Source organism: Phenylobacterium zucineum HLK1 (assembly GCF_000017265.1).
GTDB classification, from domain to species: domain Bacteria; phylum Pseudomonadota; class Alphaproteobacteria; order Caulobacterales; family Caulobacteraceae; genus Phenylobacterium; species Phenylobacterium zucineum.
The window spans coordinates 3,171,372-3,224,708 of record NC_011144.1; the positions used below are offsets into that span (position 1 = coordinate 3,171,372).

Below are 53,337 nucleotides of genomic sequence, written 5' to 3' on the forward strand. Positions count from 1 at the left end.
CCACCTCGACGACAGGAAGCACGGGGACGTCGACCTGAAGGACGTGACCGCCGCGGCCCGCTGGCTGAAGTCGCTGGACTGGGTGGCCGACGACCGGATCGGCGTGATCGGCGGCTCATACGGCGGCTACATGGTGGCCGCGGCCCTGGCCTTCGAGCCCGAGGCCTTCGACGTGGGCATCGACATCTTCGGGGTGACCAACTGGGTCCGGACGCTGAAGTCCATCCCGCCCTGGTGGGGCGACTTCAAGGCCGCGCTCTACGACGAAATGGGCGACCCGGCGACCGACGAGGCGCGGCACCGGGCGATCTCGCCGCTGTTCCACGCGAAGAACATCCGCAAGCCCCTGCTGGTCGTGCAGGGGGCGAACGACCCGCGCGTGCTGAAGGTCGAGAGCGACGAGCTGGTGGCGGCGGTGAAGGCGAACGGCGTGCCCGTCGAGTACGTGGTCTTCCCCGACGAGGGCCACGGCTTCCAACGCCGCGCCAACCGGATCACGGCGTCGGAAGCCTACGTCCGCTTCCTGGACGCGCACCTGAAGGCGGGGGCCTGAGCCGGCCCCGCGCCAAGGAACGGATCAGCGGGCGGGCCGGCTAGCCGTTGAGGAAGCCGTGCTCGCCCAGCACGCGGACCTGGCAGGCGCGGCCCTCGTCCTGGGCGGCGCGGGCGTGGCGGTTTGCGGCGGCCTTCGCCTCTTCCTTCTCGCGGGAGTGGGCGAAGTAGCGGCCGTCCTGCTCGACGGCCCACTGTCCCTCGTGGCGCGTGACGGTGAAGACGATCCTGTCGATGCTCATGCGGCGGGGTCCTCCTGGCTTCACTGCTAACGCGCGAGCCGCCCTTCCGATCCGTACAGCCGACCTTCAAGCGGTGGAAAACCCAGGGTTTTCGGATAACGGAGAGATAAAACTTGCATTCCGCCGGACCCACCCCCATCCTTCTGCAATCAAATTCGTTGACGCTCGACCGCGATTTCTCCGCAATCACTGATTGGCGGCCTGGGATCCGACCCCCGACCTCTCCGAAAATTTGATCTCACAGCTCATTCTCGGGCGTGAGAACTCGTGTCCGGAAAGGAACGACCCATGACCTCAGGAACCGTGAAGTGGTTCAACGCCACCAAGGGCTTCGGCTTCATCCAGCCTGACGACGGCGGCACCGACGTGTTCGTCCACATCTCCGCCGTCGAGCGCGCCGGCATGGCCGGCCTGCACGAAGGCCAGAAGCTGAGCTTCGAGGTGCAGAAGGATCCGCGCAGCGGCAAGTCCGCCGCGGCGAACCTGCAGGCGGCCTAAGGCCGTCGGAGGGGCTGCGCGCCGCGCGGCCCCTCGCTCCTTCCCGAGGGCTGGGGCCCCTCCTCTTACGGAGACCCGCCATGGAAGACCTTACACTCTGCGTCCAGGCCGCTCCGGGCGGCTGGCGCATCGCCTGCCCCGTCGGCGACCTTTCTCTGATGTTCCTCTCGGGCGCCGAGGCCGAAGCCAAGGCCCACGCCTTCGCCGAGCGGCTGTCCGCCTCCGGCCGCGACGTCCGCGTCGTGATCGAGGACCGCCACGGCCGGGTGGCCGGCGCCACGCGCTACTTCAGCGCCGACGAGCTGGCGCTGATCTAGAACGTGTAGCTCAGGCTGACCGACACGTTCCGGGGCGCGCCGTAGAAGGCCTGCTCCCAGTAGAGGCTGGTCAGCCGCTTCTCGTCCGTCACATTGTTCACCCGCACCGTAGCCTTCACCGCCTCGGTGAGCCGGTAGCTCGCCACCAGGTTCAGCAGGGCGTAGCTGTCCTGGCGGATCACGCCCAGCGCGGTGTCCAGGTGGATGTCGTCCTGCCACTTCACCACGCCGCCCAGCTGCAGGCCTTCGACCGCCGGAACATCCCAGGTGACGCCCAGCACCAGCGTCTGGCGCGGCACGTAGGTGCGCACGTCGGCGCCGTCGTCCCCCTCGATCTCCAGCGTCGTGAAGCCGCCCTGCACCTTGAAGCCGCCGGGCAGCCGGCCCACGGCCTCGATCTCGATCCCCTTCGAGCGGGTCGCGATCCCCCGATAGACGCTGATCCCGCCGGGCGTCATGCCGGCCAGCTCGGGGTAGTTGTCCTGCTCGGCCTTGAAGAGGGCGACGGAGGTGTAGAGCCGGCCATCCAGCCACTCGCCCTTCAGGCCGCCTTCCCAGCTTTCGCCCTTGGCGGCGCCCAGCGGCTGAAGGGTCTCGTCCAGCTCGGCCTGGGGCTCGAAGATGTCGGAATAGCTGCCGTAGAGCGTCAGGTTCGGCGTGAACGTCCAGGTCGCGCCGACGTAGGGGCTGACCGCCTCCTCGTCCCGGCGCATCGAGGCGCCGAAGCTGTCGCCGCGGGTCTTCACGTCGATGGCGTTGAAGCCGACCACCGCTTTCACGCCCCGGCCGAAGTCCAGGTGCGCCGCGCCGTACACCCGGTTGAACCGGTTGGTGAAGTTGGCGGCCTGCACGGGCGGCTCCCACGTCGGCTCGGCGATCTCGTCGCCGCTCCAGGTTCCGAACGGAGGCAGCGCCCCCCAGGCGGGATCGGTGAAGGGGACGGCGTACTGCAGGTAGCCGGACTGGCTCTTCGCCGACGTCACGCCCAGGACGATCTCGTGCCTCTTGCCGGCGATCTCGAGCGGGCCTGAGAGGACCCCGTCGAACAGCGTGGAATTGTTCGCCTGGTCGTACCGGCCGGGGTTGCCGAACAGGCCGAGCCCCGTCTCGGGATCCGGGTTGCCGTAGACGTAGAACAGCCGCGAGGGCTCCTTGAAGTCGTTGTAGGTGAGCGTGCCCTTCGCCTCCCACCCGGCGGGCAGGGCGTAGACCAGCTCGACGAAACTGGTGCGGGTGCGGATGTCCCACTCGGTCCAGTCCATGCTGGTGGTGGCCGACTCGTCCCATTCGGCCTGGGTCCCGTCGGTGTAGAGCAGCGGCAGCGCGCCCCACAGCACGCCCTCGGCGCTGCTGTCCTGCTGGGTGTAGCCGGCGGTGACGATGGCGTTGTCGCCGATCTGGCCCTCGACCACGCCGTAGACGAAGGTCCGGGCGCTGCTGTTGAGGTCGAGCCACGAGTCCCGGTCCTCGGCGGCGACCACCAGGCGGCCGGCCCAGCGGCCCGATGGCGAGAACGGTCCGGAGACGTCCACCTCGCCGCGGATCCGGTCCCACGAGCCGGCGGTCAGCTCGGCTCCGCCGCGGAAGGCGTTGGTCGGCCGCTTGCGGACGTAGTTGATCGTGCCCGACGGATTGCCGGTGCCGGTCAGGAGGCCGTTGGCCCCGTGCACGGCCTCGACCTTCTCGTAACCGGCCACGTCCACATCGCCCGCCACGTTCCGGGTGAACGGCAGGCCCACCCCGTCCACCTGCATGCTGCGGATGTCGAAGCCGCGGGCGTTGTAGTAGGTGCGGTCGGTCTCGACCTCCTCGACGTTCACGCCGGGCGTCAGCATCAGCACGCTGTTGGCGTCGTCCAGGCCGAACACGTCCATGAAGTCGCGATCGATCACGGTCACGGCCTGCGGCGTCTCGACAAGGCTGAGGTCGAGGCCCGTCGCGCCCTTGGACGTGCGGTTCTCGCGCCGGGCGGTCACCACCAGCTCGGAAACCTCGGCTCCTGCGGAGGCGGCCTCCTCGGCGAAGGCGGGCGCGGCCGACGCGGCCGCTCCCACGAGCATGCTGGCGAGGAGGAGACGTCGGCGGAGGTGCATCGGCAGGCCTTTTCCCGTTGATCGCTTTTGATAGTTAATCGCAACAATGTTGCGAATAACTCGCAATCTCAGGAAATCAAGTCCCAAGGTTCGGCGAAGGGCCGAAAGCGCGGCGGCGTCTAGGCGTTGAGCGCCTGCTCCAGGGCCAGGCCCAGCGAGACGCAGGCGGCCGCTGTGAGCGCCGTCGAGAGGATCGGATAGCGTGAGGGGGTGTCGGGCGTGTTGTGGTCGAACAGCCACTGGATCAGGAACACGACGATGAAGCCGCCCAGGATCCACGCATCCGGAGTGAGGCCGCGGGCCAGGAGCACCGCCCAGGCCGCCGTGGCCGACAGGGCCGAGAACGCCTGGCGATACCACCGCGGCGCGGGCTCGCGCGTCTCGAGCCCCCAGCGCACGCCGCCCAGGAACGACACGATCACCGCCGCCCAGGTGAGCAGCGCGGTCAGCGCGCCGGGCGCGTACGCCCGCGGGCCGTAGCAGAAGACGAGGGCGGCGGCGGGGAACGGGACCAGCGCCAGGAGGGCGATGATCCAGAGCGGCCCCGGGGCGGATTCTGCCCGTGAGCGGGGCCGCGCGTCATCCATGAGCAATCAGTCTCTCCGGAATGCGGCCGAGGCGGCCCACCCGGCCGCGAGCGCTAGAACGACCGAAGCCAGGCCATAGGACCATGGCCTGTTATGCGCCCAGAGGTAAAGAGTCCGCTCCAGCCCGACCTTCTCGACCGTCAGCGTGCGGACGCGTCCCGACACCGGCTTGCCGTCCTGGAACAGCAGGATGTCGGCCCGGTAGACCCCTGTGGGAGCCCCGGCCGGCAGGGCGATCTCGGCCCGGAAGAGGCCGCGGTCCACGAACCGCACCCCGCGCCCGTCCTCGTCGTAGAGGCCCGCCTTCTGCTTCAGGCGCACGACGGCCTGGCGCCAGTCATAGTAGTCGGCGCCAAGGCTGGAGACGACGACGTCCCGGACGCCGTAGCGCGTCTCCACCCGCTGCTCGGCGGGCGCGCGAATCGGCAGGTGGTCCACGCCCGCGCCCAGCCGGCGCAGGGTCCCGAAATTGGCGATCTCGCCCAGCGGACGGTTCGAGGCGGCGATGTAGAACCCCGGTGCGCCCTGGAAGACCACCGGCCGACTGTTCAGCCACAGCCCCGCCACCCGCATCTTCCGCGCGATCCGCACCGGCTCCTCGGGCCCGCGGACGATGACCACCACGTCCGATGGGCGTGAATCGGGCTCGAACACCGCCCCGTAGAGCACGATGCTGGCCCCCCGGAAGTCGGAGCTGACGTGCACCGTCGTCTCGGTCAGCGCCGCCGAGATGGTGGGGGGAGCGGCGTCCACCGCCATCAGCCCAGCCTCCCCGACATCAGGACGAACGGCTCCTCGGGGGCGATGAACAGGCCCAGCCCCATCCGCAGGCCGACGAAAAGGACGATCAGCGCCAGCACGGCGCGGAGTTCTTCCGCACGGAAGCGGGCCGAGGCCCGGGCGCCGTACTGAGCGCCGACGATGCCGCCCAGCAGCAGGAGGGTGGCCAGCACGATGTCCACCGTCTGGTTCCGGCCCGCCTGGAGCACGCCGGTCAGGACGGCGGTGACGATGATCTGCAGCAGGCTGGTGCCGACCACCACCCCCGCCGGCATCCGCAGGATGTAGACCATGGCCGGCACGAGGACGAAGCCCCCGCCCACGCCCATGATCGCCGACAGCACGCCCACGAAGGCGCCCAGGACCAGCGGCGGGATCACGCTGATGTAGAGTCGCGAGCGGGGGAAGCGCATCTTCAGCGGCAGGCCGTAGAGCCACGGCGGCCGGCGGTCGCGCCGCGGCGGATTGGGCTCGCCGCGGCGGCGGCGCAGGATCGCGCCCAGCGACTCGGTCAGCATCAGCCCGCCGATGATCGACAGGAAGACGAGGTAGGAGACCGACACCACGAGGTCGGCCTGGCCCAGGAGACGCAGCAGGCGGAACAGCTCGACGCCCAGGAAGGCCCCGACCACGCCTCCCGCCGCCAGCACCCCGCCCATGCGCAGGTCCACGGCCCGGCGGCGTCCGTAGGCGATGACGCTGGACATCGACGAGGCGGCGACGTGGTTCGACATGCTGGCCACGGCGACGGCCGGCGGGATGCCGAGGAAGACCAGCATCGGCGTCATCAGGAAGCCGCCGCCGATGCCGAACATGCCCGAGATGAAGCCGACCGCCAGCCCGAGCGCCACGAGCAGCGGCGCGTTCACCGAGACCTCGGCGATGGGCAGGTAGATGTCCATCAAGACCTCTTAGCTCATCCCGGCGGCCCGGGAACCCGGCTATGCGGCCGGCGCGAGCTTGGCCTTGAGCCCCTCGGCCGCCGTGCGCGCGAGCCCATCGCCCTGGGCGGCCGCCAGACTGAACCACTTCAGCGCCTCGGCCGGGTCCCGCTGGACCCCGCTGCCCGCCTGATACATGAGCCCGAGGTTGTACTGGCTGTCGACGACGCCGGCTTCGGCGGCCTTGCGGAACCACTGGGCCGCGGAGGCCAGGTCCTGCGGACCGCCCTCGCCCCGGAAGAAATAGAGGCCCAGGTTGTGCATGGCGTTGGGCTCGCCGCCCTCGGCCGCCCGGGCCGTCCAGCGGCGGGCCTCGGCCAGGTTCTGGACCACGCCCAGCCGGCCGCTTTCGTAGAGCTGGGCCAGGTAGAACTGGGCGGGTGCGTAGCCGTCCTCGGCGACCGCCTTCAGCTCGGCGAGGCCGCCGGGCCTGCCTGCTTCGGCGGCGCGCACCGCCTCCACGAAGGCGGCCTCGGCCGGATCGGCCGACGTTTCGGCGGCGGGCTCGGAGGAGGCCGTGGACGTCGGCGCGAACGCGGCGGCCGCCCGCGGGCTCTCGCCGATCGGCGCGGCCGGAGCCCCCTCCTCGCCCCCCTGCGGACCGTTCATCAGCACCACGCCCGCCGCGCCGACGCTCAGGAACGCGGCGCTGCCGGCGACCATCAGGGCGGTGTGCAGGGCGGTGCTCTGCCGGCGGCGCGGCTTGGCGACGCCGAAGCCGTTGAACAGCCGGCCGGACGCCTGGCGGCGGTCGAGCTTGGCGCGCACCTCCACGGGCTTCGGCGCCGCCTGGGCTGCCCGGGCGGCGGCGCGGGCCCGGTCGATCACCTCGCGGGTCGACAGCGGGCGGGCGCCGTCGGCGACCTCGGGCTCGGCCTCGACAGCCTCGAAGACCTCGTCGTCCTCAAGCTCGGCCAGGGGCACGAACGCCTCGGCGGCGTCGAAGTCCTCGGCGGCGAAGGAGGGGCGCACCGGATCTACGGCGGCCTCGGCCATCGGCTCGGCGCGGGAGAACAGCTCCGGCCCGAAGGGGCCCCGCGGCGGTTCGGCCTCGTCGGCGTACGGCTCGGCGACGAAAGAATCGGGAGCGCTGGGCTCCGGCATGGGAAGCGGCTCGCCGCCCAGCCGGGCGCGGGCCTCGTCCAGCAGCCGCTGGGTGCGCGCCTCGCTCTGGCGGATGCGCTCGGCGAGGTCGCCCGCGGCGCGTTCGTGGCGCTGCTCGATCCGCTCGCTGACCCGCGCCACCTGCTGGCCCACGTCGTCGATCGCCTGCGCCGTGCGCCGTTCGGCGCCGGAGAGCCGCTCGGAGAGGTTGTCGGTGATCCGGCCGATCTCGGCGCCGAAACGCTCCAGGCTCTCCGCCTGCGCCTGCTCGGCCCTGGCCAGCCGCGCCTCCACGGCGCCGGCGACGCGGGCGATCTCGCCGCCCACCTGCTCGAGGGCGCCGGCGCTCTGCTGTTCGGCGGCGACCAGCCGGCGGTTCACCGCCTCGGCCATAGCCAGGACCTGTTGGCCGAGGCCCTCTACCACCTGGGCGGCGCGGCGTTCGGTCTCCTGCAGCCGGGCGTCCAGGGCCGCGGCGTCGAACCCGGCGGCGGCTTCGATCCGCGCCAGACGGGTCTCCAGCATCCGCAGGGCCTCGACCGACCGCGGACCGGCGGGATCGGTCTCGATCCGGGCCAGCCGGTCGGTCAGCGCCAGGTGCTCGCGCTCGGCGGCCTCGATGCGGGCCAGCGCCTGCCGCACGGAATGCTCTACGCCCGAGATGGCGAGCCCCGTCCGGGTCTCCGAGGCGTCGATGCGGTTGGTCAGCCGGTCCAGCGCCTGGGCGACCTGGCCGAAATCCTGGCCGGAAGTCGGAGCCGGCGCGGCCGTCGACGGCGTGGCCGAAACCAGCCGGGGCGCCTCGTAGGCGGCGCGGAGCGGACGTTCCGGAACCGGCGGTTCGTGGGCGGCCTCCCCCAAGGGGTTTTCCGAGCCGTCGTCCTCGAGGATCACCCGGTTGAGCCATTCGCCGAGCGTCATGCCGGAGCGGCGGGCAAGGTCCTTGGCGACCTCGCGGGCCTTCGGGTCGATCCCCTTGACGCTCCAGGGCGCGCCCGCCGTCATCGAATCGCGTCTCCCAACCAAGGAGGACGCTACACACCGATTCCTGGGGGTGTAAACGCGACGTTAACGCTATTAGTAGCGTCGAGGCGCGGTTCCTGTGGATGGCTTAGGGTGACGATGGACCTTCAGATGACCCTGGCGGCCGCCGCGGGCCTGGCGGCGCTGGGCCTCTTCGCCGGCTGGCGCGGCGCCCGTCCGCCCGATCCTCACCGGGGACCGCGGATGATCCCCTGGCGCTTCCTCATGCTGCTCGCGGCCGCGGGCGCGATCCTCATGCTGGTGCACGCCGTGAACCTGATGGGCTTCACCACCGGCCGCCGCTAGTCGGTGCGCTTGGGGCGTTTGGCCAGGCCCGCCATCCCGCCCGAGGTGAGCAGGCTGACGTCGGCCAGCAGCAGCGGGATGGTCCACTTGCGCGGCGCGGCGATGTAGCGGGGCCGCCACAAGGGGTCCCACTTGTTCTTGAACTCACGCACGCCCTGGAAATTGTAGAGGTCTTCGCCGCGGTCGAAGAGCAGGCTGCCGACCCGCGACATCATCGGGGCCAGCGGCCGGTCCTTCAGGCCCGAAAGCGGCGCCATGCCGAAGTCGAAGGCCGCGTAGCCCTCGGCCATCCCCCAGTTCAGGAGTTCGACGAACAGGAAATCCATGATGCGCTTGGGCCCCTCGTCCACGTAGCGCATCAGGTCGATCGAGAACGACGAGCGATCCGCCACCGGCCAGAGCGTCGCGAAGGCGATGATCCGGCCCTCGAAGCGGACCACGGCCACGGGGAACTCCTGGACGTAGCGCGGGTGGAAGCCGCCCATGGAGAAGCCCTTCTCCCCACCCGCGTGGCCGGCCAGCCAGGCGTCCGAGATCCGCTGCAGGTCCGGCATGATGGCCGCCACCCCCTCGGGCGGGACGACCTCGAACTGCGCGCCCGCCTCGGCGGCCTGTCGCCAGGCGCGGCGAGCCTTGCCCCGGCGGGTGCCCTCGATGGTGAAGCCCAGGAGCGGCAGGACGGCCACCTCGCCGATCTTCTGGATGGAGAAGCCCAGCTCCACCACGTCGGGCAGGTCCTCGGCGTCGAGGGCGTAGACGCCGGGCCGGGCGGCGTGGGCGTCGGCCAGCTCGCGGAACCGCCACAAGAGCTCGAGCCGCTCGTCGACGCGGCCGACGGGGGGCCCCAGCGCGATCCAGCTGCGCCCGCGCACGCCGAACATCAGGAAGCTCTCGCCCGACGGCGAGAACAGAAAGCGCTTGTCGCCCAGCAGCGCCAGATTGGAATTGGGCCGCGCCGTCCCCGGCCGCGACAGGATCGCCCGGACGCGCGCGAACTCGGGATCGTCCTCGCCCGCGACCCTCGGCGTGGCGGCGGTGCCCAGCATGCGCCACAGGCCGAAGGCCAGTAGCGCGATCGCCGCGACGACCCAGGCCCGGACCGAGCGGGCGACGTCGGCGTCGACCATCAGCCGCCAGAACGGCGCATCCCCGTAATCCGCGTTCTGATAAGACCAGACCCCGATCAGGCCGGCGCCGGCCAGCAGGCAGGCGGCCGAGACCAGCCAGCCCGGCGTCACCTCCATCCGCGACAGGCGCGCGGTGCGGGGAAAGGCCTTGCGGAACGGCGCGAGCGCCGCCGCCGCCGCCAGCAGGATCGCCGTGTCCTCCCAGACGAAGCCCTTCTCCAGCCCGAGCGGCGCGGCGACAAGCATCACGATCATGGTCGCCGCCCAGGCCGCGCCCAGCCGGGCCCGCAGCCCAAACGCCAGGATCAGCAGCACGAGGCCGAGCAGGCTCGAGATCAGGTGGCTGAGTTCGATCAGCAGGGCTGGCGTGGTCTGGAGGAGCTGCACGAACCGCTCAGGCTCGGAGGGCCGCGCGGCCGAGGCCAGCAGCATGACCCCGCAGCCGCCGGCGACCAGGGCCGAGACGGCCGGCGCGGCGGCGAAGGCGGCGGGCTTCAGGTCCTTCAGGAATCGCACGACCGCTCCATAGCGGAGGCCGCGCCCGCGCGCTCAAACAACTGTTTCATTCCACTTGCTCCCGCGCCGCCGAGCGCTAGAGTTGGAGCCCGCAGTTTTTTCGAAAAGGGAGAACGCCATGGCCGATTTCGGCGGCGCCGAGCTGGACGCCTTCCGCGCGGAGGTCCGCAGCTGGCTGGAGGCGAACTATCCCCCCGAGCTGCGCGATCCGCAGGCGAAGACCGATCCCGAGGCGATCTGGGGCGGCCGCCCGTTCGAGGGCTCGGACGATCCGCAGATCGTCTGGATGCGCCGGATGGCCGAGAAGGGCTGGACCGCGCCGACCTGGCCCGCGGAATACGGCGGCGGCGGCCTTTCGCCGCAGCAGGCCCGGGTCCTGGAGCAGGAGCTGGCCGCCGGCCGCTACCGTCAGCCGCTGGCCTCGTTCGGCGTCTGGATGCTGGGCCCGGTGCTGCTCGAGTACGCCAACGAAGACCAGAAGCGCGAGCACCTGCCGAAGATCATCAAGGGTGAGATCCGCTGGTGCCAGGGCTACTCCGAGCCGGGCGCCGGCTCGGACCTCGCCGGCCTGCAGACCAAGTGCGAGGACAAGGGCGACCACTGGCTGATCAACGGCTCGAAAATTTGGACGAGCTACGCGAACAAGGCGGACTGGTGTTTCTGTCTCGTGCGGACGGACACGTCCAAGAAGCATGAGGGGATCAGCTTCGTGCTGATCGACATGGCCTCGCCGGGGGTGGAGACGCGGCCGATCCCGCTGATCAGCGGCGAGAGCCCGTTCTGCGAGACGTTCTTCACGGACGTGAAGGTCCCGAAGGAGAACCTGGTCGGGCGGGTGAACGGCGGCTGGGAGATCGCCAAGCGCCTCCTGCAGTACGAGCGCCAGAACATCTCGGCCGGCTTCGGCGAAGGCGGCAGCGCGGGCGGCGCCTCGGGCGACCTGGCCCAGATCGCCAAGCGGTACGGCGCCGTCGACGCCGACCTGCGCGCCCGGATCACCGCCAACAAGATGAACTTCCAGGCCCTGCGCCAGACCATCGCCCGCTCGGCGGCGGAATCGAAGGCCGGCGGCGGCCCCTCGGCGGCCACCTCGATCATCAAGTACGCCGCCGCCGAGTTCGCCAAGGAGCGGTCCGAGCTGATGGTCGAGGCCATGGGCCACCAGGGCCTGGGCTGGGAGGGCGAGGGCTACGAGCCCGCCGAGCTGCTGGCGGTCCGCGGCTGGCTGCGCACCAAGGCCAACTCGATCGAGGGCGGCACGTCCGAGATCAACCTCAACGTCATCTCCAAGCGGGTGCTGGGCCTGCCCGACCCGAAGTAGTTCTTTTTCCAAACCTATTTCATAGAGCCGGAGATTTTCAGATGGCCGATTTCGGAGGAGGCGACCTGGAGGCCTTCCGGGCCGAGGTCCGGGACTGGGTGGCGGCGAATTTCCCGCCGTCCTGCAAGGGCAAGGGGCCGGCGGTCGGGCCCGACCGCGCGAGCGAGACGGCCGACCAGAAGGCCTGGCGCCTGGCGGTCGGCGAGAAGGGCTGGGGCGTTCCCACCTGGCCCAAGGCCTACGGCGGCGGCGGGCTGTCCCCGCAGGAAGCCCGGGTGGTGACCCAGGAGTTCGGCAGGGCCGGCGCCTACAACCCCATCGTCGGCATGGGGACCATGATGTTCGGCCCCACCCTGCTGGAATACGGGACCGAGGAACAGAAGACGCGGCACATCCCGCTGATCGCCAACGGCGAGGTCCAGTGGTGCCAGGGCTTCTCCGAGCCGGGCGCCGGCTCGGACCTGGCGGCGCTCTCGACCCGCGCCGAGGACAAGGGCGACCACTTCCTGGTGAGCGGCCAGAAGATCTGGACCTCGGGCGCCCAGTGGGCCGACTGGTGCTTCTGCCTGGTGCGGACCGACTTCACCAAGAAGCACGAGGGCATCAGCTTCGTGCTGTTCGACATGACGACGCCGGGCGTCGAGGTGCGGCCGATCCAGCTCATCTCGGGCGCCAGCCCCTTCTGCGAGACCTTCCTCACCGACGTGAAGGTGCCGAAGGAGAACCTGGTCGGCCCGCTGAACGGCGGCTGGACCATCGCCAAGCGCCTGCTGCAGCACGAGCGCAACAGCCTGGCGGGCGGCGGCGGCAGCGCCGGCCGCTTCGCCTCGGGCCGGGCCCCGGCGGCGCTGGCCAAGGACTACGTCGGCCTCGACGCGCAGGGCCGCATCGCCGACGGCGACCTGCGCACGCGGATCGCCCGCAACGACATCGACCTGAAGGCCTTCCAGCTCACCGCCATGCGGGCGATGGTGGAGTCCCGGGGCAACCAGGGCCCCTCGGCGGCGACCTCGATCATGAAGAACGCCGCCAGCCAGACGCTGCAGGAGCGCGCCGAGCTCTGCATCGAGATCCTGGGCTCCCAGGGCCTCGGCTGGGAGGGCGAGGGCTTCTCGCAGGAGGAGCTGACGTTCGTCCGCAACTGGCTGGGCGGCAAGGCCACCACGATCTACGGCGGCTCGGCCGAGATCCAGAACAACATCATCTCCAAGCGCATCCTGGGCCTCCCGGACGCGACCCAGACGAAATGAGACCCCAGCCCGTCATCCCGCGGTCAGCCGAAGGCTGATCCGGGGGCCCCAAGCCGAACGGGCCGCGAAGGCCGCTTGGGTCCCCCGGATCGCCGCGCGACCGGGGGATGACGACCAAACGACACACGAGATTTCACGAGGACAACCGACATGGCCGTTCTGACCGAAGAACAGAACATGCTGCGCGATGCGGCGAAGAGCTGGGTGCAGGAGAAGAGCCCGGTCACCGCCTTCCGCAAGATGCGCGATAGCGGCGCCGAGCTGGGCTACGAGGTCGCCGCCTGGAACGAGATGGCCGAGATGGGCTGGGCCGGGGTGATCGTCCCCGAGGAATACGGCGGCTCGGCCTTCGGCTACCTCTCGATGGGCCTGATCCTGGAGGAGACCGGCCGCACCCTCACCGCCTCGCCGCTGCTGGCCTCGGCCCTGGGCGCGGCCTCGGCCCTGATCCTGGGCGGCTCGGACGAACAGAAGTCCGAATGGCTGCCGAAGATCGCGGCCGGCGAGGTCGTGGCGACCCTGGCCATCGACGAGGGCGCGCACCACCATCCCGAAAAGGCCGAGGCGAAGGTCTCGGGCGGCAAGCTGACGGGCAAGAAGACCTTCGTGCTGGAAGGCATGGCCGCCGACCTGTTCGTGGTCTCTGCCCAAGGGGACGGGGTCGGGGACGGGGGCGTCGGCCTCTATCTCGTGAAGGCGAGCGATCCGGGCGTGAAGCGCCAGCGGCTGTCGCTGGCCGACAGCCGCGGCGCGGCCAACGTCACCTTCGACGGCGCGGCGGCCGAGCCGCTGTCGGGCGGCTTCGAAACCCTCGAGAAGACCCTCGACCGCGCCCGCGCCGGGATCTGCGCCGAGATGCTGGGCGCGGCGACCCAGGCCTTCGAGACCACCCTCGACTACCTGAAGACCCGCGTGCAGTTCGGCCAGGTGATCGGCAGCTTCCAGGCGCTGCAGCACCGCGCGGCCAAGATGTTCACCGAGCTGGAGCTGTCGCGCTCCACCGTCGAGGCGGCGCTGACCGCCATCGACAACGACAGCCCCGACGTGCCCGAGCTGGTGTCGCTGGCCAAGGCCAAGATGGGCGACACCTTCCACCTCGTCTCGAACGAGATGGTCCAGATGCACGGCGGCATCGGCATGACCGACGCCCACGAGGCCGGCTTCTACCTCAAGCGCGCCCGCGCCTGCGAAGCGGCCTTCGGCAACCAAGCCTACCACCGCGACCGGTACGCGAAGATCCAGGGGTACTAGACGGCGTCGCGCCGCCTCGCTTCGCGGGCTGTTCTCGCTTCGCTCGCCCTCTCCTTAGGTCCTCTCCCTCTCGCTTCGCGGGGGAAAGGAAGGGGGCGATGGCTGGAAATGACCGGGGGTTGGCCTTTCGGCCGGGGCGGCGGCGGGTAGTCTGGGCGCCTCGGGTCGGGAGGACACCGGCATGGGCGCATGGTCGCGACGCGGTGCGATGGCGGCGGGGCTCGCCGCCTGCTGCGGGTGGGCCCCCGCGTGGACCCAGGCGAGCCCGGGCGGCGGCTGGGTCTGTCCGCCCTGCGGCTGCGCGGCGGACGGGCGGGTGTTCGACGCCCCCGGACGCTGCCCCGCCTGCGGCATGGCCCTGGTCCCCACCGCCGACGGCCCGCCCGCGCCGGGCGCCCTGCCCGCAGGCTCGGGCGCCTTCACCGTTCCCGGCGGAGCGAGGCGGGAGGACGCCCGGATCACCGTCCACTACCACCGGCCGGCCAGCTTCCGGCCGGACTCCCCCGTCCTGCTGGTGCTGCCGGGGACGGGGCGCAACGGCGGGCCCTACCGCGACGCCTGGACCCGCCTGGCCGAGGCGCGCGGCGTGCTGGTCGCCGCCCTCGCCTATCCCGAGGACCAGTACGACTTCGCCGCCTACCACCTGGGCGGGACGGTGCGGAACCTGCGCCTGCCGCCGACCGGCGGGGCGAGCGTCATACGGCTGCGCGACGAGGAGATCCGGTTCGAGGTTGAGACCGACCGCTCCCGCTGGCTGTTCGGCGACTTCGACCGCGTGTTCGGCGTCCTGGCCGCCGCCGCCGGGGCCAGGCGCGAGCGCTACGACCTCTTCGGCCATTCGGCGGGCGGCCAGGTGCTGCACCGGCTGGCCCTGTTCCATCCGACCTCGCGGGCCGACCGCATCGTGGCGGCGAACGCCGGCTTCTACACCCTGCCCGACCTGAGCCTTGCGCCCCTGCCCGGCCTGAAGGGGACGGGCCTGACCCCGGACGACCTGCGGGCGGCGCTCGCCAGCCGCCTGACCGTCCTGCTGGGCGAGGAAGACAACGACCCCGAGGGCGGCGGGACCATGCTGCACACCCCGGCCATCGACCGCCAGGGCCTGCACCGCCTGGCGCGCGGGCGGACGTTCTTCGAGGCCGGGCGGCGCGCGGCGGCCGGGCTGGACGCGCCCTTCGCCTGGCGGCTCCAGACCGTGCCCGGCGTCGGCCACGACTTCCGCGGCATGGCCCGGGCCGCGGGCGAGCTGCTGTATCCCTGACCCTCATTAGCGCTTGAGCCCGCCGCGCGCCGGGCCTCTGATGGCCTCTCGCGGAGAGGGAGAAGATCAGTGGCGTCGGTGATCCTGAGCGTGAGCGGCAGCGACCGGCCGGGCCTGACCGAGGCGCTGGCGCGCGCGGTGCAGGCCGGCGGCGGCAACTGGCTGGAGAGCCACTTGAGCCGGCTGGGCGGGCTCTATGTGGGCTCGGTGCTGGTGGCCCTGGACGAAGGCCGCATCGAGGCCCTGCGCGAGGCCGTCCGCGCCGTGGACGCCGAGGGCCTGGACGTGCGGATCGCGCCCGCGCTGGAGGGGGCCCCGGAGGGCGCGGCCGGCGAGGCCCTGCAGTTCAGCCTGGTGGGCCAGGACCGGCCCGGCATCGTGCGCCAGGTGACCGGGGCGCTGAGCGGCCTTTCCGTCAACATCGAGACGTTCGAGACGCGGACCAGCGCCGAGCCGCATTCCGGCGCCCCGCTGTTCCACCTCGAGGCGCGGCTTCGGCTGCCCGCGGGCCTGCCGGCCGACAAGGTGCAGGCCGCCCTGGAGGCGATCTCGGGCGAGATCATGGTCGATACGGTGCTGAAGCCGGCGGCCGGGGCGTGAGCGCCATGCCCGGCGCGGCCGAGACGGTGACCGGCGGCTGCCTGTGCGGCGCCGTGCGGATCGCGGCCGCCGGCCGGCCCGACCGCGTCGGCCTCTGCCACTGCCTGGACTGCCGCAAGCACCACGGGGCGCTGTTCCACGCCTCGGCGATCTTCCCCGAGGCGGCGGTCAGCGTGGAGGGCGAGACCCGCGCGTGGGCCGGCCGCCACTTCTGCCCCCGCTGCGGATCGTCGGTGTTCGGCCGCTCGGGCGCGGAGGTGGAGGTGAACCTGGGCGCCCTCGATCAGCCCGACCGCTTCCGCCCGACCTACGAGCTGTGGACCGTGCGCCGAGAGGGCTGGCTGCCGGCGTTTCCGGGCGTGCGGGGGTATCCGCGGGACCGGGAGGGGGGTTGAGGGGTGGAAGGGTGAGGGGCGGGCCTTCCCGTTGACCCAGCTAAATCCTTCCCCAGCCAATCTGAGCTAGTTGCGCCAGCTCTGCCTCAACTCACCGTCGAACCACCGCTCGGCGTCTTCCAAGGGCCCCATCGCGGACCGGAACTGGAGGGCCCCAGGGTAGCGCTCCAAAAGCCAGGAAACGAAGCTCCTGAAGCTGGGATGTTCCCTCTCTCCGGGGGGCTGCGCTCTTAGCCAGTCGTGGCAGAGGCTACGGACAATGCGTTCACTATCTGACTTTCGCATGAGGAGTGAGAGTACCATCAGGCTGCATGATTCTTCTATCGATGCAGGTCGGCAGGAATCTCAACCTTCGCCGGTGTGATCTGCTGCTCTATGGCGACCTGACGCACGGCATCCATTATCCGCCCGGCTTGTGCGACGGCCCCCTCGTCAGAGTCCTTCTGCTCGAGCGCATCGCGGAGTGAATGCAATAGTGCTCGCTCCAACTCTTCAGCCAAGTACGGAAATAAACTCGGACCCTGTTGGTCAATGACCTCCGCTTTGTGCGGGAGCGCTTGCTTTAGCACGTTTGCCATCTCCTTGGGATCGGCGAGCATCTTTCCACCCACGCCACGCTTTACAGCACTCAATTGCACAAGAGGTAGACTTAACAACTGCATATACGCAGAACATAAGGCCCACGTAAGATCCGGAATGAAGGGGCGCTCGCTAGCCGCCAGGTATTTGGGAACTTTTAACTCTTCTGCGTTACATACTTTAAGTATTGTATCGGCAAACTCCGAAACATTTCTGCCTTCAGACCCGCCCTTCTCGGCGATCTCTAAGAGCTTGTCCATGTGGAGGCTCTCGGCATATTTGCAGAGAAGCTTCAGGTTTCCCATCTCGGTCACCTGCGCCCAGATTCGTTCTACAGCAAGTATGCGACGCTTTCCCATTTCGACGTGGCGCGTTGCCAAACTAGTCAGCGCACCGGAACGTAGCGCTTCAAGCTCGGCGGTCCGCTGGCCGAGTTCGGCCTTCAGTGTTTCCTCTTTGCGCCGGAACTCGGCCTTCGACTCCTCTAGCTTCTCGTCGAAGTGCGCCGAAATCGCGGCCTCTACTGATCGGCGGTACGGGATACTCAGCACAAAGCCGATGATCGCCAGAGCCGCGGAAGACGAGATTGCCGGTATCCAATCCATTGGCACAGCTTAGGTCAGCCGCCGACAAAACCAAGTAGGGGTGGAAGCGGCTCCACATGCCTGCCCGCGATGGAGCTTCTAGGTATCCCCAGAACGAAGTATCCGCAGAACGAAGTATCCGCGGAACGAACTTTCTGTTCGCTTTTTGTTCTATTTTGCGCTAGCCTTGGCGGCATGCCGGCGCAGCACTGGTTCGAGGGCGAGGGGGAGTGGTGGCCGGCGGTGGACCACCGGGCGGGGTTCCGGGAGACCTCGTGCCACGAGGCGACCTGCCGCGAGATCCTGCGGCGGATGGCGCGGGGGATGACGATCAAGGAGATCACCGCCGATCCGGACATGCCCTCGTACGCCACCCTGTTCCACTGGGTGCGGACGTTCGCCGAGTTCGGCGAGGCGTACCGGGCGCTGCGGGCCGAGCTGGCCGCCGAGCGGCGCGAGCGGTGGGAGGAGAAGCGGCAGGCCAAGGCGTTCTGGGGCCCGCACAAGGCCAGGGTGCTGGGCAGGCGCTGGTGGCGGCGCGGGCGGCCCAGCAGCTACACCCGCGCGGCGGGCGAGGCGATCTGCGCCCGGCTGGCGCGCGGCGAGGCGATGAGCGCCATCAACGCCGACCCGGCCATGCCGTCGAGCAAGGTGGTCTATCGCTGGCTGAGGACCGAGCCCGAGTTCGCGCGGATGGTGGCGGAGGCGCGGGCCCAGCAGCGCCGGGCCCTGAAGCTGAAGATCCACCTGGCGTCGGACCTGCCGATCCAGGGGACGACCCGGGAGATGCTGGCGCGGGCCAAGGCCAGGGTGGCGCGGCTGGAGGGCCGGCTGGGGCGGCTGACGCCCAAGGTGTGGGGACGCAGCGAGGAAGAGGGGCTGTTCTGAGGGGCGGTCCCCTGCCCTGCGGCGGGCCCGAGGTGTCGGGCGGCGGCTGCGGGTTCTGAGCGGAAGCCCCCTCCACCGCTTCGCGGTCCCCCTCCCCCGGTGGGGGAGGAGGGGGCGTGCGCGCGGCGACTGATGACAGGGGGTGTCAGCAGCGGCCGGCTATGCCCTCCCCATCAGAGCGGGAGACGGGCGATGGGCGATTTCGGGTTCCAGACGGGCGAGTGGCGGGTGCGCCACCGCAAGCTGAAGCACCGGCTGTGCGGGTCGGACGAGTGGATCGAGTTCGGCGGGACCTGCCGCGCGTTCGAGGTGATGGGCGGCGAGGCGAACGTCGAGGACAACCACCTGGACGATCCGGCCGGCGCCTACCGCGCCGCCGCCTTCCGGCGCCGGGACCCCGCGACGGGCCGGTGGTCGATCTGGTGGCACGACGGCCGCTCGGGCGCGCTGGACCCGCCGGTGACGGGCGGGTTCGAGGACGGGGTCGGCACGTTCCTCGCCGAGGACACGCTGGACGGGCGGCCGATCCTGGTGCGGTTCGTCTGGTCGCAGATCACGCCGGACAGCGCGCGCTGGGAGCAGGCGTTCTCGCCCGACGGCGGGGCGACCTGGGAGGTGAACTGGGTGATGCGCTTCGAGCGGACGGCGTGAGGGGGGCGGCCCTACCCCTGCGCCGCGGCGGCCACGAGGCGCGCCCGCTCTTCGGGCGCGAGGCGCCTCGGTTCGGCCCGGGGCCGGCCGGTGGCCGGATCGAAGAACGGCGTGCGCCGGTAGGAGCCGTCGAACCGCGCCCTGAGGCTCCGCGCGACCACCCGCAAGTAGACGCCGAGGAACGGCGTGCGCGGCGGCTTCGGCTCGCCCCTGGCGTTGTGGACGAAGCCGAACAGCCGGGCCGGGCCGAAGGCGGCGTCGAGCGCCGGACCGGCGCCGCCCAGGACCGGCCCCAGGAGCGAGGCGTAGGCGGCCTCCATCACCGGACCCGTGTTGGCGACCGGAGTGTCGCAGCAGGCCGCGTACCAGCGGATCGGCCCGCGCCCGGTCATGCGCACGCACGCCAGCCGCTCGGCGCCCGTCTCGATCCGGATGGCGCTCGGGACGGTGAGCAGCGCGTGCGTGCCGCCGCGCGCATCGAGGTCCTCGGCGGGGCGGCCGAGGAGGTGCGCATAGGCCTGGCAGTCGGCGCAGTAGCAGACGATCCGCTCGTGCGGCGCGGCGGTCTCGACCGTCCCGCGCACCGCGCCGCACCGGCAGGACAGGGGGTAGAGCATTCACCGCCTCGCGGTCCCGAGAGCGTCGAGGCGTGCCCGCGGGCGTCGATGCTGTCAACCGGACCGCCGCCGCTACGGCCCGCAGGTCCACTGGCCGGGCCAGGCGCTCTCGGCGCCGTCGGCGTCCCGGTAGCCGAGCGTGGCGGGACGCGGCGGGGACTCGCCGCCGCCGGCGGGCGGGCCGGTGAGCACGATGCGGACCGTCATGCCCCGGCCGGCGAAGGTCGCGCCCCGCAGCATGCCGTCGAAGCCGCCGGGCGCGGCGAGGCGCTCGGCATGGCCGGCCGCTTTCACCACGCCGAGGGCCGGCGCGTCCGAGGCCACGTCGCCGCGGGCGAGCAGCAGCACCGCCCCGTCCGCCCCCGTGAAGCTGCAGACGAGCTCGCCGGGAAGGGCCGCGGCGTCGATGTCCGCAGCTGCGAGGGGCGAGAGCACGATATCCGAACCGCCGCCGACGGCCGTCGGGACGGGCGCGCTCGCGGGCGCCGGGGCGGCGGCATCGTCCCGCGAACAGGCGGCCAGGGGCAGGGTCACGGCCAGCACCGCCGCCAGGGCCGCCCGTCGGAACTTCGTCATGGCGCGACTGTGCCGGCGGCGGCGGGCGGCTGTAAAGGCCGGGGCGACGGTTGGAAGCCCGGCGAAGGCTGGCCTATCGTGGCGCGACGACCCGGCGCCCGGCGCCGGCGAAACCGGACGGAAAGGAGGCCGGCGATGGCCGATCAGCCGAAGCTGCTCTCGGGCGGCAATCCGCAGATTCCCAAGGGCGACGGCGACGGGCCCGTGCAGGCCTACATCGCCGCCATGCCGGGCTGGAAGCACGACGTGGGCCGGCGGCTGGACGCCGTCATCGCGGGGGCCGTTCCCGGCGTGCGCAAGGCGGTGAAGTGGAACTCGCCCTTCTACGGCGCGCCGGGCGACGAGGGCTGGTTCCTGAGCTTCCATTGCTTCGACCGCTACGTGAAGGTGGCGTTCCTGAACGGGGCGGCCCTGGACCCGCCGCCGCCGGTGGGCTCGAAGCATCCGAACACCCGCTACCTGCATGTCCACGAGGACTGGCGCGAGGACGGGGCGTTCGACGAGGCGCAGTTCGCGGGCTGGGTCCGGCAGGCCGCCGGCCGGCCCGGCGAGCGGCTGTGACGCATCCCCCTCCTCTCCTCTCCCCCCGGGCGCAGCCCGGAGAGGGAGAAGCGGGGAGAGGGCGAGCTGAGCGAGTGGGGCGGTCGCAGGTCCGCTGGCGCGGGCCCCCTCTCCTCGATCCTCTCCCTCTCGCTTCGCGGGGGAGAGGAGGGGACAGAGACCTGAGGAGACCGACATGACCGCGACGAGCGAGCCCTCCGCGTCCCGGCTGATCGATGCGCGGATCGCCGAGCTGGGCGACTGGCGCGGGGAGACGCTGGCGCGGGTGCGGGCGCTGATCCACGAGGCCTGTCCGGACGTGACGGAGGAGTGGAAGTGGCGCGGGGTGCCGGTGTGGTCGCAGGACGGCATCCTGTGCACCGGCGAGACCTACAAGGCGGCGGTGAAGCTGACGTTCGCGAAGGGGGCGGCGCTGCCCGACCCGGCCGGCCTGTTCAACGCCAGCCTGGAGGGGAACACCCGCCGGGCCATCGACATCCACGAGGGCGAGGCGCTGGAGCCCGAGGCGTTCAAGGCGCTGATCCGGGCGGCCGCCGCGCTGAACGGGGGCAAGCGGGGCCGCGGCTCGACAGCGGCGGGCGGCGCATCCTAGCAAGGGCGCCCGTCCCGGAGTTCCGCATGCGTCCGACCGCCCTCGCCCTCGGCCTGCTGGCCGCCCTCGCCGCGCTGCCGGCCAGCGCCCAGAGCGAACCGAAGCCGTTCTCGCGCGACGACGCGCGGGCGATCATCCGGGACGCGCGCAAGATCGTCTCGCCGCAGGGGATCGAGGAGCTGCGGGCCGTGGAGATCAACGGCCTGCCGCAGTGGATCAGCGTGCGCGGCCGCGACCGGCGCAACCCGATCCTGCTGTTCATCCACGGCGGCCCGGCCTCGACCGAAATGCCGGTGAGCTGGCTGTACCAGAGCCCGTGGGAGGACTTCTTCACCGTCGTCCAGTGGGACCAGCGGGCGGCGGGCAAGACCGCGGTCGGCGCCGACCACGCCGCGGTCGGCCCGACGGTGACGGTCGAGCAGATGACCGCCGACGGCGAGGCGATGGTCGCCCACCTGCGCGAGCGCTACGGCAAGGAGAAGGTCTTCGTTCTCGGCCATTCGTGGGGCTCGGTGATCGGGCTGAACCTGGCCCGGCGGCGGCCCGAGTGGCTGCACGCCTACGTCGGCATGGGCCAGATCGTGGACTGGAACGCCAACGAGGCCGCCGGCTACGACTTCGCCCTGCGCATGGCCCGGGCCGACGGCAACGCCCAGGCGGTGCGAGAGCTGGAGGCGCTCGCCCCCTACCCGCCGGCCGAAGGCGTGCTGTCGTTCGAGCAGGTGGTGACCCAGCGCAAGTGGGTGATCCACTACGGCGGGCTGACCATGGGACGGTCCGACTTCGCCTACGACCTCAACGCCCGGAAGATCTCGCCGGACTACACCGACCGGGACCTGTCGCCCGGCGTGCCGGACGGCGATGCGCTGATCCGGCTGCTGCCCGGCATGACGGCGCTGGACTTCGCGCAGGTGAACCGGGTGGAGACGCCGGTGTTCCTGTTCCTGGGCCGCCGCGACTACCAGACGCCCTCGAAGGTCGCCGCCGACTGGCACGCCAGGCTGCAGGCGCCGCAGAAGGGGCTGTTCTGGTTCGAACGGTCGGCGCACATGATGCACCTGGAACAGCCCGGGAAGGTCCTGATGCACCTCGTCAACGACATCCGGCCGATCGCCGAGCGGGCGGGCGACGTCGCCCCGCCCGACCGGCCGGGCGTGGACTGATGCGGCGGCTGATCGCCGCCGCCGGCGCCGGCCTGCTGCTGGCCGCGTGTGGGCGGGAGGAGGAGCGCGCGCCCGAGGCGCCGCCCGTGCTGGAGGTCCCGCTGGCCGCGTCCGTGGCCACCCCCGCCCAGGCGGCGGAGGCCTGGAGCCTGGACGCCTCGGCCACGGCCGGGACGGCGGCGGTGCTGAGCTATCCCGGCGGCGCTGAGCGGCTGCGGATCGCCTGCCGCCGGGGCCCCGCCGAACTCTACGTGGAAGCGCCCACCATCGCCCGGATCGGCAGCGAGGAGCGGCTGACCCTGAGCGCGGGCGACGAGCTGGCCACCCTGGTGGCGCAGGTGGTGGACGCCCCGCCGGAAGCGCCGCTGACCGCGCGCGGGACCCTGCCGGCGGCCTGGATCGAGGCGATGGCGGCGGGCCGGCCGCTGGCGGTGACCTACGGCGCGACCTCGCTGAGCCTGCCGCCCCTGCCCGCCGACACGCGCGCGGCCTTCGCCGAGGCGTGCCGGCAGGCGCTGGGCTAGGCGGTCACTCGGCCGGCTCGAGAGCCCGTTCCCCGGCGTGCGCGCCCTCGACGGGCCGGCCCTCGAAGAAGGCCAGCATGTCGGCGTTGACGAGGTCGGCGTGGGTCGTGGCCACCCCGTGCGGCAGGCCCGGATAGACCTTCAGCGTCCCCTTCCGCAGCAGCTTGATCGCCTTCAGGGCCGCGGCCTGGATGGGGACGATCTGGTCGTCGTCGCCGTGCAGCAGCAGGACGGGGATGTCGATCGACTTCAGGTCCTCGGTGAAGTCGGTCTCGGAGAAGGCCTTGATGCAGTCGTAGTGGGCCTTCACCCCGCCCATCATGCCCTGCAGCCACCACTTGCGGATCAGGCCCTCGCTGACCTTCGCGCCGGGCCGGTTGAAGCCGAAGAACGGGCCGGCCGGGACGTCGATGTAGGTCTGGGCGCGGTCATCCAGCAGCAGCTTGCGGTAGCCGTCGAAGACCTCGATGGGCGTGCCCTCGGGGTTGGACTCCTTCCGGACCATCACCGGCGGGATGGCGCCGATCAGCACGGCCATGGACGCGCGGTCGGTCCCGTGCCGGCCGAGGTAGCGGGCCACCTCGCCGCCGCCGGTGGAGTGGCCGACGTGGATGGCGTCCTTCAGGTCCAGCGCCTCGACCAGCGCGCGCAGGTCGTCGGCGTAGGTGTCCATCTCGTTGCCGTCCCAGGTCTGGCTGGAGCGGCCGTGGCCGCGCCGGTCGTGGGCGATGACCCGGTAGCCCTGGGCGCCGAAGAACATCATCTGGGCGTCCCAGTCGTCGGCGGTCAGCGGCCAGCCGTGGCTGAACACGATGGGCCGGCCCTGGCCCCAGTCCTTGTAGAAGATCCGGGCGCCGTCGCGGGTGGTGATCTCGGGCATGGCAAGGCTCCTTCTGCTCAGGGGAGAGGACCGACAGGGGCCGGCGCGCGCCCACGGCCCACGAAGGCGCGAGGCGGGGACCAGCGACACTGGAAGATCAGGAGGTCCGGCGGGGAGGCCGGAGGCACGCATAACGGGGATCGGCGGGAGCATGACTCCGCTGCGGCGAGGCGCCCAGCGGGGCGCCGATCACATCGTCGGGATCGGATCTGGCGCAGAGCACGAACCGACGACGGCGACGCGGGGCGTGGTGCGGCGGGGTGACAGCGGGCGCGCCACGGCGCAGCCTGCGGCCAACTGATATCTTGGGGATTCCCAGCATGATCCGCCGCGCCGCCCTGGCTCTCGCCATCCTCCTCGCCGTTCCGCGCCTGGCCCAGGCGGCGCCGCCGGACGTTCGGCTCTACACGCTGGATTGCGGGCGGCTGGTCGACCAGGACCTCGACCCCTACGCCGACGACGGCGCCTACAAGGGGCTGAAGCGGACCATGGTGGTCCCCTGCTACCTCGTGCGCCACCCGAAGGGCGACCTCCTGTGGGACACCGGCGTGCCGCAGGCCATCGCCGACATGCCGGGCGGCAAGGCGCCGGGCGGGGTCGAGGTGAAGCGCAAGCTGACCGACCAGCTCGCGGAGCTCGGGCTGTCACCGGCCGACATCGAATACCTGGCGCTGAGCCACAGTCACTTCGACCATATCGGCAACGCCGGCCTGTTCGCCGGCGCCACGTGGATTGTCGATCCCGACGAGCGTGCCTGGGCCTTCCGGCCGCAGGCGCGGGCCAACAAGACCCAGTTCGCCGCCTATTCGGCGCTCGAGACCGCGAAGACGGCCGAGGTGGGCGAGCAGCCCCACGACGTGTTCGGGGACGGCTCGGCGCTGATCGCGCCCGCCCCCGGCCACACCCCGGGCCACACGGTGCTGCTGGTGCGGCTGGCGAAGGCCGGACCGGTGCTGCTGACCGGCGACCTGTGGCACGCGGCCGAGAGCCGGGCGGGCAAACGCGTGCCGCGGTTCAATGTCGACCGGGCCGAGACGCTCGCCAGCTACGAGGCCGTGGAGGCGCTGGCGGCGCGGGAGAAGGCGCGGGTCGTCCGCCAGCACGTGCCCGAGGACTTCGAGGCGATGCCGAGGTTCCCCGAGCCGCTCCGGTGAGACCTACGTAGAATCCCCAGGGTGCGGGCGCTCGCGCCCGGGTGGTATCCGCGGCGCCCTCGGGAATTCGTGTTCACGGGCCAGGACCCATTCGCATCCACCGCACCTACGAGCTCTACCTGCACGGCGACGACGGTCCGCCGCGCTTCGAGGCCCTGACCTGCGGCTCGGAGGCGGAGCTGATGACGGCCGTGCGGCGGATCCTGACCGATCGCGGCGTCCAGTCGGTGGACGTGCGCGAGTTCGGCGAACTGCTCTTCACCCTCACGGCTTAGCGGGCGGGGCCGCTGTAGCGGGCCCGACGCCCAGGCTGGCCTCGAAGTCCTGCAGGATCTCGGCGAACTCGTCGGCGAAGACCGGCTCGCCCGTCGGCGAGGGGAAGCGGTAGCGCCAGAAGCTGGCGATGTGCGAGATCGCCCCGATCCGCTCGCCCAAGGTCATGAACATGCCGGGCGCCTGCACCAGGAACTCACGGAAGGCGACCGGCCGGCCCTTGACGGTGAGGTCCTGGAAGGCGCGGTCGTAGACCTGCAGGGTCTCCACCGCCTCGCGGCGATGCTGGGCGATGGCCGCCTGCAGGCGCTGCTGGGCCTCCTCGATGTAGCGCCGGTCGTCGTTCGCGTTCCGGCCGCCCAGGACCCGCATCGCCCGCATCTCGGCGACGACGCCGTCCAGCCGGCTCCACAGGTCGGCGATCACCCACTTGTAGTAGAGGAAGCCCTTCCAGCTGAAGACGCCCTCCTTGTAGGCCTCGCCCTCCAGGCCGAGGGTCGCGCGCAACGGCTCCAGCCGCTCGTCCACGTCGGTGGAGAGCAGTATCTCGACGAGGCGCGCCGTGCCGGCCCCGGCGCTGGACCCGAAGGCCAGCTCGATCAGCTTGGAGATCTCGCCGCGGACGAAGGCCTGCATGCGCTCGGCGTCGCCCGGCGAGATGGCGAAGTAGCAGCGGGCGACGTCGAAGCCGTGCCGCTTGAGCTGCTCGCGCAGCAGGAAGGGGTCGAGCGAGGGCAGCCGCTCGATCACGGCCAGCATCCGCAGGTCGCGGTGGATGTCGGCGGTATCGTCGCACAGGTCGCGCAGCAGGTCGCGCCAGCCGCGCTGGCCCACGAACACCGAGCGCGCGCCCAGCGTCAGGTCCGAATTGGCGAAGGGCAGGATCAGCTTGGTGGCGGTGGTCGGCGCCGCGCCCTCGAAGACGTAGCGCTCGTCGGCGCGCACCCGGTGCTTCAGGAGGATGCAGGTGTTGAGCGTGCGGTTCAGGAAGAACGGCTGCAGCCGGTGCTCGGGATCGCGGCCGTTGCGGGTCGCCACCAGCGACAGGTTCAGCACCCGGCTCGTCGCGCCGTTCGCCTGCAGCGCCAGGAGGTCGCGGGTCCCGCGCCTCACCCTATTTTGGCTCTTCATGCCGCCGTCCGTTCCCGGACGGAAGATGGGCGCGCTTTCGTTAAGGAGGCCGAAAATGACCTATGGGCGAGGGCCCGCAACCGTAGCGGGACGGCCCCGTCCGCGGACTCAAGACCTGGCGACATCCGAGGGCGCCACAAGCAGCCGCGTCAGCCGCGGCGACGCAGCCCCAGGAGCCCAACTCCCGCGACGGCCGCGAAGGCCGCCCCGGCCAGGAAGGTCGCCGCCGGTCCGAGCGCCGCCCACAGCACGCCGGCCAGCGTGCTCGCGGCGAGGAGGGCGACGCCGGTAGCCAGGTTGAACATGCCGAAAGCGGCGCCGCGCAGCCTCGGAGGCGCGGCGTCGGCCACGACGGCCGAGAGCAGTCCCTGGGTCAGGGCCATGTGCAGCCCCCAGAGCCCCGCGCCCATCAGTACGGCCGTTGGGCCCGGAGCAAGGGCCAGGACAAGATCGGCGGCCACCAGGGCGACGAGGCCTGCGGCCAGCAGCGGGCGGCGGCCGATGCGGTCGGAAAGGCCGCCCAGCGGCGCCGCGGCGACGGCGTAGACGAGGTTCATCGCTACAAGCACGAGCGGGGCGAGGGTCGCCGAGAACCCCAGGTCCGCGCCGCGCAGGATCAGGAATGCCTCGCTGAAGCGGGCGAGCGTGAAGACCACGCCAACGCCGACCGCCCCCCAGAAGGCGACGCCGAGGGCGCCCGCCTCGGACCAACGCACCGGCGTGGCCGCAGCACGCGGAGCGCCGGCCCGCGGCTCCTCCACGCCGGCCACGACCAGGACGACCGAGATCACCGCCGGCAAGACCGCCAGCATCAGGACCGCCCGTATGTCGCCGTCGAGAAGCGCCATCAGCCCGATGGCGGCGAGCGGCCCCACGAACGCGCCGACCGTATCCAGCGACTGCCGCACTCCATAGGCGGCGCCCCGGAGGCCGGGCGGAGTGACGTCGGCCACCAGAGCGTCCCGGGGCGCCCCGCGCACGCCCTTGCCCACCCGGTCGGCGAACCGCGCGGCCAGAACCATCCAGGGGGCGGTCGCGAGCGGGAACAGCGGCTTGCTGGCCGCTCCGAGGCCATAGCCCAAGGCGACCAGCAGCTTGCGGCGGCCCAGCCGGTCGCTGAGCCAGCCCGAGAACAGCTTCGCGACCGAGGCGGTGGACTCCGCGATCCCCTCGATCACCCCCAGGACGGCCGGAGACGCGCCAAGTCCCACGACCAGGAACAGGGGGAGGAGGCTGTGCACCAGCTCGGACGAGACATCCATGAAGAGGGAGACGAACCCCAGGACCCACACCGTGCGCGGCACGCGGGATGACTGTCGGGCCATGGAGGTCTCCTCGGCGGCGGCTGCGAGCGTGACGGCCGAAAGCGGGACGTCAACCCTGGCGCGCGGGCGCGACGCAGCGCATCAAGGGGCCATGACAGACCGCGACGTCTATCTGAAGCTCTGCGCCGTGGCCGAGGAGCTGGCCCGGCTGGCCGAGGCGGCCGAGAGCGTCGTCGGCAACGCCGCGCTCACCAGCGCCGCCGACACGCTCAGCGGGACCGCGCGCGTGATCTACGAGCACTGCCTCGGCGGCGACGCGGACGGGATCCACTGAGGACCGGCGGCTCGGCGAGCGCGCGCACCACGGCGGCGATCCCCCTCGCCAGGACGTAGGGGGTCCACGTCGGCGCGACGCCGTAGGGATGGCCGAGGGGCACGCGGCGGCGGAGCTGGGCGGCGATGCGCACCTCGCTGCGGGCCTCCGCGGCGGTCATGGGCCGCGGATAGCGGCTGATCAGCGGATCGCGCGGGAAGCGGGGCGATCCCAGGATGAGGTCGAGCAGCACGCCTCCGCCCTGCCACAAGCCCGCCGCGGCCCGCGATGCTCGGCGTACCCATTTTGGGCCCCGTCTTTGGGCTCCCGTCTTTGGGCTCTGGCGCAGCCGCCCCCCGGCCCGCTAGCCTGGCGGGATGCGGACCCCGATTTCCACGCCCCTCGCCCTCCTCGCCCTTGCTCTCCTCGGCGCCGGCCCGGCGAGCGCGCAGGACGCCGACCTCGTCATCTGGGGCGGCCCGATCCACACGAACGCCCAGGCCCGGCCGACGGCCGAGGCGGTGACGGTGCGCGGCGGGCGGATCGCCTACGTCGGCGACCGGGCCGGGGCCCAGGCCCAGGTCGGGCCCGGAACCCGGGTGGTGGACCTGAAGGGCGCGGCCCTGTTCCCCGGCTTCACCGACGGCCACGCCCACCTGCGCGGGATCGGCGAGCGCGAGCTGTCGCTGAACCTGGAAGGCGCGAAGTCGGCCGCCGAGGTGACCGAGCGGCTGGCGGCGCATCTGGCGGCGCGCAAGCCCGATGGGCCTGTCTGGGGCCGCGGCTGGATCGAGACGGGCTGGCCCGAGGGCCGCTTCCTGCACCGGAAGGACCTGGACCACGCGGCCCCGCACCAGCCGGTGCTGCTGGTGCGCGCCGACGGCCATGCGCTGGTCGCCAACACGGCGGCGCTGAAGGCGGCGGGCATCGACGAGACGACCAAGGCGCCCGCCGGAGGGGAGATCCTGAAGGACGCGGACGGGCGGCCCACGGGCATGCTGGTGGACAACGCCATGGACCTGGTGGCGGACCTGCGGCGGCCGCCCAGCGAGGCCGACAGGCGCGAGGCCTACGCCGCCGCCTTCAAGGTCGAGACGGCCTACGGCTGGACCGGCGTGCACAGCATGAGCGTCGAGTGGGCCGACGTCGCCCTGCTGGAGGACCTGGCGGCCAAGGGCCAGGCGCCCCTGCGGGTCTACAACGCCGTGGACGTGGGCCAGGCGGGGCCGCTGCTGGAAGGTGGCCCGCGCGCCAGCCCGGACGGACGGATCACCACCCGGGCGGTGAAGATCTATGCCGACGGAGCGCTGGGCTCGCGCGGGGCGGCGCTGTTCGAGCCCTATGCCGACGCGCACCAGACCCGCGGGCTGATCCTGACACCGCCCGAGGAGATGAAGGCGGCGATGGAGAAGGCCTGGGGCTCGGGGATCCAGGTCGCCACCCACGCCATCGGCGACCGCGGCAACGCCGTGGTGCTGGACCTCTACGAGCAGGTGTTCGCGAACGTTCCGGCCCATGTGCGGCGGGCCGCGCCGCGCTGGCGGGTCGAGCACGCCCAGGTCGTGCGCCCGGCGGACATCCGGCGCTTCACGGACCATGCGGTGATCGCCTCGATGCAGCCCAGCCACGCCATCGGCGACCTGCACTTCGCCCCCGCCCGTCTGGGGGACGAACGGCTGGACGGCGCCTATGCCTGGAAGAGCCTGACCGACGCCGGGGCCGTCGTGGTGGGCGGCTCGGACGCCCCGGTCGAGCGCGGCGATCCCCTGATCGAGTTCTACGCCGCGGTCGCGCGCAAGGACCTCGCCGGCTTCTCGACCCCGGCCTGGCGCCCCAAGGAGGCGCTGTCCCGCGCCGAGGCCCTGAAGCTGTTCACCTCGAACGCCGCCTTCGCCCGCTTCGCCGAGGACGAGCTCGGGAGCATCGAGCCGGGCAAGCGGGCGGACCTGTCGGCCTTCTCGGTCGACCTGATGACCGCGCCGGCCGAGGCGATCCCCAAGGGCCATGCGGTGCTGACCGTGGTGGACGGCCAGGTGGTGTTCGAACGGCGCTAGGCGGGCCGGACCGAGGAACCCCTCGGGGAGCCGGGGGTTGAGGGCGCGACCCGCAACCTCAAGCCTTGGAGCGCCCCGCATGGCCCACGAAGTCACCCAAGCCGAAGCCCAGGACCGCCTCTGGGACGCCGTCGAGAAGCACCAGATCGGGATGCTCGGCGTCTCGGGCGATGGCCACCACTACCAGCCGATGACCGCCTTCCTCGAGCGCGAGACGAACCAGCTTTGGTTCTTCACCTACGAGGACACGGACCTCGCCCGCTCGGCCCAGACGGGCCGCGGCGAAGGCGTGTTCATCCTGCAGACCCGCGACGTCTACGCCTGCATCGACGGGACGCTGCGGATGGAGCGCGACCGGACCCGGATGGACCGCTACTGGAACGCCCACGTGGCCGCCTGGTACCCCGAGGGCAAGGATGACCCGCGGCTGACCATGCTGTGCCTGGACGCCACGGACGCGGCGGTCTGGATCTCGGAGGTCGGCCCGGTCCGCTACGCCTGGGAGATCGCCCGGGCGAACGCCACCGGCCGCACGCCGGACGTCGGCGACCGGCGGGACATCAACCTGCACTAGCAGGACGGCAACCCCCGATCATCGTGTCGACTTGGCGGCGCCGAATAGACGTAACGGCGCCGCCCCTCCATCCCAATTGATGATTCGTCCTGATTCGGCGGTCGAGCGGCCCGCCAGCTATAGTTAAGTCGCATATCCGACAGCGGCATAAGCACTCGCCCGCACCGTCTCTTGCGTCGAGAGCTGAGGATTTTTCTCTATTTTCCACCGCCAACCATAGGCAGTGTCGAGTTCACGACAGTGTTGCGGCGTGCGCATCGATAACTTGAAACCCCCGCCGCACGGCGGCGTTTCAAATCCCCGATGCAGAGGCCCGTCCCCGCGTTGCAGAACAGTCTGCTCGAAGCGCTTCCGGCTGACGATTACGCGCTGCTGGCGCCGCACCTGGCCCAGGTGGAGCTGGAGCGCGGCCGGCTGCTCTACGACCCGGGCGATCCCATCGAGTCCGTCTACTTCCCGCACGACGGGGTGATCTCGCTGATGACCCTGATGGACAACGGCGCGGCCATCGAAAGCGCCACCATCGGGCCGGAGGGCGCCCTGGGCCTGATGGCCGCCGTCGCCCCGCGCCAGTCGCTGTCGCGCGCCCTCGTCCAGACGCCGCTGCGCGCCGCCCGGATCAGCGCCGAGCGGCTGCACGAGGCCTGGAGCCGCAGCGCGCGGCTGAAGGACCTGGTGGACCGGCACACCGAGGCGCTGTTCGGCCACGCCATCCAGTCGGTGGCCTGCAACGCCCTGCACTCGGTGGAGGCGCGGTTCTGCCGCTGGCTGCTGACCTGCCACGACCGGATCTCCACCGACACCGTGGCCCTGACCCAGGAGTTCCTGGCCGACATGCTGGGCGTGCAGCGCACGACGGTCACCGCCGTGGCCCGCTCGCTGCAGGAGAAGGGCCTGATCCGCTACCGCCGCGGCGTCGTGGACATCCTGGACCGCGGCGGGCTCGAGACCCTGGCCTGCGAGTGCTACGGCGTGATCCGCCGCAACTACCACCGCCTGCTGCCGGGGTGATCCCGCCCCGCCCTTGAGCGGGGGCGCGGGGGGCGGGGAGCGGCCGATACCTCCGGTTTCGATTGCGCCGGGCAGGATTTCCCTCTTTCTTTCGGCGCTTAGGGAGGTTCCCGCCCAGGGAGCCCGCACAATCGTGTTCGAGAGAAGGTTCATGACCCGCTTCACGCGCAACTTCCTGCTGGCCGCGACGGCCACGGCCGCGCTCGGCCTGGCGGCGACCTCGCAGGCCCACGAAATCCACGACTGCGCCGACCAGGCCTGCGCGACCGAGCTGCTGTTCGACGCCGCCGACACGACCGCCGGCGCCGGGGCGGCCGCCTCGCTGGAGACTCCGCGCTACGGGACGTGGGGCTTCGACCTGACGGGCATGGACCGCTCGGTGAAGCCGGGCGATGACTTCTTCAAGTTCGCCAACGGCGAGTGGGACCGGACCACCGAGATCCCGTCCGACCGCGTCCGCTGGGGCAACTTCAACAAGCTGCGCGAGCTGTCCGACGCGCGGCTGCACGCGATCCTGGAAGAGGCCAAGGCCGGCAAGCTGAACGATCCCGACGCCGCCAAGATCGCCGCCGGCTACGCCTCCTACATGGACGAGGCCCTGGCCGAGAAGCTGGACGCCAAGCCGATCCAGCCCGAACTGGCCCAGATCCGCGCCGTGAAGACCAAGGCGGACTTCACCGCCCTGATGGGCAAGGCCAACACCACCGGCTTCACCTCGATCCTGCCGGTCTACATCTCGATCGACGCCAAGGCGCCGACGAAGTACGCGGTGATGAGCGCGACCGGCGGCCTGGGCCTGCCCGACCGCGACTACTACCTGCAGCCCGGCTTCGCCGAGAAGAAGGCCAAGTACCAGGCCTACGTGCAGCAGATGCTGACGATGATCGGCTGGGAGAAGCCGGCCGAGAACGCGAAGGCCATCGTCGACTTCGAGACCAAGCTGGCCGAGGCCAGCTGGACCCGCGTCGAGCGCCGCGACCGCGACAAGACCTACAACCCGATGACCCCGGCCGAGCTCGCCGCCTACACCCCGGGCTTCGACTGGAACCGCTACCTCGAGGGCAGCGAACTGCCGAAGGTGGACCGGATCGTGGTGACCACGAACACCGCCTTCCCGAAGTTCGCCAAGGTCTACGCCGACACCCCGCTGCCGACCCTGAAGGCGTGGCAGGCCTTCCACCTGGCCGACGGCGCCGCGCCGCTGCTGTCGAAGCGGTTCGTGCAGGCCAACTTCGAGTTCCGCAACAAGGAGCTGGCCGGTCAGCCCGAGCTGCAGGCCCGCTGGAAGCGCGCCGCCGCGTTCATGGACCGGGCGATCGGCGAGTCCATCGGCCGGGTCTACGTGGCCCGCTACTTCACGCCGGACGCCAAGGCGAAGATGGACGACCTGGTGGCGAACATCCGCACCGCCATGGCCGCGCGCATCGACAAGCTGGAGTGGATGGGTCCCGAGACCAAGGCCCAGGCGCACGACAAGCTGCGCAAGTTCACCGTGAAGATCGGCTACCCCGAGGCGTGGCGCGACTACGCCAAGCTGGAGCTGAAGCCGAACGACCTCTACGGCAACGCCCTGCGCGCCGGCGCCTTCCAGTGGCGGCGCAACGTGGCCCGGCTGGACCAGCCGGTGGACAAGAAGGAATGGGGGATGACCCCCCAGACCGTGAACGCCTACTACAACTTCGCGAACAACGAGATCGTGTTCCCGGCGGCGATCCTGCAGCCGCCGTTCTTCGATCCCGACGCGGATCCGGCCATCAACTACGGCGGCATCGGCGGGGTGATCGGCCACGAGATCAGCCACGGCTTCGACGACCAAGGCCGCAAGTCCGACGGCGACGGCGTGCTGCGCGACTGGTGGACCGCCGAGGACAACGCCAAGTTCAAGGCCCAGGCCGACAAGCTGGGCGCCCAGTACTCGGAATTCGAGCCGCTGCCGGGCGCCAAGGTGCAGGGCGGCCTGACCATGGGCGAGAACATCGGCGACCTGGGCGGCCTGTCGCTGGGCCTGGACGCCTACCACGCCTCGCTGGACGGCAAGCCCGCGCCGGTGATCGACGGCCTGACCGGCGACCAGCGCGTGTTCCTCGGCTGGGCCCAGGTGTGGCGCGAGAAGATCCGGGACGAGGCCCTGCGCCAGCAGGTCGTCACCGACCCGCACTCGCCGGCCTACTACCGGGTGAACGGCACGATCCGGAACATCCCCGGCTGGTACACGGCCTGGGACGTGAAGCCGGGCGACGAGCTCTACGTCGCCCCGGAAGAGCGCGTCCGCATCTGGTGATCTTGATCAAGGCGGGCTTCCGGGCGTTCTGATGTGAAGGAACGCGTGGAGGCCCGCCCGATGAAGCACGCCGTCATCTTCGCGCACCCGAAGCCCGACAGCTTCACCGCGACGATCGCCCAGACCTATGCGCAGGCCGCGCGCGACCTCGGCCACGAGGTCGTGGTGCGCGATCTCTACGGCCTGGGGTTCGACCCCTGCCTGAAGGCGGCCGAGCTGCCGGGGCCGGGCGGCTACGCGCCCGCCGCGGACGTGAAGGCCGAGCGGGCGGTGCTGCAGGACGTGGACGTCTTCGCCTTCGTCTATCCGCTCTGGTTCAACGCCCCGCCCGCGATCCTGAAGGGCTATGTGGACCGGGTGCTCTCGATGGGCTTCGGCTACGAGCCCGGACCGATGGGGGTGGAGTCCCGCCTGGACGGGCGCAGGCTGATCAGCTTCTCGTCCTCGGGCGCCCCCGAGGACTGGGTGCGCGACACCGGCGCCCTGAGCGCGCTCTCCACGCTCTTCGACCGGCACCTGGCCGGCGTCTGCGGCCTGATCGTGGTCGACCACGTCCACTTCGGCGAGGTGGTCCCGAACCTCACCGAGGAATGGGTGGAGACCCACCGGGCCAAGGTCCGCGAGACCGTGCGGGCGCAGTTCGGGCAGAGCTAGGGCTTCAGCACCGCCGCGCCGGTGAAGGCGCCGGCCCGCAGGTCCTCCAGCGCCAGGTTCGCGTCCTTAAGGGCGTAGGTCCGCACGTGCGGCCGCACGCCGGCCAGGGCGGCCAGCGGCAGGTACTCGGCCGCGTCCTGGCGGGTCAGGTTGGCCACCGAGACAACCCGCCGCTCGCCCCACAGGATCGCATAGGGGAAGGCGGGGATGTCGCTCATGTGGATGCCGCCGCAGACCACCGTCCCGCCCTTGCGCACCGCCCGCAGCGCCGCCGGCACGAGGTCGCCCACGGGCGCGAAGATGATCGCCGCGTCCAGCGCCTCGGGCGGGGCCTCGCCCGAGGCGCCTGCCCAGGCGCAGCCGAGGTCGCGGGCCAGGGCCTGGGCGGGGAGATCGCCCTCGCGGGTGAAGGCGTAGACCGCCTGCCCTTCGAAGAGGGCGAGCTGGGCCAGGAGGTGGGCCGCCGCGCCGAAGCCGTAGAGGCCCAGGCGCTCGATCGGCCCGGCCTCGCAGGCCTTGCGCCAGGACCGGTAGCCGATCAGCCCCGCGCAGAGCAGCGGCGCGACGGCCTCGTCGGACAGGCCGTCCGGCAGGGGGAAGCAGAAGTCGGCGCGGGCGATCACCGTGTCGGCGTAGCCGCCGTCGCGCGTCCAGCCGGTGAAGCCCGGCGCATCGCACAGGTTCTCCTGGCCGGCGCGGCAGTAGCGGCAGGTGCCGCAGGTCTGCCCCAGCCAGGGGACGCCCCGGCGCTCGCCCAGCGCGACGCCGGACACGCCGGGGCCGACGGCGTCCACCACCCCGACGATCTCGTGGCCGGGGATCACCGAGGGGCGGACCTGGGCCAGGTCGCCGTCCACCACGTGCAGGTCGGTGCGGCAGACCCCGCAGGCGCGCACCCGAAGGCGCAGCTCGCCCGGCCCCGGCTCGGGGTCGGGACGGCTCTCGCAGACGAGCGGCGTCCGGGGCGCCTTCAGCACCATTCCGCGCATGGGGTCAGACTGCGCCGGCTCTGTTGCGGGTCAAGGAAAAGGCGAGCGCCCCGGGAGGTGGGGGAGAGGATCCGGGGCGCTCTGGGACCGTCCGGTCTCGGGGGGAGATTGGCTGGACCGGTCTCGAGAGGAAGTAAACTCCACCTTGCGGCCGCGGGCTTTGCGCTGGATCAAACGGGGCCCGGACATGCGTCAGGCGGCCATGCCTCCCACCCGGACCACGTTGCAGCGGACCCAGAGGGTTTCGAGGGCGGCGACGAGGGCGTCCATCATGGCGTCGGTGTGGGCGGGGCTGGGCGTGAAGCGCAGCCGCTCGGTTCCGCGCGGCACGGTGGGGAAGTTGATCGGCTGGACGTAGATCCCGTGGTCCTCCAGCAGGATGTCGCTGATCATCTTGCAGTGGACGGGATCGCCCACCAGCACCGGCACGATGTGGGAGACGCTGTCCATCACCGGCAGGCCGGCGGCGCGCATCTTGGCCTTCAGGGTCGCGGCGCGCTCCTGGTGGGCCTGGCGGACCTCGTCGTGTTCCTTCAGCCAGCGGATCGAGGCGGCGGCGCCTGCGGCCAGCGCGGGCGGCAGCGAGGTCGTGAAGATGAAGCCGTCGGCGTAGCTGCGGATGGCGTCGACGATCACCGCGTCGGCGGCGATGTAGCCGCCCATCACCCCGAAGGCCTTGCCCAGGGTGCCCTCGACGATGTCGATCTGGTCCATCACCCCGTCGCGCTCGGCCACGCCCGCGCCGCGGGGGCCGTACATGCCCACCGCATGGACCTCGTCCAGGTAGGTCATGGCGCCGTACTTCCGGGCCAGGGCCACCATGGCCGGCAGGTCGGCGATGTCGCCGTCCATGGAATAGACGCTCTCGAAGGCGATCAGCTTGGGCGCGGCCGGATCGGCGGCGGCCAGCAGCTCCTCCAGGTGCGCCAGGTCGTTGTGGCGGAAGACGTGCCGCTGCTCGCGCTTGCCCGCCCGGATGCCCGAGATCATCGAGTTGTGGTTCAGGGCGTCGGAGAAGACCACCAGGCCCGGCAGGATCTTGTAGAGCGTCGACAGGGTCGCCTCGTTGGAGACGTAGCCCGAGGTGAACAGCAGCGCCGCCTCCTTGCCGTGCAGGTCGGCGAGCTCGCGCTCCAGCTCCACGTGATAGTGCGTCGTGCCCGAGATGTTGCGGGTGCCGCCCGAGCCGGCCCCGGCCGCCTCGATCGCCCGGTGCATGGCGTCCAGCACCACCGGGTTCTGGCCCTGGCCCAGGTAGTCGTTCGAGCACCAGACCACGACATCCGATTCGGAGCCGTCGGCCTTCGTCCAGGTCGCCCGCGGGAACGCCCCGCGATGCCGCTTCAGGTCCGCGAACACCCGGTAACGGCCCTCGGCCTGCACGCGGTCCAGGGCGGAGGCGAAAGCGGTCTTGTAGTCCATGGCGGCCGGTCCCGAGGATGCTGACTGGAGGACGCATCCTCGGGCCGTACGCCCGCGCCGGCCTTGATCTGGATCAGACCCGGCGACGGAAGGGCTCAGGCGGCCTTCTTCTTGCGGCCGCTGGAGAGCAGGCTGATGAGGGCCGCGGCGGCGGTGAGCGCGGCGGCGGCCGAGGCGATCGGATGCTCCTTCACCTCCTGGGCGGCCTTGCGGGCCAGGTCCTTGGCGGCTTCGGGCGCCTTGGCGATCGCCGCGTCCTTGGCGGCGGGAACCTTGGCGGCGAGGTCCTCGGCGGCGCGGCGCACCGCCGCAGCGGCCTCGGCCACCGCCTTCTCGGCGTCGTCGCTCAGGCGGTCGGCGGCCTCGCGCAGGGCCTTGGCGACATCCTCGACGGTGTCCTCGACGTCGTGCTTGATCTGGCGGGTCAGGTTCTTCTTGGACATGGGCGGCTCCGGTGAACGCGGTTCGTTCGCCGGCTACCCTGGGGCCCCTCGGGAAGCTGCGCCTTGACCTTGGTCAACCTGTTCGAGCGCGGCCGCGAGCCTGGCCAGCAGGGCCTCGCGCGCGGCGTCGTCGGCGGCCGCCTCCAGCCGCTCGTTGAGATCGAGCAGCAGGGCCGAGCGGGCGTTGTGCCAGTCGGGACGCGCTCCCGCGCCGGCCGGCAGGCGCGGCGCCCCCGGCTGCAGCTCGGCGTCGGTGCGCTGCAGGACGTAGCGGTCGTCGAGGGCCGGGATCGCCAGCCGGTCGGCCGCGAAGCCCTCCCCCGCCAGCCGCCCGCGCAGGCCCTCCAGCGACTCCGGCTCGCCGTGCGCCAGGAAGGTCATGCCCGCGACCGGCCCGCGCGCCTTGGCCCAGGCGGCCAGGGCCTCGGCGTCGGCGTGGCCGGAGTAGATGTCCAGCGAGCGGATCCGGGCGCGCACGGCGATGTCCTCGCCCTGGATGCGCACCCGGCTCGCGCCCTCCACCAGGAAGCGGCCCAGGGTGCCTGCCGCCTGGAAGCCCGGGATCAGCACGGTGGCGTCCCGCCGCCACAGCAGGCGCTTCAGGTGCTTGCGCACCCGGCCGGCCTCGCACATGCCGCTGGCGGCGACGATGACGTGCCAGCCGGCCAGCCGCTCCAGGCCGTCGCTGTCGGCCGGGTCCTTCAGGAACTTCAGCCGCCCCGAGGAGCGCAGGCCCTCGTAGGGGTTGCGGCCCATGGCGTGGCTGAAGCCGCGCCGGCGGAACACCTCGGTGGCCTCGATGGCCAGCGGGGAGTCCAGGAAGATGTCCACGGGCGGGATGTCGCCGCCCTCCACCAGGATCTCGAGGTCGGCCAGGATCTCCTGCGAGCGCTCGACGGCGAAGGCGGGGATCAGCAGCGGCCCGCCCGCGGCGCGCGCCTCGCGCAGCTCCTCGGCCAGCATCCGCCGGCGGGTGGCGGGATCGGGCGTCGGCCGGGCGCGGGCGCCGTAGGTGGACTCCACGATCAGGTGGTCGACCCCCGAGGGGCCCTCCGGATCGGCCACGAAGTCGCGGCCGCCGGGCCCGAGGTCGCCCGAGAACAGCAGGGTCATGGGCTCGCCGGCCCCCTCGTCGACCCGCACCTCGATCGAGGCCGAGCCCAGCATGTGGCCGGCGTTCCAGAAGACGGCGGTCACGCCGGGGGCGACCTCGACCTCGCGCTGCAGCTTCACCGTCCGGAACAGCTCCAGCGTCCGGTGGGCGTCGCGCACGGTGTAGATCGGCTCCACGGGCGGGCGGCCCCGCCGCTGGTTGCGGCGGTTGAGCTGGCGCACCTCGCTCTCCTGGATGTCCCCGGCGTCGGGGAGCATCACCGCGCAGAGGTCCCGGGTCGCGCCGGTGGACCAGATCTTCCCCTTGAAGCCCGCCCGCATCAGCTTGGGCAGCAGGCCCGAGTGGTCGATGTGGGCGTGGGTCAGCAGGACCGCGTCCACCTCCCGCGCGTCGAACGGGAACGGCTCGTAGTTCAGGGCCTTCAGCGACTTGGGGCCCTGGAACATGCCGCAGTCCACCAGCACCGTCGCCCGGCCGGTGACGATCCGGGCGCAGAAGCCGGTGACGCAGCCCGCCGCGCCGTGGAACGAGAGTTCGGCCATCAGGCGCGGGCGCGGGCGTCGCGCAGGTGCTCGCGGACGGCGTCGGCGTGGTCGTGGATCCGGTCGTGCGGGTCGGCGGCCTCCACGGCCCGGGCGACGGCCGGCGACAGCTCGGCCCGCAGCAGGCCCAGCGCCCGCGGCGGGGCCATGAGCACCAGGGTTTCGTAGGCCTTGCGGCGCAGGCCCGCCTCCAGCGCCTCGGCCACCTCGCGCATGAAGCGGCGCTCGGTCTCCAGGGCCGGATCGTGCTCGCCCGCCCCGTGCCGGCCGGAGCCGCCGTTGTTGTGGACGGTGACCTTGTGGCGATGGCTCTCCTCGCGCTCGGCCGCGGCCATGCGCAGGTCGGGCAGTTCGCGCACGTCGCCGGCGCGGACGCGCTCCTCGAAGATGCGCGCCTGGCGCGCATCGGCCGTGACGATCCAGGTGACGCCGGTCAGTTCCATGAAAGTCGATCTCCTTGCTTCGCCGGCAGCTCTAGCGGGGCAGTGCCGCGGCGGATGTGACGGCGATCAAAGCGCCCCCTGCGGGACCCTCCGTAGAACTACTTAGGTGCGACCCCTTAGGGGGACGCCACGAATTTCTTGCGGCCCGGCGCAGGCGTACCCCTTCGTCATCGACGCAGGAACTTCGCCATGACCCTCGCCTACTCGCTGGACGACCCCCGCACCGCCCGCCCGGCCGCCGCGCTGACGGAGGTCATGGACCGCCTCGGCACCAAGATGACCTTCGCGCGGGACGAGGAGATCTACGCCCAGGGCGACGACGTCGAATTCATGTACCGCCTGGCCAAGGGCGTCATCCGCACCAGCCGGGTGACCGCCGACGGCCGCCGGCAGGTTGGCGACTTCTACTATCCCGGCGACCTGTTCGGCCTGGAAGTGGGCCCCGACCACCAGTTCTCGGCAGAAGCGCTGACGGACTGCGAGATCCAGATGGTCCGCCGCGGCTCGGTCCGCGCCTTCGCCGGCGACGCCGAGTTGGACCGGGCGATCCTGGAAGCCACCCGCCGCGAGCTGCAACGGGTTCAGGACCACGTCCTCCTCCTGGGCCGCAAGAGCGCCCGCGAGAAGGTCGCCGCCTTCCTGATGAGCCTGGCCCAGCGCGACCCCAGCGCGGACGTCGAGCTGCCCATGGGCCGCCAGGACATGGCCGACTACCTGGGCCTGACCATCGAGACCGTCTCGCGCATGCTGACGCAGCTGCAGGGCGACGCCATCGTCGAGTTCCCGTCCTTCCGCCGCTTCCACGTCAAGAAGTGGCAGGCCCTGGAAGAACTCGTGGACTGACCGCATCACCCCCAGCGGCCGGGGGCGTCCAGCCGGCCGCGCGAAAGCGAGGGAGGCTCACATGTCCCAGAAGCAGGGGTCCCAGACCCAGGAACGTCCCGCGGCCGCCCGCACGGTCCAGCCGCACACCTTCACCAGCATCCTCGTCCACGTGGAGCCCGGCGTCACCGCCTCGCACCGCGTCGAGGTCGCCACACGGCTGGCGCGCGCCTTCGAGGCCAAGCTGATCGGCCTGGGCGCCGAGACCATCGACGCCATTCCAGCCGCCGATCCCTTCATGGGCTATGTGACCGCCGAGTGGATCTCCATGGCCCACGAGCAGGTCGACGCCGACCTGAAGAACGCCGAGGCCGCCTTCCGCCGCGACGCCGCGGGCGTCGAGACCGAATGGCGCCGCGTCCAGGACTTCCCGAGCCACGCCCTCGCCCGCTGCGCGCGGGCCGCCGACCTGGTGGTCGTGGGCGTCGGCGGCGGCGGCGGATCGAGCTACCGCCGGGCCGACCCTGCCGACGTGGTGATGGCCTGCGGCCGTCCGGTCCTGGTCACGCCCGAGCACGGGCCGCACCTGCACGCCAAGTCCATCGTGATCGCCTGGAAGGACACGCGCGAGGCCCGCCGGGCGGTCGCCGACGCCATGCCGTTCCTGAAGCGCGCCGACGAGGTGATCGTGCAGGCCGTCTGCTCGGACGACCAGCTCGAGACCGCCGCCTTCCAGACCAACGACGTGGTCGCCGCCCTGAAGCGCCACGGCGTGAACGCCCGCCCCAACGTCTCCACCGCCCATTCCGAGGGCGTGACGGGCGAGATCCAGCGGATCGCCGACCTCAACGGGGCGGATCTGATCGTCGCCGGCGCCTACGGGCACAGCCGCGCGGCCGAATGGGCCTTCGGCGGGGTGACCCGCGACCTGCTGATCGACCCGAAGCGCTACGTCCTGATGAGCCACTAGCGAGGCGCGCCCTGCGCTTCCGCCCGCCCCCGCGAAAGCGGGGGCTCAGGCATTTGCTCCGTCTCGTCCGGAGCGCCGGGGTTTCCGGCTCGGCCCCTACCCGCCCAGGGTCTCGAAGTAGGCGACGAGGTCCTCGGCGTCCTGGCGGCTGATGTGGATCGGCGGCATCTCGCCCGAGCCGTGCTCGGTGATCTCCGCGAACCGCTTCTGCAGCGAGAGGGCGTTGTAGCGCAGGTGCAGGTCGCTGAAGCGCGGGCCGCTGGCGGCGGGCGACTCGTCCAGGCCCACGGCGTGGCAGCCGGCGCAGCGGCGCTCGGCCAGCCGCTGGCCCCGCTCGGCCGACGGGCTCATCGGATCGGAGCCGGGCGGACCGTTGCTGGCGCACGCGGCGAGCGAGAGCGCGGCCAGGGTGGTCCCGGCGAGGATGCTTATCGAGCGCATGGCGCCCTCCCTTCGAGGCGGCGCGGGCCGCGCCGGCGTCATCATGGCCGCGAGCTTAGCCGCGCGCGCCTCCGTAAGGCTACTTAGGGGCGCGCCCGGACTGGCGGTCCCGCCGCAAGGCGGCGAGGCTAGCCGCTCTTCCGGAGGACCGACCATGCCCTACAAGGACCTGCTGTTCGCCGTCCTGACCTATCCCGACACGACGCCCGAGGCCGCCCTGCGGGGCGGGGCGGGCCTGGCCCGGCGGCTGGGGGGCGAGGCCACCGCGCTCGTCCTGCACGTGGACATCCCGACCCTGCACAACCGCCTGGCCAACCTGGTCGGCGGCTTCAACAAGCTGGCCGCCGAGGAGGAGGCCCGCAGCGCCACCCGCGCCCAGGAGGCCGCCGCCGCCTTCGCCAGGGCCGGGGCCGAGGTGGGCCTGACCGTCCATACGCAGATCGAGAAGGCGCCCCTCTACGAGGAGGGCGAGCGCGTCTGCGCCCACGCCCGCACCCGGGACCTGACGCTGATGCCGATCGGTCCGGCCGTGCTGGAGGACCGCGGGATCGCCGAGGCGGTGCTGTTCGGCTCGGGACGTCCGCTGGTGGTGTTCCCCGAGGCCGGCTGCTGCGGGGAGGAAGGCGAGTCCTTCAAGGCCGCCGCCATCGCCTGGGACTGCAGCGCCCGGGCCGCCCGCGCCGTGGCCGACGCCCTGCCCGCCCTGAAGCGCGCGGGCGAGGTGCGCATCCTGGCCGTCACCGGCGAGAAGCCCAGCGTCCGGGCCGGCGGGACCGCCGACCTCGTCCGGCACCTGAAGACCCACGGGATCGAGGCCGTCGTGGACGAGATCGACGCGCGCGGCGCGCCCATCGGCCGGGTCGTCGGAGACTACGTGGGCGAGCGCTGGATCGAGCTGCTGGTGATGGGCGGCTTCGGCCACAGCCGCGCCCGCGAGTTCGTCCTGGGCGGGGCCACGGCCGCGATGCTGGACGCCCCGCCCTGCGCCGTGCTGCTCTCGCACTGAGACAACCCGGGGGACGATTCGTGAGCGCGGGGCGGGGAAATCCGTTCGTCGGCCGCCTGCTGACGGTGGCGGCGTTCGTCGCGCTGGGCGCGCTCGTCTGGAAGCTGGCGGACGTCATCCTGCTGGCCTTCGGGGCGGTGCTCACCGCCGTCCTGCTGCACGCCCTCGCCGACCCGCTGGTCAGATACGCGCGCCTGCCCCGGCCCTGGGCCCTGACGGCGGCGGTGGTCGGCCTGACGGCGGCCACCTGGGGCACGCTGTACCTGTTCGGCCGCGAGGCGGCCCTGCAGCTCGCCGCGCTCAGCGAGTTGCTGCCCAACGCCTGGCGGGCGCTGCAGGGCGAGCTCTCGCGCTCGGTCCTGGGCGCCTACATCCTCGACGACCTGCGCAGCCTGCAGCACGCCGACGGCTTGATCGTGCAGCTCGGCCCGCGGCTGATCCGCGGCTCGGCCAGCGCCGGGGCGGCGGCGGTGATCGTCCTCTTCGCGGGCCTCTATCTCGCCTACAATCCAAGCACCTACCTCGGGGGGCTGCTGAAGCTCGTGCCGGCGCGCGGGCGCCAGCGCGCCGAGGAGGTGTTCAAGGCCTGCGGCAAGGCGCTGAACCGCTGGCTGGTCGGCCAGCTGATCTCGATGATGCTGGTCGGCGTGACCACCGGCGTGGGGCTGTGGCTGGCGGGCGTGCCTTCGCCGCTGGCGCTCGGCGTCGTCGCCGGCCTCGGCCAGTTCGTGCCGGTCGTGGGGCCGATGGTCTCGATGATCCCCGGCCTCATCATCGCCGCCGGCGCCGGCTGGGAGACCCTGGCCTGGACCGCGGTGGTCTATGTCGGCGCGATGCAGGCCGAGGCCAACGTCATCACCCCGCTGGTGCTGCGCCAGATGGTCGAGCTGCCGATGGCGGTGACCCTGTTCGCGGTGCTGGCCATGGGCGTGCTGCTGGGGCCGCTGGGCGTGCTGTTCGCCACGCCGCTGGCGGTGGTCGCCTATGTCGTCGTGCGGATGATCTACGTCGAGGACCTGCTGGGCGAGCGTCCCCCGGAGCGCCCAACGGAGCGCCCAACGGAGCGTCCCGCCGGCGGGACGGGATGAGCCCCGCCCCCGACGCAGGCGAAAGGTTGCCTCCGGCCGCCTTCCCGCCTACGCCTGGGGCCATGGGGCCTCCGGACAAGCTATCTCCACGCGCGTGGTGGCGCGGCCGCGTCGCCGGCTTCGGCGTCGCGATCGGCGCGACCGCGGCCTGCCTGATGCTGCGGCTGGCCCTGGAGCCGGTGATCCACGACCGGGCGCTGTTCCTGCTGTTCGTGCCGGCCCTGATGGCCGCCGCGGCGGTGGGCGGCTTCGCCCCGGCCCTGGCGGCCACCGTGGTCAGCCTGGCGATCCACGCGGCGCTGATGGGCGACAGCCTGGTCTCCGACACGGCCAACCTGATCAGCGCGGTGGTGTTCGCCCTGCTCGGCCTGCTGAGCGGCCTGGCCGGCTCGCACCTGCGCAAGATGGTCGCCGAGACCGAGCACGCCCTGGAGGACCTGGAGACCCGCGAGGCGCACCTGCGCTCGATCCTCGACACCGTGCCGGACGCCATGATCGTGATCGACGAGCACGGGGTCATGCAGTCGTTCAGCGCCGCGGCCGAGCGGCTGTTCGGCTGGACCGCCGCCGAGTCCATCGGCCGCAACGTCAGCGTGCTGATGCCCAACCCCTACCGCGACGCCCACGACGGCTACCTGCACCGCTACCTCTCCACCGGCGAGCGGCGGATCATCGGCATCGGCCGGGTGGTGGTGGGCGAGCGCAAGGACGGCTCGACCTTCCCGATGGAGCTGTCGGTGGGCGAGATGCGGGTGGGCGAGCGGCGCTTCTTCACCGGCTTCGTCCGCGACCTGACCGAACGCCAGGCCACCGAGCGGCGGCTGCAGGACCTGCAGTCCGAGCTGGTCCACGTGGCGCGCCTGACCGCCCTGGGCGAGATGGCCTCGGCCCTGGCCCACGAGCTGAACCAGCCGCTCTCGGCGGCGGCGAACTACGTCAAGGGCTCAGTCCGGCTGCTGGACCAGGAGCCGCTCGACAAGCCCAAGATCAAGGACGCCCTGAACCTGGCCGGCGAGCAGACCCTGCGGGCGGGCCAGATCATCCGCCGCCTGCGCGACTTCGTCGCCAAGGGCGAGGCCGAGCGCAGCCTCGAGAGCCTGCCCCAGCTGCTGGAGGAGGCCGGCGCCCTGGCCATGGTCGGCGCCAAGGAGCGCGGCGTGCGCCTGAGCTTCCAGATCAGCCCCGAGGTGGGCCTGGTGCTGGCCGACAAGGTGCAGATCCAGCAGGTCGTGCTGAACCTGATGCGCAACGCCATCGACGCCATGGAGGGCTCGGCCCGGCGCGAGCTGGTGGTCAGCGCCCGTCCGGTCGAGGACGAGATGGTCGAGATCTCGGTGGCCGACACCGGCCCGGGGGTCAGCCCCGAGGTGGCCGACCACCTGTTCCAGCCCTTCATCACCACCAAGCGGGAGGGGATGGGCGTGGGGCTGTCGATCAGCCGCACGATCGTCGAGGCCCACGGCGGGCGCATCTGGGTTGAGCCGAACCCCAAGGGCGGTGCTATCTTCCGCTTCACCCTTCGGGCGGTGGCGGATGAGGAGTTGACCGGCATTGAGTAGCGGTCTGGTGCATGTCATCGACGACGACGAGGCGATGCGCCAGTCGTTGCAGTTCCTGCTGGACACGGCGGGCTTCCAGGCGCGGACCTATGAGTCCGCGGTGCAGTTCCTGGAGGGGATCGAGATACTGGAGCCGGGCTGCATCGTCACCGACGTGCGGATGCCCGAGATGAACGGCCTGGAGCTGGTGCGCCGGCTGCGGACCCGGGGCGTGACCCAGCCGGTCATCGTCATCACCGGCCACGGCGACGTGCCGCTGGCGGTCGAGGCCATGAAGGCCGGCGTCGCCGACTTCCTGGAGAAGCCGTTCGACGACGAGGCGCTGCTGTCCGCGGTGCGCGCGGCCCTCGACACCCGGGTGCAGGACGACCGCCAGGACGCCGAGCGGCAGAAGTTCGAGTCCATGCTGGCGGGCCTGTCGCCGCGCGAGCAGGACGTGCTGCGCGGGGTCGTGGCCGGCAAGCCCAACAAGATCATCGCCTTCGAGCTGGGCATCAGCCCGCGGACGGTCGAGGTCTACCGGGCCAACGTGATGACCAAGACGGGGGCGTCCAGCCTCTCCGAACTGGTCCGGATGGCGCTGCTCGCGGGGTTCTAGCGGCGCCCGCCCGCCGTTGAGTTGCGTCAAAGCAGCCTTGCGCGGCGCCGGGCATTCTGCCTGCATGCCGCCGAGCCGCCCACCCCTGCCCCCGCTCATCGTCATCGTCGACGACGACCCTGGCCTGGCCGGAGGGTTGAAGTTCTCCCTCGAGGCCGAGGGCTATCGCGTGGAAACGCTGGAGACCGGCGAGGCGCTGCTGCTGCGCGACCTGCCCGAGGCCGACTGCTGCCTGGTGGTGGACGAGCGCCTGCCCGGGATCAGCGGCCTGAACGCGCTGGCCCAACTCCGCCGGCGGGGCGTGGACCTGCCGGCGCTGCTGATCACCAGCAATCCCAGCCCGGTGCTGCGGGACGCGGCCGCCGCGGCCGGGACGCCGATCATCGAAAAGCCCCTGCTGGGCGATGCGCTGCTGCAGCCCATCGCCGACGCCCTGGCCCGGGGGCGCGAAGGCGGCCGGGGGCGTTAGCCGTCAGTCCTTCGGCGAGCCGCGCAGCCAGACGAAGGCCAGCGGCAGCATGAACACCGCATAGCCGGCGATCACGAGCATCAGATAAGGCGTCAGCATGGTTTCCCCTCCGGTTGTCAGAGGCGGAAAGTCTCGGGCGCGGCCGCCTGCCGCGCCTTGATCCGGATCAAGCTGGACTGGGACGAGGTTGCCTCAGAGCGCCCGCGAGTGCCGGCCGGCCTCGGGCTGGAAGTAGGCGTCGAACGCCGCGCAGATCGAGCGGATGACCAGCCGGCCGGCGCCTTCCACCACCAGCGTCCCGCCGTCGCGGCGCACCAGGCCGTCGGCGAAGAAAGGCGCCAGCTTCTCGAGGGCGGGCGCGAGGTCGGCCAGGTCGCGGCCGTGGGCGGCGCAGACCGCGCCCAGATCCACGTGCAGGTCGCACATCAGCCGTTCGATGATCTCGCGCCGGAAGCGGTCGTCGGGGCTGACCGCGACGCCGCGGGCGATCGGCAGCCGGCCCTCGCGCACCGCCGCCCGCCAGCCGACCTCCTGGGCGATGTTCTGGGCGTAGCCCTGGGGCAGCGAGCCGATCGCCGAGCAGCCGAGGCCCAGCAGGGTGTCGGCCGCGTCGGTCGTATAGCCCTGGAAGTTCCGCCGCAGGCCGCCGTCGGACAGCGCCTGGGCCATCTCGTCGGTCTCGAGGGCGAAGTGGTCGAGGCCGATGCGGACATAGCCCTCGGCCGCCAGGCGCTCGGCGGCGGCCTCGCTCTGGGCCAGGCGCTCGGCGGGGCCCGGCAGGGCCTTCTCCTCGATCAGCTGCTGGTGGGCCTTCATCCACGGCACGTGGGCGTAGCCGAACAGGGCGATGCGCTCGGGCCGCAGGGCCACGATGGCGTCCACCGTGGAGAGGGTCGCCTCGGTCGTCTGGTGCGGCAGGCCGTACATCAGGTCGAGGTTCAGGGACCGGATCCCCGCCTCGCGCAGCCAGCCCACGCAGCGGGCGATGTCCTCGAAGCTCTCCTTGCGGTTCACCGCCGCCTGGACCTTGGGATCGAGGTTCTGCACCCCGAGGCTGGCCCGGTTCAGGCCGTGGAAGGCCGCCGCGCGCACCCAGTCGCGGGTCAGGACGGCGGGATCGAGCTCGGCCGCGACCTCCCGGTCGGGGGCCAGGGCGAAGACGTTGTCGAGGGCGCCGAAGATGGCCGCCAGCTCGTCCACCGAGAGCATGTTGGGCGTGCCGCCGCCGAAGTGGATGGCGGTGGCCTTGAGCTTCGCCGGCAGCGCCTGCTGCAGCAGGCCCATCTCGGCCAGCAGCAGCTGGACGTACTCGCGCACCGGCTCGTGCCGGTTCACCGCCCGGGTGTTGCAGCCGCAGTACCAGCAGAGCCGGGCGCAGAACGGGATGTGCAGGTAGAGCGAGACCGGATCCGCCGGCGGCAGCGCGGCCAGCCAGTCGCGGTAGATCGCTTCGTCCACCGCCGGCGAGAACTGCACGGCGGTGGGATAGCTGGTGTAGCGCGGCGCGGGGCCGTCGTACTTGGCGACGAGGTCGGCGAAGGCGGGCGCGATCTGGGGCGGGTGGATCATGGCGTCGTCCATCGCCCGGCGGGCCCTCCGGCGCCCTGATTCAGATCAAGGATCAGGCGATCGGGCGGTCGTCGGGATCGTCCATCAGGATGCGGTTCGCATCGCCCATGGGGTCGTCGTACTGGCCCGCCCTCAGCGTCCACCAGAAGGCGGCGACGGCGATCAGGCCCAGACCCACCGAGAAGGGCGCGAGGAAGAGCAGGATGTTCATCGGCGGGCTCCTGTGCGAAGCGCGTTGAGGGTCACCGCCAGGGACGAGCCCGACATGGCGAGGGCGGCCACGAACGGATTGACGAACCCCAGCATGGCGGCCGGCGCGGCCACCACGTTGTAGAGCGCGGCGAAGCCGAAGTTCTCCATCGCCCGCTTGCGCGCCGTGCGGGCCAGATCCACCGCCTCCACCACCGCCGAGAGGCCCTCGCCCGAGAACACCAGGTCGGCGGCGTTCTGGCTGGCCTCCAGGGCCGAGCCGGGCGCCATGGCGGCGTGCGCCTTGGCCAGGGCGGCGGCGTCGTTCAGCCCGTCGCCCACCATCAGCACCTTGCGGCCCTGGGCGGCGAGGGCGTCGATCGCCTCGGCCTTGTCCTGCGGCGAGAGGCCGCCCCGCCAGTGGGCGATCCCGGCGGCGCCCGCCGCGCGGGCCACGGCGGCCGGCACGTCGCCCGACAGCACCTCCACCGACAGGCCCCGGGCCTTCAGCGCGGCGATGGTCTCGGCCGCGTCGGCGCGCAGGGCGTCGCTGAAGCGGAAGCGGATCTTGGTCTCGCCCTCGAATCCGAACCACAGCTCGGTCTCGCCGGCGGCGTGGCTCTCGACGCCCACGAAGGACGCGCGGCCGAGACGCGCGCGGCGGCCGCCGATGAGGCCCTCGACGCCGAGGCCGGCGTGCTCGCGCACGTCGCTCGCCATCGCCCCCTCCCCGGCCTCGGCGGCCAGGGCGCGGGCCAGCGGATGGCGCGAGGCCCGGGCCAGCGGGGCGGCGAGCGCCACGGCGGCGGGAGCCGGGTCCACCAGCTTCGGCCGCCCCTCGGTGAGGACGCCGGTCTTGTCGAACACGACGTGGTCGACGCCGGCCAGGCGCTCCAGGGCCGCGCCGGACTTCACCAGCACGCCCTTGCGGAACAGCCGCGCCGAGGCGGTGATCTGCACCGCGGGCACGGCCAGGCCCAGGGCGCAGGGGCAGGTGACGATCAGCACCGCGACCGCGCGGATCAGCGCCTCGCGCGGTCCAAGGCCCAGGGCCCAGCCGCCGGCGAACGTCAGGGCCGCGACGGTGTGGACCACCGGCACGTAGATCGCCGCGGCCTTGTCGGCCCACTGGACGTACTTCGACTTCGCCTGGGCCCCGGCCTCGACCAGGCGGGCGATGGCGGAGAGCGCGGAGTCCTCGGACCGCGCCTCGGCCCGCAGGCGCAGCACGCCCGAGAGGTTCAGGGCGCCGGCCCGGCAGAGCTGTCCGGGGCGCACGGCGGCCGGCGCGGTCTCGCCGGTGAGCAGGGAATTGTCGAGCTCGGAGAGCCCGTCCTCGATGACCGCGTCCACCGGCAGGCGCTCGCCCGGGCGGACCAGCAGGCGGTCGCCCGGCAGGATGTCGGAGAGGGGCACGCGGTGCTCGCCGCCCGCCTCGTCCAGGCGGATCGCGGCCGGCGCCTGCAGCGCCAGGAGGTCGCCCGCGGCGCTGCGCGCCTTGGCCCGCAGCTGGTGGTCCAGCCAGCGGCCGATCAACAGCAGGAAGAGCAGGCTGACGGCGGCGTCGAAATAGGCGTCGCGGCCCTGCAGCACCGTCTCGGAGAAGCTGATGACCAGGGTCAGGATCACGCCGATCGAGATCGGCACGTCCATGTTGGCGCGGCCGGCCTTCAGCGAGCGCCAGGCCGACTGGAAGAACGGCATGCCGGCGTAGATGGCGCAGGGCGCGCCGACGGCGCCCGAGAACCACATCATCACCGTGCGGGTGGCCGGTCCCAGCTCCTGGCCGAACAGCCCGGCCCAGATGGGGACCGAGAACATCATGGTGTTCATGGCGCCGAAGGCCGCCACGGCCATGGCCAGGATCAGCCGGCGGCCCTCGCGGTCGTGGGCGGCCTGGGCCTGGGCCGGGTCGTACGGCGTGGCCGGATAGCCCAGCTTCTCAAGGGCGCCGATCACCGCGGCCGGGTCGCCCGAGGCGCCCTTGAAGGCCACCGCCAGCTTGCCCGAGGTGAGGTTCATGCGCGCCGAGGCCACGCCGGGGACGGCCTGGACCTCGCGCTCGATCTTCGACATGCAGCCGGCGCAGCGGGCGCCGCGCACCAGCAGGTCCAGCGTCGCGCGGCCGTCCTCGCGGCGCTTCAGGAAGGCCGAGAAGTCGGGCCCGCCGGCCGCCTCGTAGGTCAGGGCCACGTCAGCCTCCGCTCGGCCGTAAAGCGGCGGCCCTGAGAATCCACGGCCTCGGCCGTCAGGTCCCAGGCGCCCTCGATGGCGCCGGTGGGGGCGACGTAGCGGCCGGGGGCGACTTCGGCGAACTTCGGCGCGATCTTCCCCGCCTCGGTGGCCGGACGCTCCAGCCTGCCGGTGACCGTCAGGCCCTGGACCGGGCGGCCGTCGGAATCGACGAACTGCACGGTCACAAGGCCGGGCCCGGCCTCGGCGGCGGCCCGCCAGCCCAGCCGCGCCTGCGCCTCGGCCTGGGCGATCTGGCGGTTGTAGAGCAGGCCGTCCTCGTAGGGGGTCACGGACACCTGGCCGGGGAAGGTCTTCACGGCCAGCACCGTGAACGTGGCGTCCACGGCGATGATCACGGCGAAGAAGCCGACCATGGCGGCCAGCACGTGCCGGCCGGTGATGCGGAAGCCGCCGGTGGGCTCGGTCATGTCGGTCGCGCTCATAGCTGGTTCGCGGCTCCGGAGAGGAAGGTGGTCTTGGTCCTGACGCTGGCCCCCGGCCCGCGGACCTCGAAGGCCGCCGGCAGGCTGGTCTCGGGCAGCGACTCCTGAGGCGCGATCACGAACACCCGCACCGAGGTGACCTCGTTCGGCTCCAGCACCAGAGACAGGGTGTCGCCGGCCGGCTTGCCCGGGCTGCGGACGCGAGCGTCCTTCACCCCTTCGAAGCTGACTTCCACCGGCATGGGCTCGAAGCCGCGGTTGGAGATCTTCAGGGTGTAGCCGTTGCGGATCGAGCCGTCGTGCAGGCGCACGAACGTCGGGTTGCGGTCGCGCAGGGCGTGCAGCTCCATCGTCGTGCGGTTCATGAAGCCCCACAGCATCAGGGCCGACACGAGGGTCAGGGCGACAGCGTAGTAGACCGTCCGTGGGCGGACGAGTTTGTAGCGCGGCGCATTGCCCTTCTGCCGCTCGGCCACGGCGCTGTCGGTGTCGTAGAAGATCAGGCCCTTGGGCCGGCCGACCTTGACCATGATCTCGTCGCAGGCGTCGATGCACAGGCCGCAGTTGATGCACTCGAGCTGCGCCCCGTTGCGGATATCGATGCCCATCGGGCAGGCCACGACGCAGGCGTTGCAGTCGATGCAGTCGCCGCGGCCTTCCCACGGCTGGCCCTTCTTGTGCGGGCCGCGCGGCTCGCCGCGGTCGTAGCGGTAGGTCACCTGCAGCGAGTGGTGGTCCAGCATCGCCCCCTGGATCCGCGGCCAGGGGCACATGTAGGTGCAGACCTGCTCGCGCATGTGGCCGGCGAAGATGTAGGTCGTGGCCGTCAGCACGGCGCACGAGACGTAGGCCGTCATCGGCGCCTGGCCGATCCAGAAGTTGCGGATCAGGGTCGGGGCGTCGTGGAAGTAGAAGATCCAGGCGCCGCCGGTGCCGAAGGCGATGCCCAGCCACACCAGGTGCTTGCCGGTCTTGCGCCAGACCTTGTTGAAGGACAGCGGCGCGGCGTCCAGGCGCATCCGCGCGTTGCGATCGCCCTCGAACATCCGCTCGACGTAGATGTAGAGGTCGGTCCAGACCGTCTGCGGGCAGGCGTAGCCGCACCACAGCCGGCCGAACAGCGCCGTCACCAGGAAGAGGCCCAGGGCCGCCATCACCAGCAGGCCGGTGATGAAGTAGACCTCCTGCGGCCACAGCTGGATGCCGAAGAAGTAGAACCGGGCGCCGTCGAAATCGACCAGCACCGCCTGGTCCGGCAGGGCGCCGGGGCGCTCCCACCGGATCCACGGGGTCACGTAGTAGATCCCCAGCATGAGGACCAGCAGGGCCCACTTGATCATCCGCCAGCGGCCGTGGACCAGCTTGGGATAGATCGGGGTGCGCGGCTTGTAGAGGCCGCCGCCCAGGCCCTTCTTGCGCACGCGCTCGGCGGCCGAGACCGGCGCCTGGTGTCCAGGCGCCGGGGCTCCGGCGGCCCGCTCGCTTCCGGCGGGCTTGGAGACGCGGTCGATGACGACGGTCATCTCGCCGGAGCGCCTCCGACCGCGGCCACTTCCGTCTCGCCCCCGCCGGCGTTGGCGTGGATGTAGACGGCGAGCGCCTTGATGGTTTCGGGGCTGAAGCGGGCTTCCCACGTCGGCATGACGCCGTTGCGGCCGTTCCAGATCTGGTCGTGGATGGAGTCCCGGTCGGAGCCGTACAGCCATTCCGCGTCGGTCAGGTTCGGCGCGCCCTTGGTCACGTCGCCGCGGCCGTCGACGGCGTGGCAGGCGGCGCACTGGTCGGCGAAGTTCTGCCGCGCGCGCTCGACGGCGGCCCCGTCGGCCTTGCGGCCCGAGAGCGCCACCACGTACTCGGTCAGGTCGCGGATCTGGTCGGCGGGCAGCAGCTGGTCGCGGCCGTAGGCCGGCATCATGGTCTCGCCGCGGGCCTCGGGGTGGCCCGAGCGGATGCCGACCTTCAGGGTGTGCTCGATCTCGGGCAGCGTGCCGCCGTACAGCCACACGTCGTCGCGCAGGTTCGGGTAGCCCTTGGCCCCCGCCCCGCCGGCGCCGTGGCAGGTGGCGCAGTTGTCGCCGAAGACCGACTGGCCGACCTGCAGGGCGAACGCCTGCAGCTCGGGGTCCTGCTCGATCTGCTCGAGGCTGACCGACTTCAGCTTGGCCCCCTGGGCGCCGCGCAGGGCGTCCAGCTTGGCCAGCTCCTGCACCACGTTGGCGCGGTCGGAGTGGTTGCGCAGCCCCTTGGTGTAGCTGTCGATGCCCGGCCAGGCCGGCATGAACACCCAATAGACGGCGGCCCAGACGATCGAGCCGTAGAACACCCAGAGCCACCAGCGCGGCAGGGGGTTGTCCAGCTCCTTGATGCCGTCCCACTCGTGGCCGGTCGTCTCGACGCCGGAGTGTTCGTCAAGTTCACGGTCAGACATGGTCGCTCTCGTCCTTATCGAGCGGCAGTTTGGCGAGGCGGTCGAACGCCTCCTTGTTCTTGGGCCAGAGCGCGTAGA

The 53,337-nt window shown here is 71.8% G+C and carries 58 protein-coding genes (2 of these 58 running past the window's edge); 32 read left to right on the forward strand and 26 right to left on the reverse strand.

The window, feature by feature from the left end; all coding sequences use genetic code 11:
* A protein-coding gene (locus PHZ_RS15315) for a S9 family peptidase (RefSeq protein ID WP_049758283.1) crosses the window boundary here: on the forward strand, positions 1-553 show its end. 1,358 nt of this gene lie to the left of the window's left edge; only the last 553 of its 1,911 coding nucleotides appear in the window; the start codon falls outside the window, past its left edge; the stop codon is at positions 551-553.
* 40 nt (positions 554-593) lie between these two features.
* Here PHZ_RS15315 and PHZ_RS15320 read toward each other — a convergent pair whose 3' ends face one another.
* Positions 594-794, reverse strand: coding sequence for a hypothetical protein (locus PHZ_RS15320; RefSeq protein WP_012523311.1), 201 nt, complete (start codon positions 792-794; stop codon positions 594-596).
* Between the two features lie 288 nt (positions 795-1,082).
* Between PHZ_RS15320 and PHZ_RS15325 the strand changes: the two genes are divergently transcribed.
* Together PHZ_RS15325 and PHZ_RS15330 are read left to right on the forward strand one after the other, a co-directional pair.
* Complete coding sequence (locus PHZ_RS15325) at positions 1,083-1,292, forward strand: cold-shock protein (protein WP_012523312.1); 210 nt, start codon at positions 1,083-1,085, stop codon at positions 1,290-1,292.
* 80 nt (positions 1,293-1,372) lie between these two features.
* Positions 1,373-1,609, forward strand: coding sequence for a hypothetical protein (locus PHZ_RS15330; RefSeq protein WP_041373599.1), 237 nt, complete (start codon positions 1,373-1,375; stop codon positions 1,607-1,609).
* On the opposite strand, the gene PHZ_RS15335 is transcribed toward PHZ_RS15330, so the two are convergent.
* The 5 genes from PHZ_RS15335 to PHZ_RS15355 form a co-directional block, all read right to left on the reverse strand.
* The gene (locus PHZ_RS15335) at positions 1,606-3,669 is read right to left on the reverse strand and encodes a TonB-dependent siderophore receptor (RefSeq protein WP_187149087.1); all 2,064 of its coding nucleotides are present in this window, start codon (positions 3,667-3,669) and stop codon (positions 1,606-1,608) included. The two genes, PHZ_RS15330 and PHZ_RS15335, sit on opposite strands and share 4 nt — an antisense overlap.
* A gap of 152 nt (positions 3,670-3,821) precedes the next feature.
* The gene (locus tag PHZ_RS15340; RefSeq protein ID WP_012523314.1) at positions 3,822-4,289 is read right to left on the reverse strand and encodes a DUF3429 domain-containing protein; all 468 of its coding nucleotides are present in this window, start codon (positions 4,287-4,289) and stop codon (positions 3,822-3,824) included.
* 6 nt (positions 4,290-4,295) lie between these two features.
* Positions 4,296-5,048, reverse strand: coding sequence for a TIGR02186 family protein (locus PHZ_RS15345; protein WP_012523315.1), 753 nt, complete (start codon positions 5,046-5,048; stop codon positions 4,296-4,298).
* Positions 5,048-5,971 (reverse strand): sulfite exporter TauE/SafE family protein, encoded by a 924-nt coding sequence (locus PHZ_RS15350; protein WP_041373600.1) that lies wholly within the window; start codon positions 5,969-5,971, stop codon positions 5,048-5,050. Before PHZ_RS15350 ends, PHZ_RS15345 begins: the two co-directional genes overlap by 1 nt.
* 39 nt (positions 5,972-6,010) lie before the next feature.
* Positions 6,011-8,119, reverse strand: coding sequence for a tetratricopeptide repeat protein (locus PHZ_RS15355; RefSeq protein WP_012523317.1), 2,109 nt, complete (start codon positions 8,117-8,119; stop codon positions 6,011-6,013).
* Positions 8,120-8,236: 117 nt separating this feature from the next.
* Here PHZ_RS15355 and PHZ_RS15360 point away from each other — a divergent pair, with 117 nt between their 5' ends.
* Positions 8,237-8,443, forward strand: a complete 207-nt coding sequence (locus PHZ_RS15360) for a hypothetical protein (protein WP_041373601.1) — start codon at positions 8,237-8,239, stop codon at positions 8,441-8,443.
* On the opposite strand, the gene PHZ_RS15365 is transcribed toward PHZ_RS15360, so the two are convergent.
* Complete coding sequence (locus PHZ_RS15365; RefSeq protein WP_012523319.1) at positions 8,440-10,086, reverse strand: phosphatidylglycerol lysyltransferase domain-containing protein; 1,647 nt, start codon at positions 10,084-10,086, stop codon at positions 8,440-8,442. The genes PHZ_RS15360 and PHZ_RS15365 overlap by 4 nt on opposite strands.
* Positions 10,087-10,204: 118 nt before the next feature.
* Here PHZ_RS15365 and PHZ_RS15370 point away from each other — a divergent pair, with 118 nt between their 5' ends.
* The 6 genes from PHZ_RS15370 (at position 10,205) to PHZ_RS15395 (ending at position 16,164) form a co-directional block, all read left to right on the forward strand.
* Entirely contained in the window at positions 10,205-11,407 is a 1,203-nt protein-coding gene (locus PHZ_RS15370) for an acyl-CoA dehydrogenase family protein (protein ID WP_012523320.1), read from the forward strand.
* Positions 11,408-11,448: 41 nt separating this feature from the next.
* Complete coding sequence (locus PHZ_RS15375; RefSeq protein WP_012523321.1) at positions 11,449-12,657, forward strand: acyl-CoA dehydrogenase family protein; 1,209 nt, start codon at positions 11,449-11,451, stop codon at positions 12,655-12,657.
* A 150-nt stretch (positions 12,658-12,807) separates the two neighbouring features.
* Entirely contained in the window at positions 12,808-13,908 is a 1,101-nt protein-coding gene (locus PHZ_RS15380; RefSeq protein ID WP_012523322.1) for an acyl-CoA dehydrogenase family protein, read from the forward strand.
* A 181-nt stretch (positions 13,909-14,089) separates the two neighbouring features.
* Positions 14,090-15,169: a heavy metal-binding domain-containing protein gene (locus tag PHZ_RS15385; protein WP_012523323.1), complete on the forward strand. Its 1,080-nt coding sequence runs from the start codon at positions 14,090-14,092 to the stop codon at positions 15,167-15,169.
* A gap of 69 nt (positions 15,170-15,238) precedes the next feature.
* On the forward strand, positions 15,239-15,769 hold the full coding sequence (locus PHZ_RS15390) for a glycine cleavage system protein R (protein WP_012523324.1): 531 nt from the start codon (positions 15,239-15,241) through the stop codon (positions 15,767-15,769).
* Positions 15,770-15,774: 5 nt separating this feature from the next.
* The gene (locus tag PHZ_RS15395; RefSeq protein WP_012523325.1) at positions 15,775-16,164 is read left to right on the forward strand and encodes a GFA family protein; all 390 of its coding nucleotides are present in this window, start codon (positions 15,775-15,777) and stop codon (positions 16,162-16,164) included.
* A 320-nt stretch (positions 16,165-16,484) separates the two neighbouring features.
* Here the strand turns inward: PHZ_RS15395 and PHZ_RS22785 are convergent, their stop codons facing one another.
* Positions 16,485-17,348, reverse strand: coding sequence for a hypothetical protein (locus tag PHZ_RS22785; RefSeq protein ID WP_148216884.1), 864 nt, complete (start codon positions 17,346-17,348; stop codon positions 16,485-16,487).
* 174 nt (positions 17,349-17,522) lie between these two features.
* Here PHZ_RS22785 and PHZ_RS21845 point away from each other — a divergent pair, with 174 nt between their 5' ends.
* The 3 genes from PHZ_RS21845 to PHZ_RS15405 are packed head-to-tail and all read left to right on the forward strand — an operon-like array spanning position 17,523 to position 18,866.
* Positions 17,523-18,215, forward strand: coding sequence for a terminase small subunit-like protein (locus PHZ_RS21845; protein WP_049758287.1), 693 nt, complete (start codon positions 17,523-17,525; stop codon positions 18,213-18,215).
* A 55-nt stretch (positions 18,216-18,270) separates the two neighbouring features.
* Positions 18,271-18,348 (forward strand): hypothetical protein, encoded by a 78-nt coding sequence (locus PHZ_RS23850; protein WP_407946765.1) that lies wholly within the window; start codon positions 18,271-18,273, stop codon positions 18,346-18,348.
* Positions 18,349-18,407: 59 nt separating this feature from the next.
* A complete protein-coding gene (locus PHZ_RS15405) occupies positions 18,408-18,866 on the forward strand; it encodes a hypothetical protein (RefSeq protein WP_049758289.1) in 459 nt (152 codons plus the stop codon).
* Positions 18,867-18,877: 11 nt separating this feature from the next.
* Here PHZ_RS15405 and PHZ_RS15410 read toward each other — a convergent pair whose 3' ends face one another.
* Both PHZ_RS15410 and PHZ_RS15415 read right to left on the reverse strand, forming a co-directional pair.
* Positions 18,878-19,483 (reverse strand): DUF6151 family protein, encoded by a 606-nt coding sequence (locus PHZ_RS15410; RefSeq protein WP_012523328.1) that lies wholly within the window; start codon positions 19,481-19,483, stop codon positions 18,878-18,880.
* Positions 19,484-19,555: 72 nt separating this feature from the next.
* Positions 19,556-20,059 (reverse strand): hypothetical protein, encoded by a 504-nt coding sequence (locus PHZ_RS15415; RefSeq protein ID WP_049758290.1) that lies wholly within the window; start codon positions 20,057-20,059, stop codon positions 19,556-19,558.
* A gap of 135 nt (positions 20,060-20,194) precedes the next feature.
* Here PHZ_RS15415 and PHZ_RS15420 point away from each other — a divergent pair, with 135 nt between their 5' ends.
* The 4 genes from PHZ_RS15420 (at position 20,195) to PHZ_RS15435 (ending at position 22,899) form a co-directional block, all read left to right on the forward strand.
* Entirely contained in the window at positions 20,195-20,620 is a 426-nt protein-coding gene (locus tag PHZ_RS15420; RefSeq protein ID WP_083770972.1) for a DUF1801 domain-containing protein, read from the forward strand.
* Positions 20,621-20,795: 175 nt separating this feature from the next.
* The gene (locus tag PHZ_RS15425; RefSeq protein WP_012523330.1) at positions 20,796-21,212 is read left to right on the forward strand and encodes a DUF1801 domain-containing protein; all 417 of its coding nucleotides are present in this window, start codon (positions 20,796-20,798) and stop codon (positions 21,210-21,212) included.
* Between the two features lie 26 nt (positions 21,213-21,238).
* On the forward strand, positions 21,239-22,375 hold the full coding sequence (locus PHZ_RS15430; protein ID WP_012523331.1) for an alpha/beta fold hydrolase: 1,137 nt from the start codon (positions 21,239-21,241) through the stop codon (positions 22,373-22,375).
* On the forward strand, positions 22,375-22,899 hold the full coding sequence (locus PHZ_RS15435; RefSeq protein ID WP_041373602.1) for a hypothetical protein: 525 nt from the start codon (positions 22,375-22,377) through the stop codon (positions 22,897-22,899). The genes PHZ_RS15430 and PHZ_RS15435 overlap by 1 nt, the downstream gene beginning before the upstream one ends.
* A gap of 4 nt (positions 22,900-22,903) precedes the next feature.
* Here the strand turns inward: PHZ_RS15435 and PHZ_RS15440 are convergent, their stop codons facing one another.
* Positions 22,904-23,779: an alpha/beta fold hydrolase gene (locus PHZ_RS15440; protein ID WP_012523332.1), complete on the reverse strand. Its 876-nt coding sequence runs from the start codon at positions 23,777-23,779 to the stop codon at positions 22,904-22,906.
* A 320-nt stretch (positions 23,780-24,099) separates the two neighbouring features.
* Here PHZ_RS15440 and PHZ_RS15445 point away from each other — a divergent pair, with 320 nt between their 5' ends.
* Both PHZ_RS15445 and PHZ_RS15450 read left to right on the forward strand, forming a co-directional pair.
* Positions 24,100-24,933 carry an N-acyl homoserine lactonase family protein gene (locus tag PHZ_RS15445; protein WP_012523333.1) on the forward strand — a complete coding sequence of 278 codons (834 nt, stop codon included), beginning with the start codon at positions 24,100-24,102 and terminating at the stop codon, positions 24,931-24,933.
* A 41-nt stretch (positions 24,934-24,974) separates the two neighbouring features.
* Entirely contained in the window at positions 24,975-25,208 is a 234-nt protein-coding gene (locus PHZ_RS15450) for a hypothetical protein (RefSeq protein ID WP_041373603.1), read from the forward strand.
* On the opposite strand, the gene PHZ_RS15455 is transcribed toward PHZ_RS15450, so the two are convergent.
* Both PHZ_RS15455 and PHZ_RS15460 read right to left on the reverse strand, forming a co-directional pair.
* Positions 25,198-26,337 (reverse strand): hypothetical protein, encoded by a 1,140-nt coding sequence (locus PHZ_RS15455; protein WP_012523334.1) that lies wholly within the window; start codon positions 26,335-26,337, stop codon positions 25,198-25,200. The two genes, PHZ_RS15450 and PHZ_RS15455, sit on opposite strands and share 11 nt — an antisense overlap.
* Positions 26,338-26,486: 149 nt before the next feature.
* Positions 26,487-27,662, reverse strand: a complete 1,176-nt coding sequence (locus PHZ_RS15460) for an MFS transporter (RefSeq protein WP_012523335.1) — start codon at positions 27,660-27,662, stop codon at positions 26,487-26,489.
* Positions 27,663-27,753: 91 nt separating this feature from the next.
* Between PHZ_RS15460 and PHZ_RS15465 the strand changes: the two genes are divergently transcribed.
* The 6 genes from PHZ_RS15465 (at position 27,754) to PHZ_RS15490 (ending at position 34,489) form a co-directional block, all read left to right on the forward strand.
* Positions 27,754-27,936 carry a hypothetical protein gene (locus PHZ_RS15465; protein WP_041373604.1) on the forward strand — a complete coding sequence of 61 codons (183 nt, stop codon included), beginning with the start codon at positions 27,754-27,756 and terminating at the stop codon, positions 27,934-27,936.
* Between the two features lie 356 nt (positions 27,937-28,292).
* Positions 28,293-29,969 carry an amidohydrolase gene (locus PHZ_RS15470; RefSeq protein ID WP_012523336.1) on the forward strand — a complete coding sequence of 559 codons (1,677 nt, stop codon included), beginning with the start codon at positions 28,293-28,295 and terminating at the stop codon, positions 29,967-29,969.
* Positions 29,970-30,048: 79 nt separating this feature from the next.
* Positions 30,049-30,543 carry a pyridoxamine 5'-phosphate oxidase family protein gene (locus PHZ_RS15475; protein WP_012523337.1) on the forward strand — a complete coding sequence of 165 codons (495 nt, stop codon included), beginning with the start codon at positions 30,049-30,051 and terminating at the stop codon, positions 30,541-30,543.
* Positions 30,544-30,846: 303 nt separating this feature from the next.
* Entirely contained in the window at positions 30,847-31,554 is a 708-nt protein-coding gene (locus PHZ_RS15480) for a Crp/Fnr family transcriptional regulator (RefSeq protein WP_012523338.1), read from the forward strand.
* Positions 31,555-31,705: 151 nt separating this feature from the next.
* Positions 31,706-33,835 (forward strand): M13 family metallopeptidase, encoded by a 2,130-nt coding sequence (locus tag PHZ_RS15485; RefSeq protein WP_012523339.1) that lies wholly within the window; start codon positions 31,706-31,708, stop codon positions 33,833-33,835.
* A 60-nt stretch (positions 33,836-33,895) separates the two neighbouring features.
* Complete coding sequence (locus PHZ_RS15490; protein WP_012523340.1) at positions 33,896-34,489, forward strand: NAD(P)H-dependent oxidoreductase; 594 nt, start codon at positions 33,896-33,898, stop codon at positions 34,487-34,489.
* Here the strand turns inward: PHZ_RS15490 and PHZ_RS15495 are convergent.
* The 5 genes from PHZ_RS15495 to PHZ_RS21850 form a co-directional block, all read right to left on the reverse strand.
* Positions 34,486-35,478, reverse strand: coding sequence for a zinc-dependent alcohol dehydrogenase family protein (locus PHZ_RS15495; protein ID WP_012523341.1), 993 nt, complete (start codon positions 35,476-35,478; stop codon positions 34,486-34,488). The two genes, PHZ_RS15490 and PHZ_RS15495, sit on opposite strands and share 4 nt — an antisense overlap.
* Positions 35,479-35,670: 192 nt before the next feature.
* The gene (gene hemA, locus PHZ_RS15500; protein ID WP_012523342.1) at positions 35,671-36,900 is read right to left on the reverse strand and encodes a 5-aminolevulinate synthase; all 1,230 of its coding nucleotides are present in this window, start codon (positions 36,898-36,900) and stop codon (positions 35,671-35,673) included.
* 95 nt (positions 36,901-36,995) lie between these two features.
* Positions 36,996-37,343, reverse strand: a complete 348-nt coding sequence (locus PHZ_RS15505; RefSeq protein ID WP_041373605.1) for a hypothetical protein — start codon at positions 37,341-37,343, stop codon at positions 36,996-36,998.
* Positions 37,344-37,376: 33 nt separating this feature from the next.
* Positions 37,377-38,999 carry an MBL fold metallo-hydrolase gene (locus PHZ_RS15510; RefSeq protein WP_012523343.1) on the reverse strand — a complete coding sequence of 541 codons (1,623 nt, stop codon included), beginning with the start codon at positions 38,997-38,999 and terminating at the stop codon, positions 37,377-37,379.
* A complete protein-coding gene (locus PHZ_RS21850) occupies positions 38,999-39,442 on the reverse strand; it encodes a host attachment protein (protein WP_012523344.1) in 444 nt (147 codons plus the stop codon). Before PHZ_RS21850 ends, PHZ_RS15510 begins: the two co-directional genes overlap by 1 nt.
* A gap of 189 nt (positions 39,443-39,631) precedes the next feature.
* Here PHZ_RS21850 and PHZ_RS15520 point away from each other — a divergent pair, with 189 nt between their 5' ends.
* Both PHZ_RS15520 and PHZ_RS15525 read left to right on the forward strand, forming a co-directional pair.
* Complete coding sequence (locus tag PHZ_RS15520; protein WP_012523345.1) at positions 39,632-40,285, forward strand: helix-turn-helix domain-containing protein; 654 nt, start codon at positions 39,632-39,634, stop codon at positions 40,283-40,285.
* Between the two features lie 61 nt (positions 40,286-40,346).
* Positions 40,347-41,234 carry a universal stress protein gene (locus PHZ_RS15525; protein ID WP_049758291.1) on the forward strand — a complete coding sequence of 296 codons (888 nt, stop codon included), beginning with the start codon at positions 40,347-40,349 and terminating at the stop codon, positions 41,232-41,234.
* A 96-nt stretch (positions 41,235-41,330) separates the two neighbouring features.
* Here the strand turns inward: PHZ_RS15525 and PHZ_RS21855 are convergent, their stop codons facing one another.
* Complete coding sequence (locus PHZ_RS21855; protein WP_012523347.1) at positions 41,331-41,675, reverse strand: c-type cytochrome; 345 nt, start codon at positions 41,673-41,675, stop codon at positions 41,331-41,333.
* 154 nt (positions 41,676-41,829) lie between these two features.
* Between PHZ_RS21855 and PHZ_RS15535 the strand changes: the two genes are divergently transcribed.
* The 5 genes from PHZ_RS15535 (at position 41,830) to PHZ_RS15555 (ending at position 46,395) form a co-directional block, all read left to right on the forward strand.
* Positions 41,830-42,681, forward strand: a complete 852-nt coding sequence (locus PHZ_RS15535) for a universal stress protein (protein ID WP_012523348.1) — start codon at positions 41,830-41,832, stop codon at positions 42,679-42,681.
* A gap of 20 nt (positions 42,682-42,701) precedes the next feature.
* A complete protein-coding gene (locus tag PHZ_RS15540) occupies positions 42,702-43,769 on the forward strand; it encodes an AI-2E family transporter (protein WP_012523349.1) in 1,068 nt (355 codons plus the stop codon).
* 62 nt (positions 43,770-43,831) lie between these two features.
* Complete coding sequence (locus PHZ_RS15545) at positions 43,832-45,328, forward strand: PAS domain S-box protein (RefSeq protein WP_012523350.1); 1,497 nt, start codon at positions 43,832-43,834, stop codon at positions 45,326-45,328.
* Positions 45,321-45,926 (forward strand): response regulator FixJ, encoded by a 606-nt coding sequence (fixJ, locus tag PHZ_RS15550; RefSeq protein ID WP_012523351.1) that lies wholly within the window; start codon positions 45,321-45,323, stop codon positions 45,924-45,926. The genes PHZ_RS15545 and fixJ overlap by 8 nt, the downstream gene beginning before the upstream one ends.
* 64 nt (positions 45,927-45,990) lie before the next feature.
* Positions 45,991-46,395 (forward strand): response regulator, encoded by a 405-nt coding sequence (locus PHZ_RS15555; protein WP_083770973.1) that lies wholly within the window; start codon positions 45,991-45,993, stop codon positions 46,393-46,395.
* Positions 46,396-46,587: 192 nt separating this feature from the next.
* Here PHZ_RS15555 and hemN read toward each other — a convergent pair whose 3' ends face one another.
* The 7 genes in view from hemN to PHZ_RS15590 are tightly spaced (at most 40 nt apart) and all read right to left on the reverse strand, a layout consistent with a single transcriptional unit that may run on beyond the window.
* Positions 46,588-47,976, reverse strand: a complete 1,389-nt coding sequence (gene hemN, locus PHZ_RS15560) for an oxygen-independent coproporphyrinogen III oxidase (protein ID WP_236611845.1) — start codon at positions 47,974-47,976, stop codon at positions 46,588-46,590.
* A 40-nt stretch (positions 47,977-48,016) separates the two neighbouring features.
* Positions 48,017-48,175: a cbb3-type cytochrome oxidase assembly protein CcoS gene (ccoS, locus tag PHZ_RS15565; protein WP_012523354.1), complete on the reverse strand. Its 159-nt coding sequence runs from the start codon at positions 48,173-48,175 to the stop codon at positions 48,017-48,019.
* Complete coding sequence (locus tag PHZ_RS15570; RefSeq protein WP_041374304.1) at positions 48,172-50,340, reverse strand: heavy metal translocating P-type ATPase; 2,169 nt, start codon at positions 50,338-50,340, stop codon at positions 48,172-48,174. Before PHZ_RS15570 ends, ccoS begins: the two co-directional genes overlap by 4 nt.
* Entirely contained in the window at positions 50,337-50,831 is a 495-nt protein-coding gene (locus tag PHZ_RS15575; RefSeq protein WP_012523356.1) for a FixH family protein, read from the reverse strand. Before PHZ_RS15575 ends, PHZ_RS15570 begins: the two co-directional genes overlap by 4 nt.
* Entirely contained in the window at positions 50,828-52,354 is a 1,527-nt protein-coding gene (gene ccoG / locus PHZ_RS15580) for a cytochrome c oxidase accessory protein CcoG (protein ID WP_012523357.1), read from the reverse strand. The genes PHZ_RS15575 and ccoG overlap by 4 nt, the downstream gene beginning before the upstream one ends.
* Positions 52,351-53,259, reverse strand: a complete 909-nt coding sequence (gene ccoP, locus PHZ_RS15585) for a cytochrome-c oxidase, cbb3-type subunit III (RefSeq protein WP_012523358.1) — start codon at positions 53,257-53,259, stop codon at positions 52,351-52,353. The genes ccoG and ccoP overlap by 4 nt, the downstream gene beginning before the upstream one ends.
* Positions 53,252-53,337, reverse strand: the end of a protein-coding gene (locus PHZ_RS15590) for a cbb3-type cytochrome c oxidase subunit 3 (protein ID WP_012523359.1). 88 nt of this gene lie beyond the right edge of the window; only the last 86 of its 174 coding nucleotides appear in the window; its start codon lies off the right edge, out of view; the stop codon is at positions 53,252-53,254. The genes ccoP and PHZ_RS15590 overlap by 8 nt, the downstream gene beginning before the upstream one ends.

Bases quoted from the DNA above. Each gene is read 5' to 3' on its own strand.
- PHZ_RS15350 (WP_041373600.1), bottom strand. From the start codon at position 5,971: ATGGACATCTACCTGCCCATCGCCGAGGTCTCGGTGAACGCGCCGCTG.
- PHZ_RS15520 (WP_012523345.1), top strand. From the start codon at position 39,632: ATGACCCTCGCCTACTCGCTGGACGACCCCCGCACCGCCCGCCCGGCC.
- PHZ_RS15495 (WP_012523341.1), bottom strand. From the start codon at position 35,478: ATGCGCGGAATGGTGCTGAAGGCGCCCCGGACGCCGCTCGTCTGCGAG.
- hemA (WP_012523342.1), bottom strand. From the start codon at position 36,900: ATGGACTACAAGACCGCTTTCGCCTCCGCCCTGGACCGCGTGCAGGCC.
- PHZ_RS15505 (WP_041373605.1), bottom strand. From the start codon at position 37,343: ATGTCCAAGAAGAACCTGACCCGCCAGATCAAGCACGACGTCGAGGAC.
- PHZ_RS15370 (WP_012523320.1), top strand. From the start codon at position 10,205: ATGGCCGATTTCGGCGGCGCCGAGCTGGACGCCTTCCGCGCGGAGGTC.
- PHZ_RS15430 (WP_012523331.1), top strand. From the start codon at position 21,239: ATGCGTCCGACCGCCCTCGCCCTCGGCCTGCTGGCCGCCCTCGCCGCG.
- PHZ_RS15360 (WP_041373601.1), top strand. From the start codon at position 8,237: ATGGACCTTCAGATGACCCTGGCGGCCGCCGCGGGCCTGGCGGCGCTG.
- PHZ_RS15380 (WP_012523322.1), top strand. From the start codon at position 12,808: ATGGCCGTTCTGACCGAAGAACAGAACATGCTGCGCGATGCGGCGAAG.
- PHZ_RS15385 (WP_012523323.1), top strand. From the start codon at position 14,090: ATGGGCGCATGGTCGCGACGCGGTGCGATGGCGGCGGGGCTCGCCGCC.
- ccoG (WP_012523357.1), bottom strand. From the start codon at position 52,354: ATGACCGTCGTCATCGACCGCGTCTCCAAGCCCGCCGGAAGCGAGCGG.
- PHZ_RS15470 (WP_012523336.1), top strand. From the start codon at position 28,293: ATGCGGACCCCGATTTCCACGCCCCTCGCCCTCCTCGCCCTTGCTCTC.
- PHZ_RS21855 (WP_012523347.1), bottom strand. From the start codon at position 41,675: ATGCGCTCGATAAGCATCCTCGCCGGGACCACCCTGGCCGCGCTCTCG.
- PHZ_RS15320 (WP_012523311.1), bottom strand. From the start codon at position 794: ATGAGCATCGACAGGATCGTCTTCACCGTCACGCGCCACGAGGGACAG.
- ccoP (WP_012523358.1), bottom strand. From the start codon at position 53,259: ATGTCTGACCGTGAACTTGACGAACACTCCGGCGTCGAGACGACCGGC.
- PHZ_RS15435 (WP_041373602.1), top strand. From the start codon at position 22,375: ATGCGGCGGCTGATCGCCGCCGCCGGCGCCGGCCTGCTGCTGGCCGCG.
- PHZ_RS15340 (WP_012523314.1), bottom strand. From the start codon at position 4,289: ATGGATGACGCGCGGCCCCGCTCACGGGCAGAATCCGCCCCGGGGCCG.
- PHZ_RS15325 (WP_012523312.1), top strand. From the start codon at position 1,083: ATGACCTCAGGAACCGTGAAGTGGTTCAACGCCACCAAGGGCTTCGGC.
- PHZ_RS15490 (WP_012523340.1), top strand. From the start codon at position 33,896: ATGAAGCACGCCGTCATCTTCGCGCACCCGAAGCCCGACAGCTTCACC.
- PHZ_RS15480 (WP_012523338.1), top strand. From the start codon at position 30,847: ATGCAGAGGCCCGTCCCCGCGTTGCAGAACAGTCTGCTCGAAGCGCTT.
- PHZ_RS15405 (WP_049758289.1), top strand. From the start codon at position 18,408: ATGGGCGATTTCGGGTTCCAGACGGGCGAGTGGCGGGTGCGCCACCGC.
- hemN (WP_236611845.1), bottom strand. From the start codon at position 47,976: ATGGACGACGCCATGATCCACCCGCCCCAGATCGCGCCCGCCTTCGCC.
- PHZ_RS15355 (WP_012523317.1), bottom strand. From the start codon at position 8,119: ATGACGGCGGGCGCGCCCTGGAGCGTCAAGGGGATCGACCCGAAGGCC.
- PHZ_RS15445 (WP_012523333.1), top strand. From the start codon at position 24,100: ATGATCCGCCGCGCCGCCCTGGCTCTCGCCATCCTCCTCGCCGTTCCG.
- PHZ_RS15415 (WP_049758290.1), bottom strand. From the start codon at position 20,059: ATGACGAAGTTCCGACGGGCGGCCCTGGCGGCGGTGCTGGCCGTGACC.
- PHZ_RS22785 (WP_148216884.1), bottom strand. From the start codon at position 17,348: ATGGATTGGATACCGGCAATCTCGTCTTCCGCGGCTCTGGCGATCATC.
- PHZ_RS15535 (WP_012523348.1), top strand. From the start codon at position 41,830: ATGCCCTACAAGGACCTGCTGTTCGCCGTCCTGACCTATCCCGACACG.
- PHZ_RS15425 (WP_012523330.1), top strand. From the start codon at position 20,796: ATGACCGCGACGAGCGAGCCCTCCGCGTCCCGGCTGATCGATGCGCGG.
- PHZ_RS15335 (WP_187149087.1), bottom strand. From the start codon at position 3,669: ATGCTCGTGGGAGCGGCCGCGTCGGCCGCGCCCGCCTTCGCCGAGGAG.
- PHZ_RS15395 (WP_012523325.1), top strand. From the start codon at position 15,775: ATGCCCGGCGCGGCCGAGACGGTGACCGGCGGCTGCCTGTGCGGCGCC.
- PHZ_RS15465 (WP_041373604.1), top strand. From the start codon at position 27,754: ATGACAGACCGCGACGTCTATCTGAAGCTCTGCGCCGTGGCCGAGGAG.
- ccoS (WP_012523354.1), bottom strand. From the start codon at position 48,175: ATGAACATCCTGCTCTTCCTCGCGCCCTTCTCGGTGGGTCTGGGCCTG.
- PHZ_RS15545 (WP_012523350.1), top strand. From the start codon at position 43,832: ATGGGGCCTCCGGACAAGCTATCTCCACGCGCGTGGTGGCGCGGCCGC.
- PHZ_RS15455 (WP_012523334.1), bottom strand. From the start codon at position 26,337: ATGAAGAGCCAAAATAGGGTGAGGCGCGGGACCCGCGACCTCCTGGCG.
- PHZ_RS15555 (WP_083770973.1), top strand. From the start codon at position 45,991: ATGCCGCCGAGCCGCCCACCCCTGCCCCCGCTCATCGTCATCGTCGAC.
- PHZ_RS15460 (WP_012523335.1), bottom strand. From the start codon at position 27,662: ATGGCCCGACAGTCATCCCGCGTGCCGCGCACGGTGTGGGTCCTGGGG.
- PHZ_RS15420 (WP_083770972.1), top strand. From the start codon at position 20,195: ATGGCCGATCAGCCGAAGCTGCTCTCGGGCGGCAATCCGCAGATTCCC.
- PHZ_RS15575 (WP_012523356.1), bottom strand. From the start codon at position 50,831: ATGAGCGCGACCGACATGACCGAGCCCACCGGCGGCTTCCGCATCACC.
- PHZ_RS15345 (WP_012523315.1), bottom strand. From the start codon at position 5,048: ATGGCGGTGGACGCCGCTCCCCCCACCATCTCGGCGGCGCTGACCGAG.
- PHZ_RS15510 (WP_012523343.1), bottom strand. From the start codon at position 38,999: ATGGCCGAACTCTCGTTCCACGGCGCGGCGGGCTGCGTCACCGGCTTC.
- PHZ_RS15475 (WP_012523337.1), top strand. From the start codon at position 30,049: ATGGCCCACGAAGTCACCCAAGCCGAAGCCCAGGACCGCCTCTGGGAC.
- PHZ_RS21850 (WP_012523344.1), bottom strand. From the start codon at position 39,442: ATGGAACTGACCGGCGTCACCTGGATCGTCACGGCCGATGCGCGCCAG.
- PHZ_RS15330 (WP_041373599.1), top strand. From the start codon at position 1,373: ATGGAAGACCTTACACTCTGCGTCCAGGCCGCTCCGGGCGGCTGGCGC.
- PHZ_RS15525 (WP_049758291.1), top strand. From the start codon at position 40,347: ATGTCCCAGAAGCAGGGGTCCCAGACCCAGGAACGTCCCGCGGCCGCC.
- PHZ_RS15440 (WP_012523332.1), bottom strand. From the start codon at position 23,779: ATGCCCGAGATCACCACCCGCGACGGCGCCCGGATCTTCTACAAGGAC.
- PHZ_RS15410 (WP_012523328.1), bottom strand. From the start codon at position 19,483: ATGCTCTACCCCCTGTCCTGCCGGTGCGGCGCGGTGCGCGGGACGGTC.
- PHZ_RS15375 (WP_012523321.1), top strand. From the start codon at position 11,449: ATGGCCGATTTCGGAGGAGGCGACCTGGAGGCCTTCCGGGCCGAGGTC.
- PHZ_RS21845 (WP_049758287.1), top strand. From the start codon at position 17,523: ATGCCGGCGCAGCACTGGTTCGAGGGCGAGGGGGAGTGGTGGCCGGCG.
- PHZ_RS15485 (WP_012523339.1), top strand. From the start codon at position 31,706: ATGACCCGCTTCACGCGCAACTTCCTGCTGGCCGCGACGGCCACGGCC.